The sequence below is a fragment of the Alcanivorax sp. HI0007 genome (assembly GCF_001635525.1).
Lineage (GTDB): Bacteria > Pseudomonadota > Gammaproteobacteria > Pseudomonadales > Alcanivoracaceae > Alcanivorax.
The window spans coordinates 1-57,671 of the sequence record NZ_LWEJ01000148.1; the positions used below are offsets into that span (position 1 = coordinate 1).

General features: G+C 60.2%; 51 protein-coding genes and 1 tRNA gene (1 of these 52 running past the window's edge). 24 read left to right on the forward strand and 28 right to left on the reverse strand.

All coding sequences use genetic code 11. The annotated features are described in order from the left end of the window. Window positions 1–81: 81 nt before the first annotated feature. Window positions 82–1,731 carry an FAD-dependent monooxygenase gene (locus A3714_RS07740; protein ID WP_369798846.1) on the reverse strand — a complete coding sequence of 550 codons (1,650 nt, stop codon included), beginning with the start codon at window positions 1,729–1,731 and terminating at the stop codon, window positions 82–84. A 76-nt stretch (window positions 1,732–1,807) separates the two neighbouring features. Between A3714_RS07740 and dinB the strand changes: the two genes are divergently transcribed. Further along, window positions 1,808–2,911, forward strand: coding sequence for a DNA polymerase IV (dinB, locus tag A3714_RS07745; protein ID WP_062816789.1), 1,104 nt, complete (start codon window positions 1,808–1,810; stop codon window positions 2,909–2,911). Between the two features lie 162 nt (window positions 2,912–3,073). On the opposite strand, the gene A3714_RS07750 is transcribed toward dinB, so the two are convergent. Beyond that, window positions 3,074–3,289, reverse strand: coding sequence for a hypothetical protein (locus A3714_RS07750; protein WP_062816788.1), 216 nt, complete (start codon window positions 3,287–3,289; stop codon window positions 3,074–3,076). Window positions 3,290–3,707: 418 nt separating this feature from the next. Here A3714_RS07750 and ppnN point away from each other — a divergent pair, with 418 nt between their 5' ends. After that, window positions 3,708–5,075: a nucleotide 5'-monophosphate nucleosidase PpnN gene (ppnN, locus tag A3714_RS07755; RefSeq protein WP_063508562.1), complete on the forward strand. Its 1,368-nt coding sequence runs from the start codon at window positions 3,708–3,710 to the stop codon at window positions 5,073–5,075. A 161-nt stretch (window positions 5,076–5,236) separates the two neighbouring features. Here the strand turns inward: ppnN and A3714_RS07760 are convergent, their stop codons facing one another. Continuing rightward, window positions 5,237–6,007 (reverse strand): 3-hydroxyacyl-CoA dehydrogenase, encoded by a 771-nt coding sequence (locus A3714_RS07760; RefSeq protein WP_062816786.1) that lies wholly within the window; start codon window positions 6,005–6,007, stop codon window positions 5,237–5,239. 200 nt (window positions 6,008–6,207) lie between these two features. Here A3714_RS07760 and egtB point away from each other — a divergent pair, with 200 nt between their 5' ends. From egtB to A3714_RS07775, 3 genes are all read left to right on the forward strand, one after another. Then, on the forward strand, window positions 6,208–7,413 hold the full coding sequence (gene egtB / locus A3714_RS07765; RefSeq protein WP_063508563.1) for an ergothioneine biosynthesis protein EgtB: 1,206 nt from the start codon (window positions 6,208–6,210) through the stop codon (window positions 7,411–7,413). After that, window positions 7,410–8,378, forward strand: a complete 969-nt coding sequence (gene egtD / locus A3714_RS07770) for an L-histidine N(alpha)-methyltransferase (RefSeq protein ID WP_231865980.1) — start codon at window positions 7,410–7,412, stop codon at window positions 8,376–8,378. The genes egtB and egtD overlap by 4 nt, the downstream gene beginning before the upstream one ends. 209 nt (window positions 8,379–8,587) lie before the next feature. Then, complete coding sequence (locus A3714_RS07775; RefSeq protein ID WP_035249412.1) at window positions 8,588–9,112, forward strand: thioesterase family protein; 525 nt, start codon at window positions 8,588–8,590, stop codon at window positions 9,110–9,112. A gap of 162 nt (window positions 9,113–9,274) precedes the next feature. On the opposite strand, the gene A3714_RS07780 is transcribed toward A3714_RS07775, so the two are convergent. Then, window positions 9,275–9,868 (reverse strand): DUF2846 domain-containing protein, encoded by a 594-nt coding sequence (locus tag A3714_RS07780; protein WP_082810836.1) that lies wholly within the window; start codon window positions 9,866–9,868, stop codon window positions 9,275–9,277. Window positions 9,869–10,242: 374 nt separating this feature from the next. On the opposite strand from A3714_RS07780, the gene A3714_RS07785 reads away from it, so the two are divergent. The 5 genes from A3714_RS07785 to A3714_RS07805 all read left to right on the forward strand — a co-directional run bounded on the left by A3714_RS07785 (window position 10,243) and on the right by A3714_RS07805 (window position 14,872). Next, entirely contained in the window at window positions 10,243–10,743 is a 501-nt protein-coding gene (locus A3714_RS07785; RefSeq protein ID WP_062816783.1) for a DUF1289 domain-containing protein, read from the forward strand. Between the two features lie 276 nt (window positions 10,744–11,019). Beyond that, window positions 11,020–11,646: a TetR/AcrR family transcriptional regulator gene (locus A3714_RS07790; protein WP_063508564.1), complete on the forward strand. Its 627-nt coding sequence runs from the start codon at window positions 11,020–11,022 to the stop codon at window positions 11,644–11,646. Beyond that, entirely contained in the window at window positions 11,643–12,416 is a 774-nt protein-coding gene (locus A3714_RS07795) for an SDR family oxidoreductase (RefSeq protein ID WP_063508565.1), read from the forward strand. The genes A3714_RS07790 and A3714_RS07795 overlap by 4 nt, the downstream gene beginning before the upstream one ends. Window positions 12,417–12,430: 14 nt before the next feature. Next, window positions 12,431–13,915: an NAD(P)/FAD-dependent oxidoreductase gene (locus tag A3714_RS07800; protein ID WP_063508569.1), complete on the forward strand. Its 1,485-nt coding sequence runs from the start codon at window positions 12,431–12,433 to the stop codon at window positions 13,913–13,915. Window positions 13,916–13,933: 18 nt separating this feature from the next. Next, window positions 13,934–14,872, forward strand: coding sequence for a patatin-like phospholipase family protein (locus A3714_RS07805; RefSeq protein ID WP_062816779.1), 939 nt, complete (start codon window positions 13,934–13,936; stop codon window positions 14,870–14,872). Window positions 14,873–14,917: 45 nt separating this feature from the next. Here A3714_RS07805 and A3714_RS07810 read toward each other — a convergent pair whose 3' ends face one another. The 7 genes from A3714_RS07810 to A3714_RS07840 all read right to left on the reverse strand — a co-directional run bounded on the left by A3714_RS07810 (window position 14,918) and on the right by A3714_RS07840 (window position 18,752). Beyond that, window positions 14,918–15,130, reverse strand: a complete 213-nt coding sequence (locus A3714_RS07810; RefSeq protein ID WP_062816778.1) for a hypothetical protein — start codon at window positions 15,128–15,130, stop codon at window positions 14,918–14,920. Window positions 15,131–15,183: 53 nt separating this feature from the next. Beyond that, entirely contained in the window at window positions 15,184–15,381 is a 198-nt protein-coding gene (locus tag A3714_RS07815) for a hypothetical protein (RefSeq protein WP_062816777.1), read from the reverse strand. A 184-nt stretch (window positions 15,382–15,565) separates the two neighbouring features. After that, a tRNA-Leu gene (locus A3714_RS07820) sits at window positions 15,566–15,650 on the reverse strand. 45 nt (window positions 15,651–15,695) lie between these two features. Beyond that, entirely contained in the window at window positions 15,696–16,361 is a 666-nt protein-coding gene (locus A3714_RS07825) for a hypothetical protein (protein WP_063508566.1), read from the reverse strand. A 57-nt stretch (window positions 16,362–16,418) separates the two neighbouring features. Then, window positions 16,419–17,294, reverse strand: a complete 876-nt coding sequence (locus A3714_RS07830; protein WP_063508567.1) for a hypothetical protein — start codon at window positions 17,292–17,294, stop codon at window positions 16,419–16,421. 163 nt (window positions 17,295–17,457) lie between these two features. Continuing rightward, a complete protein-coding gene (locus tag A3714_RS07835; protein ID WP_062816774.1) occupies window positions 17,458–17,991 on the reverse strand; it encodes a hypothetical protein in 534 nt (177 codons plus the stop codon). 173 nt (window positions 17,992–18,164) lie between these two features. Continuing rightward, the gene (locus A3714_RS07840) at window positions 18,165–18,752 is read right to left on the reverse strand and encodes a superoxide dismutase (protein ID WP_062816773.1); all 588 of its coding nucleotides are present in this window, start codon (window positions 18,750–18,752) and stop codon (window positions 18,165–18,167) included. Window positions 18,753–19,042: 290 nt separating this feature from the next. Here A3714_RS07840 and A3714_RS07845 point away from each other — a divergent pair, with 290 nt between their 5' ends. Further along, window positions 19,043–20,224 (forward strand): acetyl-CoA C-acyltransferase, encoded by a 1,182-nt coding sequence (locus tag A3714_RS07845; protein WP_063525640.1) that lies wholly within the window; start codon window positions 19,043–19,045, stop codon window positions 20,222–20,224. A 415-nt stretch (window positions 20,225–20,639) separates the two neighbouring features. Continuing rightward, entirely contained in the window at window positions 20,640–22,448 is a 1,809-nt protein-coding gene (locus A3714_RS07850; RefSeq protein WP_063508754.1) for a beta-ketoacyl synthase, read from the forward strand. A 91-nt stretch (window positions 22,449–22,539) separates the two neighbouring features. On the opposite strand, the gene A3714_RS07855 is transcribed toward A3714_RS07850, so the two are convergent. After that, entirely contained in the window at window positions 22,540–25,164 is a 2,625-nt protein-coding gene (locus A3714_RS07855) for a DUF6351 family protein (protein ID WP_063525656.1), read from the reverse strand. A gap of 228 nt (window positions 25,165–25,392) precedes the next feature. On the opposite strand from A3714_RS07855, the gene A3714_RS07860 reads away from it, so the two are divergent. Further along, window positions 25,393–26,820, forward strand: coding sequence for a phospholipase D family protein (locus A3714_RS07860; protein ID WP_063526941.1), 1,428 nt, complete (start codon window positions 25,393–25,395; stop codon window positions 26,818–26,820). 162 nt (window positions 26,821–26,982) lie between these two features. On the opposite strand, the gene A3714_RS07865 is transcribed toward A3714_RS07860, so the two are convergent. The 4 genes from A3714_RS07865 to A3714_RS07880 all read right to left on the reverse strand — a co-directional run bounded on the left by A3714_RS07865 (window position 26,983) and on the right by A3714_RS07880 (window position 30,139). Beyond that, on the reverse strand, window positions 26,983–27,285 hold the full coding sequence (locus A3714_RS07865; protein ID WP_063509063.1) for a hypothetical protein: 303 nt from the start codon (window positions 27,283–27,285) through the stop codon (window positions 26,983–26,985). Between the two features lie 2 nt (window positions 27,286–27,287). Next, on the reverse strand, window positions 27,288–27,686 hold the full coding sequence (locus A3714_RS07870; RefSeq protein WP_062816767.1) for an MmcQ/YjbR family DNA-binding protein: 399 nt from the start codon (window positions 27,684–27,686) through the stop codon (window positions 27,288–27,290). Window positions 27,687–28,137: 451 nt separating this feature from the next. Then, complete coding sequence (prfC, locus tag A3714_RS07875) at window positions 28,138–29,721, reverse strand: peptide chain release factor 3 (RefSeq protein WP_062816766.1); 1,584 nt, start codon at window positions 29,719–29,721, stop codon at window positions 28,138–28,140. 82 nt (window positions 29,722–29,803) lie between these two features. Further along, window positions 29,804–30,139, reverse strand: coding sequence for a DUF2834 domain-containing protein (locus A3714_RS07880; RefSeq protein ID WP_063508896.1), 336 nt, complete (start codon window positions 30,137–30,139; stop codon window positions 29,804–29,806). A 144-nt stretch (window positions 30,140–30,283) separates the two neighbouring features. Here A3714_RS07880 and A3714_RS07885 point away from each other — a divergent pair, with 144 nt between their 5' ends. Next, complete coding sequence (locus A3714_RS07885; protein WP_063508897.1) at window positions 30,284–30,703, forward strand: hypothetical protein; 420 nt, start codon at window positions 30,284–30,286, stop codon at window positions 30,701–30,703. Window positions 30,704–31,032: 329 nt separating this feature from the next. Here A3714_RS07885 and rimI read toward each other — a convergent pair whose 3' ends face one another. From rimI to groES, 7 genes are all read right to left on the reverse strand, one after another. Continuing rightward, entirely contained in the window at window positions 31,033–31,521 is a 489-nt protein-coding gene (rimI, locus tag A3714_RS07890; RefSeq protein ID WP_063508898.1) for a ribosomal protein S18-alanine N-acetyltransferase, read from the reverse strand. Then, window positions 31,502–32,251, reverse strand: a complete 750-nt coding sequence (locus A3714_RS07895) for a hypothetical protein (RefSeq protein WP_063508899.1) — start codon at window positions 32,249–32,251, stop codon at window positions 31,502–31,504. The genes rimI and A3714_RS07895 overlap by 20 nt, the downstream gene beginning before the upstream one ends. Before the next feature lie 37 nt (window positions 32,252–32,288). Further along, a complete protein-coding gene (locus A3714_RS07900) occupies window positions 32,289–33,836 on the reverse strand; it encodes a 2-isopropylmalate synthase (protein ID WP_062816762.1) in 1,548 nt (515 codons plus the stop codon). Window positions 33,837–34,005: 169 nt separating this feature from the next. Next, window positions 34,006–35,670: a DUF3592 domain-containing protein gene (locus A3714_RS07905; RefSeq protein WP_063508900.1), complete on the reverse strand. Its 1,665-nt coding sequence runs from the start codon at window positions 35,668–35,670 to the stop codon at window positions 34,006–34,008. Window positions 35,671–35,683: 13 nt separating this feature from the next. Continuing rightward, window positions 35,684–36,295: a rhombosortase gene (gene rrtA, locus A3714_RS07910; RefSeq protein WP_063508901.1), complete on the reverse strand. Its 612-nt coding sequence runs from the start codon at window positions 36,293–36,295 to the stop codon at window positions 35,684–35,686. Window positions 36,296–36,635: 340 nt separating this feature from the next. Continuing rightward, entirely contained in the window at window positions 36,636–38,279 is a 1,644-nt protein-coding gene (gene groL / locus A3714_RS07915) for a chaperonin GroEL (RefSeq protein WP_063508807.1), read from the reverse strand. 97 nt (window positions 38,280–38,376) lie between these two features. Then, window positions 38,377–38,667 (reverse strand): co-chaperone GroES, encoded by a 291-nt coding sequence (groES, locus tag A3714_RS07920; protein WP_062816758.1) that lies wholly within the window; start codon window positions 38,665–38,667, stop codon window positions 38,377–38,379. 354 nt (window positions 38,668–39,021) lie between these two features. On the opposite strand from groES, the gene A3714_RS07925 reads away from it, so the two are divergent. The 10 genes from A3714_RS07925 to A3714_RS07970 all read left to right on the forward strand — a co-directional run bounded on the left by A3714_RS07925 (window position 39,022) and on the right by A3714_RS07970 (window position 49,436). After that, on the forward strand, window positions 39,022–39,783 hold the full coding sequence (locus tag A3714_RS07925; RefSeq protein WP_063508806.1) for an SDR family oxidoreductase: 762 nt from the start codon (window positions 39,022–39,024) through the stop codon (window positions 39,781–39,783). 136 nt (window positions 39,784–39,919) lie between these two features. Beyond that, window positions 39,920–40,222: an MGMT family protein gene (locus A3714_RS07930; protein WP_063508805.1), complete on the forward strand. Its 303-nt coding sequence runs from the start codon at window positions 39,920–39,922 to the stop codon at window positions 40,220–40,222. A gap of 78 nt (window positions 40,223–40,300) precedes the next feature. After that, window positions 40,301–41,845, forward strand: a complete 1,545-nt coding sequence (locus A3714_RS07935) for an MFS transporter (protein ID WP_063508804.1) — start codon at window positions 40,301–40,303, stop codon at window positions 41,843–41,845. 99 nt (window positions 41,846–41,944) lie between these two features. Next, the gene (locus A3714_RS07940; RefSeq protein ID WP_062816754.1) at window positions 41,945–42,895 is read left to right on the forward strand and encodes a response regulator; all 951 of its coding nucleotides are present in this window, start codon (window positions 41,945–41,947) and stop codon (window positions 42,893–42,895) included. Between the two features lie 161 nt (window positions 42,896–43,056). After that, entirely contained in the window at window positions 43,057–43,935 is an 879-nt protein-coding gene (locus A3714_RS07945) for a ketopantoate reductase family protein (protein WP_063525683.1), read from the forward strand. A gap of 220 nt (window positions 43,936–44,155) precedes the next feature. Next, window positions 44,156–46,060 carry a TonB-dependent siderophore receptor gene (locus A3714_RS07950; protein WP_063508945.1) on the forward strand — a complete coding sequence of 635 codons (1,905 nt, stop codon included), beginning with the start codon at window positions 44,156–44,158 and terminating at the stop codon, window positions 46,058–46,060. Between the two features lie 116 nt (window positions 46,061–46,176). Next, window positions 46,177–46,740: a cob(I)yrinic acid a,c-diamide adenosyltransferase gene (locus A3714_RS07955; protein ID WP_062816751.1), complete on the forward strand. Its 564-nt coding sequence runs from the start codon at window positions 46,177–46,179 to the stop codon at window positions 46,738–46,740. 99 nt (window positions 46,741–46,839) lie between these two features. Further along, a complete protein-coding gene (locus A3714_RS07960; RefSeq protein ID WP_063508944.1) occupies window positions 46,840–48,192 on the forward strand; it encodes an ATP-binding protein in 1,353 nt (450 codons plus the stop codon). Beyond that, window positions 48,189–48,860 carry a response regulator gene (locus A3714_RS07965; RefSeq protein ID WP_063508943.1) on the forward strand — a complete coding sequence of 224 codons (672 nt, stop codon included), beginning with the start codon at window positions 48,189–48,191 and terminating at the stop codon, window positions 48,858–48,860. The genes A3714_RS07960 and A3714_RS07965 overlap by 4 nt, the downstream gene beginning before the upstream one ends. Window positions 48,861–49,109: 249 nt before the next feature. After that, entirely contained in the window at window positions 49,110–49,436 is a 327-nt protein-coding gene (locus A3714_RS07970; protein ID WP_063508942.1) for a Spy/CpxP family protein refolding chaperone, read from the forward strand. 134 nt (window positions 49,437–49,570) lie between these two features. On the opposite strand, the gene aceF is transcribed toward A3714_RS07970, so the two are convergent. The 5 genes from aceF to A3714_RS07995 form a co-directional block, all read right to left on the reverse strand. Next, window positions 49,571–51,235: a dihydrolipoyllysine-residue acetyltransferase gene (aceF, locus tag A3714_RS07975; RefSeq protein ID WP_082850718.1), complete on the reverse strand. Its 1,665-nt coding sequence runs from the start codon at window positions 51,233–51,235 to the stop codon at window positions 49,571–49,573. Window positions 51,236–51,271: 36 nt separating this feature from the next. After that, window positions 51,272–53,941, reverse strand: a complete 2,670-nt coding sequence (gene aceE / locus A3714_RS07980) for a pyruvate dehydrogenase (acetyl-transferring), homodimeric type (RefSeq protein WP_063509407.1) — start codon at window positions 53,939–53,941, stop codon at window positions 51,272–51,274. A 376-nt stretch (window positions 53,942–54,317) separates the two neighbouring features. After that, a complete protein-coding gene (locus tag A3714_RS07985; RefSeq protein WP_063509406.1) occupies window positions 54,318–55,154 on the reverse strand; it encodes a hypothetical protein in 837 nt (278 codons plus the stop codon). Further along, window positions 55,151–55,717: a 1,6-anhydro-N-acetylmuramyl-L-alanine amidase AmpD gene (gene ampD / locus A3714_RS07990; protein ID WP_062816745.1), complete on the reverse strand. Its 567-nt coding sequence runs from the start codon at window positions 55,715–55,717 to the stop codon at window positions 55,151–55,153. The genes A3714_RS07985 and ampD overlap by 4 nt, the downstream gene beginning before the upstream one ends. Window positions 55,718–55,755: 38 nt before the next feature. Then, window positions 55,756–57,671 carry the 3' portion of a DUF1631 domain-containing protein gene (locus A3714_RS07995; RefSeq protein ID WP_063509405.1) on the reverse strand. It continues 319 nt past the right edge of the window, so the window shows 1,916 of its 2,235 coding nt (coding positions 320–2,235); its start codon lies beyond the right edge, outside the window; the stop codon is at window positions 55,756–55,758.

Here is a 57,671-nt window from a genome sequence, read left to right on the forward strand (position 1 = left end):
AGGCCGCGCCCAAAGCATGGGCGCGGCCTCTTGCGTTGCAGAACAGACAACCCATTTCGCGACGTTATTAATTATTCATTATTAACTATTAATTACCTTCCCCAAGGCCGTATCCAGGTACTCCAGCAGGTGATTGGCATTGCTCACCGGGGCCCGGTAGGCCAGGTGGCCATCCGGGCGCATCAGCCACATTCTCGGCCCCTCCCCAAATGCCTCGCCAAACTCACCCTGGTGATCCTGCCAGATTCGGGTGGTGCCCTCCCGGGGAATCGCTTCAGTGGGAGTCCCGCTGGCCACGATAACGGTCAGATGAACCCGCTCGCGATATTCCTGCCCCAGACGGTCACTGAGCGCATACAGCACCAGCCGTTCGTTATGCTCCGGGGTCTCACCCAGTTGCAGCAACAGGTGATGGACCGGTTTCCGGAGCAGACCATGAAGCTGGTGCAGGTGCCCGGTACGTACAGAGCGCAGGGCCGCATCGGGGAGTCGGTCCCCGGGCAACGGCCCCCGATTGCGCCAACCCAGATCCGCTTCCGGACCACAGCTCACCAGCGGCGAGGATCGATAGTGCACGTCCAGCTGGCTGGCCGTGCGCAGTAAACGCCGGGACAAACCGGCACGCCCCCCCGCCATTTTCAGCAGCGAATCGCGGGTGCGGCGCAACATGGGCAACTTCACCAGTGAAGCCCGCGACAACAAATCCACACCGTGCAGCATTTTGTCCGCCACCGGTTTTCGCTCCTGCTCGTAACTGTCGAGCAGGGTACCGCTGCCATACCCCTTGAGATAGAACGCCAGTTTCCAGCTCAGGTTGAAGGCATCTGCCAGGCCGGTGTTCATGCCTTGTGCGCCCAGCGGGCTTTGCACATGGGCCGCATCGCCCGCCAGAAAAACACGATTGCGACGGTAGTGATGGGCCAGCCGACGTTGCACCGAAAAGCGGCTGATCCAGCGTGGTTCACCCAGGTCAGGCGTATCACCCAGTATCGGAGTGAGCCGATCCGCAAAAGGCTGTAGATCTATCTCCCCTTCCCAGGGCTCGTCCCGGGCCATGATCAACCGCCAGCCCGTGGGCAGAGGCAAGGCTATGAGCAACCCCTCTTCCTGCAAAAAACCGTGGGAGCTGTCATTGCGCCAGGGCCCCTGCCAGTCCACATCAGCCAGCAGGAAATGTTCATCGTAATCGACGCCGTTGAAGCCGATACCCAGCTGCTCACGCACGGTGGAACCCACGCCGTCGGCGCCCACCAGCAGATCGCAGCTGACGGTTTCCACGTCCGTCCCCTGGCGCAGCCGGGCGCGAACCCCTGCCCCATCCTGGGTAAAATCGAGCAATTCCGTGCCACGGACCAGTTCGCCTCCCTGGCTGCGGTAGCGCTCGGTGAGGACGCTTTCCACATCGGACTGGGGGCAGCTCAGCACCCAGGGGTACGGGGCATCCAGGCTGGTCAGATCCAGCTCGAACAGGAATCCCTTGTCGCCATAGACAGACACTGCGCTCAGGGTGCGCGAAGCCTTGCGGATCGGAGCCAGCACTTCCAGGGCGGCAAAGATTTCCAGGGTGCGGGCATGCAGCCCCAGCGCTCGGGACCAGGGAGACGGCTCGGCGAGCCGGTCGATAATGCAGCAGTCAATGCCGTGTCGACGCAGGCCTATGCCCAGGGCCAGGCCGGTGGGCCCGGCACCGATAATCAGGACCTGCGGTGTGCGGTTTGCGGTAATGCCGATGTTACACTCTCCTCAGGGCGGCCCAAGCGACACAGGCAACCCGATTGTCAATCCTGCCACGTCCCAGAGTTCATTCATGGCACAGGCCTCACGCAAGATTATCCACGTGGACTGCGACTGCTTCTACGCCGCCGTGGAAATCCGTGATGATCCGTCCCTGCGCAATCGGCCCGTGGCAGTGGGGGGCGACCCCAACCGCCGTGGCGTTATCGCCACCTGCAATTACCCGGCCCGGCATTTCGGGGTGCATTCCGCCATGGCCTCATCCCACGCCCTGCGCCTGTGCCCGGAACTGGTCATTGTACCCGCCAACTTTGACAAATATCGCAAGGTCTCGGCACAGATCCACGATATCTTTCGCCGTTACACCAGCCTGATCGAACCCTTGTCCCTGGACGAGGCCTTTCTGGACGTGACCGACAGCGAACAGTTCGATAATAGCGCAACCCGTATTGCCGAGGCGTTAAGACAGGATGTTCGCCGGGAGCTGGGCATTACCGTATCCGCCGGCGTGGCGCCCAACAAGTTTCTTGCCAAGGTGGCCAGCGACTGGCGCAAGCCCGACGGCCTGTTTGTGATTCCGCCGGACCAGGTGGACGCCTTCGTGGCCGCCCTGCCGGTAAAAAAGATTTCCGGGGTGGGCCGGGTGACGGCCGAACGCATGGCCGGTCTCAACCTGCATACCTGTGGCGACCTGCAAGGCATGAGCCGACTGGAGCTGTCACAGCACTTCGGCAGTTTCGGCGAGCGGCTCTATCACCTGAGCCGCGGACATGATGATCGGCCCATACAAACCGGCCGCCGACGCAAATCCGTGTCCGTAGAGCGCACCTACGACCAGGACCAGCCGGACCTGAATGCCTGGCTGCGGGAACTGGATGGTCTGCTGGAAAAGCTCAAGGCCCGTTTCGCCAAACTGGATCAGCACTATTTGATCAGTGGGCTCACCGCCAAGGTGAAATACCAGGATTTTGTCAGCCTGAGCTGCGACAAGGCCGGCAACGATCTGGATCCGGCCCATTTCGAGGCACTGCTGCGACAATTGTGGGAACGCCGCCAGGGCCCGGCCCGCCTGATCGGCATCGGCGCCCGCCTGCGCGACCTGAAAGCTCCGCAGCAGCCGGATTTGTTTCCGGAAGAGAGGGAAAAGGCGTTGCGGCAGCAGCGGAATCGGCTGTAGCAGCGTTGGGCGGTGCTATCACTCAGTTTCGAGGTACGAGTTGCGAGAAACGAGAAGCTATCTGCCATGAATTGCAGGTTTTGATCTTAGAAACTCGCTTCTCGCAACTCGCAACTGATTAATCGCGCCGCCAGCGACGCTCCTACGGGACGCGAGGCGGGGTCAATGGACCCGCTGACAGACGCGGCTGTGCAACTCGGAGGGAATCATTCCGTCCATCAGCTCCCGTCCCCGACGTTGTACCGGCTCCATCTGCGCGTCCAGGTAAGCGTCCAGGGTGGCCACGCAATCCGCGCAGCGGTTGACGGTATCCGTATCCGGGTGATCGCAAGCCGCCTTGACTGCCTGTTCCAGCTGATTCAGATATTTGAGCAACATGTTTTGCTCCTGATAAACCTCATTAACGGGACGGCCTTATGCCGGTTCCCAATCGATCAAGTATGGCCGCTGCTGAAGACAGCCAGATGACACAGATCAACCATGCAGTCAGTGTGCCAGACCTGATAAAGGATGTGACGCTTGCGGCGACAAGGCGTTCCCGGGAAATTGTAAAAGAGTCTGTCGCCACCCCAGGGACAAAGGCTTGCAACTCTTCACTCACCGGGAGTGTCATCTGGGGTACTCTTGGGAGTTGTAGCTGCTTTTGGGATGAACTGCGACGGCTTGGCCGCCCTGCGGGGGCTTCCTTGCTCAAGCAAGGTTCGCGACTCAAGCGGCACTCCTACAGCGGCTTCGTAGCCGCACGGGCTGGCCTGCAGCCTCTGAGTAACGATTATTTTGCGACGGACCCGACCCTATGACCGAAACGGTATCCACCATTGTTGCCCCGGAAGGCAGCCTGGAAGTTCTCAGCCAACACGAAGTTGAACGTCTGCGTGACACCTCCGGCAGCGGCCTGCATGAGCTGCTACGCCGGTGCGCGCTGGCCGTACTCAACTGTGGCACCCCCACCGATGACAGCCGCCAGGTACTGGAGACCTACAAGGATTTTGATATCGAGGTGATTCAGGAAGACCGTGGGCTGCGGCTCAAGGTGGACAATGCCCCCGCCGGCGCCTTCGTGGACGGACGCATGATCCGCGGCATCCGCGAGCATTTATCGGCGGTGTTGCGCGATATCGTCTATGTGGCCAATGAGATCCAGAATAACGACAGCTTCAACCTCAATAGCAGCCAGGGCATCAGCAATGCGGTCTTCCACATTCTGCGCAACGCCGGCGTGCTCAAGGCAGGAGCCTCGCCAAACCTGGTGGTCTGCTGGGGCGGCCACAGTATTTCCCGGGAAGAATACGACTACAGCAAGAGCGTGGGCTATCAACTCGGCCTGCGTCACAAGGATATCTGCACCGGCTGTGGCCCTGGTGCCATGAAGGGGCCAATGAAAGGCGCCCATGTGGCCCACGCCAAACAACGTTTCAAGGGCGGCCGCTATCTGGGCATCTCCGAGCCCGGCATCATCGCCGCCGAGGCCCCAAACCCCATCGTCAACGAGCTGGTGATCATGCCGGACATCGAAAAGCGGCTGGAGGCGTTTCTGCGGGTCGGCCATGGCATCATCGTCTTTCCTGGCGGGGTGGGCACCACCGAGGAAATCCTCTACCTGCTTGGCGTGCTGCTGCACCCTGACAATGCGGACATGCCCTTGCCAGTTGTGTTCACCGGCCCGGCCAGCAGTGCGGACTACTTCCGCCAGGTGGATGCCTTTATTCGCGCAACACTGGGAGAGCAGGCGGCGCAACGTTACCAGATCATCATCGATGACCCGGAAGCCGTGGCCCTGGCAATGTGCGTGGGCATCGACCGTCTGACCCTGTTCCGCCGCGACAATGATGACGCCTTCTACTTTAACTGGCGGCTGAACATTCCCCTGGAATTCCAGCAACCCTTCGAGCCTACCCACGAGGCCATGGCCAGCCTGGATCTGAGCCCCAATCAACCGGTCCACCAGCTGGCTGCCAACCTGCGCCGGGCATTCTCCGGCATTGTGGCCGGCAATGTGAAAGAGCAAGGCATCCATGCCATCGAACAGCACGGTCCCTATCGGCTGCATGCGCCGGGTGAACTGATGACCCACCTGGACGAATTGCTCAAGGCGTTTGTGGAGCAACATCGCATGAAACTCCCCGGGAGCCATTACGAGCCGTGTTATGCGTTGTTGGGGTGACAAGCTACAAGCTACAAGCTACAAGCTACAACGCGATTCTCATTGGATTATTCCCCAACGCAAGAGGCCGCGCCCACTCTTTGGGCGCGGCCTCTTGCGTTGAGAAAACACAACGTTCTGTCGTGTTGCAGCTTGTAGCTTGAAGCTTGTTACTGCTCTTCTTACCGCGGCTGCATACGGATACCACCATCGATACGGATGGTCTCACCGTTGAGGAAGCTGTTCTCGATCATGTGGCAGACCAGCTGCGCGTATTCCGCCGGGTTCCCCAGACGCTTGGGGAACTGGGTCATTTCGATCAGCGGCATTTTCACCTTGTCCGGAGCCGCATTCATCAACGGGGTGTTGAAGATGCCCGGGGCGATGGTGTTGCAGCGAATGCCCAGCGGCGCCAGGTCACGGGCGATGGGCAGGGTCATGCCGACAACACCGCCTTTGGTGGCCGCGTAAGCCACCTGGCCAACCTGACCATCAAAGGCTGCCACAGAAGCCGTGTTCACAATCAGGCCACGCTCGTTGTCTTCACCCGGCTCGTTCTCGGCCATGGCGGCGGCGGCCAGACGGGCCACGTTGAAGGTACCGATCAGGTTGATCTTGACCACCATGTTGAACACGCCCAGATCATGGGGCTTGTTCTCGCGACCCACGGTCTTCATGGCAGAGCCCACACCGGCACAGTTCACACACACATGAATGGCACCGAATTTTTCCACGGTGGCGTCGATGGCCGCCTTAACGGATTCCTCGTCGGTCACGTCGGTCTGCACAAACGCCGCATTGGCACCCAGCTCCGCCGCCACTTCCGGGCCGCGCTTGTCGTCACGATCCAGAATCATCACCTTGCCGCCCTTGGCGATAATGGCTTCGGCCGTGGCCTGGCCCAGACCGGATGCAGCGCCGGTGATCACGGCAACTTTATCGGTAATATTCATATGCTCTCCTTGTGGTGAAAGGGCATGGGCTGTCACTGCGTCACAGCAACAACCCACTACAAATGCTGCCACGCAGTATACCCACACCGTTCACGCGTCACATTGTTGCTTTCGCTCAAAGTGGGTGCCACTCTTTGACAACCGGATTGGGAGGGAAAACCTTGCCAGATACCGCCAGACAAGACGTCAGCGCTACCTTGATGGCGCACTACCAGCGTATCCGGGCCTTCAGCGAACGACTCTGTGAGCCGTTACTCACCGAGGACATGGGGTTGCAGGCCTGCGCTGACGTGAGCCCACCCCGCTGGCATCTGGCCCACACCACCTGGTTCTTCGAAACCTTCCTCCTCAAGCCCCACCTGCCCGGTTACCGGGTGTTCGAACCGCAATTCGAGTATCTCTTCAACAGCTACTACAACGGCATTGGCGAACAGTTTGCCCGCCCGCAACGCCACCTGTTGTCACGCCCCACCGGCGCAGACGTCTATGCATGGCGACAGCAGGTGGATGAGGCCATGGCACGGCTTATCGCGCAATATCCGGGGCTGGCGGATCTGGTGACACTGGGGCTCAATCATGAGCAGCAACATCAGGAATTGTTGCTGACCGATCTGAAATACAGCCTCTCGTTCAATCCACTGGCGCCAACCCTCGGCCAGCCCCTCGACCCGTCTGGCCCGGCAGCCCCATTGCGCTTTCAAACGTTCAGTGGCGGCCTGGTGGATATGGGCGCCAGCAGCAATGGCTTTGCCTTCGATAATGAAACGCCCCGGCATCGAGTCTGGCTGGAGCCGTTCTCCCTGGCCAACCGGCCTGTCACCCAGGGGGAGTTCTGCGCCTTCATCCAGGACGGCGGCTATCGGCGTGCGGATTTATGGCTGTCTGACGGCTGGGCCTGGGTTCAGTCAAACGCTGTCCAGCGCCCTCTTTACTGGCATGAGGACCTTGACCAGCATTTCACCCTGGCAGGGCTACAACCGTTGCATCCCGGTCAGATTCTGGCCCATGTGAATTATTATGAAGCCGACGCCTATGCCCGCTGGGCAGGCAAGCGTCTGCCCACGGAACAGGAATGGGAGCACGTGGCCACCACGCAACCGCAACAAGGCAACTTTGTGGACAACGGTCTCTACCAACCCGGCCCGGCCATTGATACCGGCATGGCACACCTGTTCGGGGATGTGTGGGAATGGACCGCCAGCGCCTATTTGCCCTACCCGGGATTCCAGCCTGATGCCGGTGCCGTGGGTGAGTACAACGGTAAATTCATGTGCAACCAGATGGTGCTGCGCGGCGGCTCCTGTGTCAGTAGCCGGGACCATCTTCGTGCCAGCTACCGTAATTTTTTCTATCCCCACCATCGCTGGCAATTCAGTGGTATCCGGCTTGCGGGAGAGCCATCGTGAATCAACAACAGCTCGGCCCCAACCTGACCTTCTTCGACCTGCACCCGCCGACCACCGACATGCTTGCCGAGGTCAGTGAATCCTTGCGAGCAACCACGCCGACGCTGCACCCCAAGTTCTTCTACGACAAAACCGGCTCCACCCTGTTCGACCGCATCACCCGCACTCCGGAGTACTATCCCACTCGCACGGAAGCCCGTTTGTTGCGTCGCTATGCCGGGGATATTCAGTCGCGCCTGGAGAGCACCCACACCATCGCCGAACCCGGTGCAGGCAGCTGCGAAAAAGTGCGGGTGCTGCTGGATGCCTGGCAACCGGCCCATTACATGCCGCTGGAAATCTCCCGGGAGTGTCTGCTTGGCGCCTCACGGCGCCTGGCCGACGACTTCCCGCAGATTCACATCAGTGCGGTCTGCGCGGATTATTGCCAGGCCATGGCCATGCCAGAGGGGTTACAACAGCCGGGCCGTCTGGTCTTTTTCCCCGGCTCCACCATTGGCAACTTTGAACCGGCCCAGCGCGCCAGCTTTCTGCGCGGGTTGCGGGAACTGGCCGGACCCGGTGGCGCCCTGCTGATTGGCGCGGACCTGCAGAAACCCTCTGAGCAGCTCCATGCCGCCTACAATGACGCGCAAGGACTCACTGCCGCCTTCAACCTGAATGCCCTGCACCATCTGAACCGGGAACTGGATTGCGGCTTCGATACCGATACCGTGCGCCATCTGGCGTTCTACAACAGCACGCAAAGCCGTATCGAAATGCACCTGGAGTGCCTGCAGGATCAGCACATCCGCCTTGGCGACGACAGCCTGACACTTACTGCCGGCACCCGTATTCACACAGAAAACTCCTACAAATTCACCATCGAAGGGTTCTCCGCCGAACTGGTTGCCGCCGGTTTTTCCCCATCCGGGTGCTGGACGGATAGCGACAGCCTGTTCAGTCTGCATCTGGCCTGTGCGTAACCGTTGCAGCCCCTGCACACAGGGCATCACGCGCCGAAACCCACGCCTGGCGCGGGACAGGATTGCAAAGACTGTAAAACTGAGCACTTTGATATCAGCGAATAGTGTGAACTGGCACTGGTACCGTTATACTGAATCGCGTTTTTTTGCCGATTCAGTCTTCGAAAGAATAAAAGGGGTCACGGACCACCGTGGCATAGGGAGATCGGATGCTCGAACTGATCAGCGCGGCTCGCCGTCGTAAACGGCCGCCCACACACCAGCTATTTGATGTTGTCACCCAGGAATACCGGGTGGGGTTGCTGGATATTGACCTGAACATGCATCTGAACAACGCCAAATACCTGAAGTTCATGGATCGCTGCCGGCTGGAGCACGCGGTGGTTACCGGCTTGCTCAACCGCATGATCGAAGCGCGCTGTAACGGTGTGGTTGCCAATACCGAGATTTCCTATATCCGCGAGCTGCGCCCGTACCAGCAATTCCAGGTGCATACCCGCATTCTCGGCTGGGACGACAAATACGTGTACTACGATCAGCGCTTCGAATCCCAGCGCAAACTGCACACCCATGCCCTGTTGCGGGTGGCCAATGTGTATGGCGGCAAATCCATCAGCCCCCAGACCCTGCAGGAAATTACCGGCTTCAATCAAACCTCCCCGGCCCTGCCGGAGTACGTGGAACAGTGGAAGCGACTGCTGCAGACCAAGCGGCGGCTGACAGAGAGTGACTAGCTAAGAAGCTGCAAGCTGCAAAAACGAAAACGGGGAACCCAAAAGGGTTCCCCGTTTTTTTGATTCATAAGCACGTATTACGAAGCGCGGCAAAGGCGGCCGTTCGATTGGCTCCGGCTCCGCCCGTGTTGCAGCTTGAAGCTTGTCGCTTGTAGCTGTCCCTTACTCCATCGTATAGGTATAAAACGGTGCCCAACGCGGCACCTTGCTGTCGCGGCCGGCATAGTAGACGCCAGGCTCATCCAGACGCAGATCGGCGATTTCCCGCAGCGCAACGGCACGGGGAACCTGTTGCAAGGGGCCGGCCTGCTGGTAGTTCTCCGGGTCGGCAACCAGTTCTTCCATATCCAGCGGACGGGTTTCCGAGTAGCGGAAGTAGTAATCCTTGCCCCCTTCCACTTCCAGCGGCATTTCGAACACCATCTTCAGATAGAGCACGCTAAGCGGACGGCGGGCATAGAAGTCGTGGGTGCCGGCGGGCAATTCCAGCCAGCTGTAGGCACCGGCCTTGAGACCAAAAAGCTGCGTGGCATCCAGGAAGAATACCGGCGCCTGCACTTCTTCGTAGCCCCAACGGGTAATCGGACGGTAGATATAGACCATGGCATTACGCGGATCCAGCGTATCCATGGGTTTGAAGGTCTTGCCCTGGGGGGCATGGATAAAAGCACCGGGGGTTGAGGGAACGCCCACACCCAGGCTGGAACATCCGGAAAGCATCCACAGGCAAGCTGCCAGCAACACAGCCAATCGCATTATTATTCTCCAGTGATGCCGCTTCCCGTTAATCCGGGGCGACCCTGTTTATTATTTCGCGCAAGACAGAGCATTTGTTCGTTGCCACCTGAGTCTGTGACTTCAGCGTGGGTGCATGGCGCAAGCATCGGTTGCCACAGGGTGTTTTCTGCAGAAGCGTCGTCGCAAATACGCTCCACTGAAGGCGCTCTTGAGAAAACAATAACTCTGTGGCGACAAAGACTTGCGTCAGGCGCCGCGATCAAGCCACGGATTCAGGTGCTAACTATGGCCGATTTGCCGACATTGCTCAAGATAGCAGCAAACGCTCAAATTCCCGCCAAACGGCGTCCCCTCGCGCTTCCCTGCCCGGGGTTTTCTGGTAGTCTTCGGCCATGGCAGTCAATCGTATCCACACCCCCTGTATCGGCGTCTGTTCCACCGTTTTCGGTGATACGGTCTGTCGTGGCTGTCGCCGCTTCAGCCACGAGGTTGTGCACTGGAACGGATACACCAACGAAGAGAAGCGAATCGTCTGGAAACGCCTGAATTTGCTGCTTTGCCAGGTAGTGGACAACTATTTCCAGGTCACCGATGCGAACCGGCTGGCGGCGGAGATGGACTTCCAGAACCTGCGCTATCAGACCCAGCTTTCCCCCCAGGGCTGGGTGCCGGAATTGCTCAAGGCTGCCGGCAAACAACCGATTCCCTATGACCGGTTCGGCCTGCACCCCCTGCCCGCGACCCGCGGCCTGCTGCCCCGTGAGCTCTACGATCAGATCAGCGCCGAATGCCACGCCCTGGCCCAGGCCCACTACGACCGCTCCTACGCCCGCCCGGTCACCCTTGCGGCAGAACTCACCGAACTGGCCGCCCGGGAAAAGGGCTTGATCTGACCCCCCTCCTCCATTCGTAGGAGCGCCGCTGGCGGCGCGATAAACCAAAGTTTCGAGTTGCGAGAAACGAGTTTCGAAAGGCAAAGCCAAAACACGGGAACGCCCAATGATTTTCGCTTCTCGAAACTCGTTTCTCGCAACTGGTTGATCGCGCCGCCAGCGACGCTCCTACGGATAGCCTCTATCATTTGTCCCGAAATGACCCTTCCATGCAAACATCACTCAATGGCACAGTTACGGAATGAACATTCATTCAATCACTAAGTGAGACTTGCCATGACCCTCGCTGACCGGACTGTGCCGGCCGATAACAAGGAAGCTCGCAAAGGCGACCAGATCATCCAGGCCGCGCTGCGGGTGTTTGCTGAGCATGGCCTGCACGGCACGCCGGTACCGCCCATCGCCGCGGAGGCCGGAGTCGGCGTGGGAACCCTGTATCGCTATTTCGACAGTAAGGAAGCGCTGATCAACGCCGTCTTCCGGGACAGCAAGCGCCGCCTCAAGGAACGCCTGCTCAGCGATCTGGACCTGCTACACCCCTCGCGCAGTCTGTTCAATACCCTCTGGGCCCGGCTTACCGCCTTTGCCCGCGAAGAGCCGGACGCCTTTCATTTTCTGGAGATGCAGGATCACCACAGCTACCTGGATCCGGAAAGCCGCCATCAGGAGCAGGCCCTGCTGATTCCCCTGGGCATGATGGTGGTCATCGGCCAGCGCACCGGCCTGCTCAACGACATCATGAAACCGGATCTGGCAATCGCCCTGTTCTGGGGAGCTTTCGTGGGTGTCTTCAAGGCAGAGCGCCTGGGCTATCTGACCCTGGATGATGACGACCTGACGCGGGCACGGGATGCCTGCTGGCTCGCCATCGCCAATCACAACAACAAAGGCACGCAATCATGACACCCACACATATCCTGATTACCGGCGGTGCCGGCGCCATTGGCGGCCAGCTCGCCGGGCAGTTTCGTCAGCATCACCCGGACGCACGCATCACCCTGGTGGACCTGAATGCCGAGGCCCTCGCCCTGGCCGCCGACCAGCACGGCGCTCAAGCGGAAACCTGCGATCTGACCGATATCGACGCCCTGCCTGGCTGGTGGCAGTCGCTGATTGACCGTCGCGGGCCGGTGGATGTGCTGGTCAACTGCGCCGGCATCATGGACATCATCAGCATCACCGGTACCGGCTGGGAGCAGGGCAAACGTTTGCTGGATATCAACTTCACTGCCCCCATGCGGCTGATGGACCTGGCATTGCCAACCATGGTGGAAGCCCGCAACGGTTGCGTGATCAATGTGGCCAGCATGGCCGGGCGCGTGCCAATTCGTGGCTGCAGCTACTACGGTGGCGCCAAGGCCGGCATCGGCCTGGCCTCGGAAATCGCCCGGCTGGATCTGAAGAAGCAGGGCGTGAATGTGATCACTGTCTACCCGGGCCCGATCCATTCCGGCCTGGAAAGCCATGCCCGCAGCCAGGTGAAGAAAGGCCCGGTGTCCCGCTATATCCCCACCGGCAAGCCGGAGGTGCTGGCCGAGCGCATCTACCGCACTTTCCGCAAGGGTGGCGCTCGGGTGATCTACCCGGATATCTACGCCTTGGCCAAACAGGTCGCCAACCTGAATCTGACCAACCGGGCCATGGATTTCTTCAGCCCGCAACCGAACCAGTGACCCCGGACATTCCCATGACACAGCAAGCCAACACTCCCCTTTATGACGTCCTGATTGTGGGCGCCGGCATCAGCGGCATCGGCCTGGGCATTCGCCTGCGCGAAGCCGGCTTCGATAACTTTGTGATCCTGGAAAAAGCCGCGGACCTGGGCGGTACCTGGCGGGATAATACCTACCCGGGCTGTGCCTGCGATGTGCCCTCGGCGCTGTACTCCTATTCCTTTGCCCAGAAACCGGACTGGAGCCGGGCCTTCGCCGGCCAGGCAGAGATTCTCGACTATGTGCGTGACACGGCTGGCCGCCACAACATACCCGCCTTCATTCGTTTCAATCAGGGCGTGGAACGGGCCCAGTGGCGGGAACGGGAAAATCTCTGGGAAGTGCAGACCGGCGACCAGCTCTACCGGGCCCGTACCGTGGTGGCCTGCTCCGGCTACTTGCACGAACCCATCATTCCGAACATCCCCGGCCTGAAGGATTTTCAAGGCAAGCTGTTCCATTCCTCCCGCTGGGACCATGACCACGACCTGAGCGGCGAACGGGTAGCCGTGATCGGCACCGGCGCTTCGGCAATCCAGTTCGTGCCGGAGATCCAGCCCAAGGTGCAGCACCTGACCCTGTTCCAGCGTACCCCGCAATGGGTGCTGCCCAAGCCGGATCACCCCATCCCGAAAATCGAGGAAAACTTCTTCCGCCTGCCGTTCACCCTGAACGCCTGGCGCAAGATGCTTTACGGCGGATTTGAAACCTTCGGCATCGGCTTTCGCAAACCGGCCCTGCTGCGGCAGATCCAGAAACTGGGCGAGGCGCATATTCGCCTGGCCATCAAGGATCCGGCCCTGCGCGCCAAGCTGACCCCGGATTACACCCTGGGCTGCAAGCGGGTGCTGATGAGCAACCAGTATTACCCGGCGCTCAATCAGGACAATGTGGATGTGTTCGCCACCGGCCTGAAAGCGGTGCGCGGCAATACCCTGGTGGGCCAGGACGGCAGCGAGTGCGAGGTAGACACCATTATTCTGGGTACCGGGTTCTTCGTCACCGAGCCGCCCATTGCCGATCACATCTATAACGATGCTGGCGATTCACTCAGCCAGATGTGGAAGGACGGCATGCAGGCCTACCGTGGCACCACCATTGCCGGCCTGCCGAACGCCTTCATGGTGCTGGGGCCCAATCTGGGTATTGGCCACAATTCTGCCTTTATCGTTATTGAAGCGCAGATCAACTATATCCTCAGCACCCTGACAACCATGCGCGAGCAGCAACTGAGTCGGGTGGAAGTCAAAGCCGATAGCCAGAAAACCTACAATCGCAAGGTCCAGAAAGACCTGCAGGGCACCGTCTGGAACACCGGCGGCTGCTCCAGCTACTACCTGGACAAGAACGGTTTCAACAGTGTGGGCTTTCCCTGGAGTACCCTGGAAATGCAGCGTCTGCTCAAGGACTTTGATGCGGAAAACTACTCGCTCACCCCCGCCAGCCAACCCGTCTTTTAATGTGAACAGGCCCGAATAATGACAAACAACACTCCATCTCCCCGTCGCGCCCTGGTACTGGGCTGCGGCGGTGTCGCCGGCGGCGCCTGGTCCATTGCCGCCCTGCACCATCTAGAGCAGAAACTGGACTGGGACGCCCGCGACGCCGATATCCTTATCGGCACCTCGGCAGGCGCGGTGCTGGCCACCTTGCTGGGGAGCGGCGTCAGCGTGGATCAGCTGCTGGCCTGCCAGCAGGGCACCCGTCAACAATGCCGCTGGAATCACGACAGCGATACCGGCGGTGCCCTGCCGCCGCTACCCGCGGCCAGTCTCACCGGCGCCAAACTTGCTCTGAAGGGCTTGCGTGGAGACGTCTCGCCATTGACCGCCTTCTGCGGCCTGCTGCCCCGGGGCCAGTTTGACATGACGCCCTTTCGGAAATTGGTGGACGACGCCACCGGGGGCGCTGACTGGGTGGCCCACCCGGCCACCTGGATCATGGCCGTGGATACCACCAGCGGCAAACGGGTGCCCTTCGGTAAAGGCGGCGCGCCACAGGCGAATATCCGCGATGCGGTTTGTGCGTCCTACGGGGTCCCCGTCTGGTGTCCGCCGGTAAGCCTGGGCAGCCGCACCTACATCGACGGCGGCGTGGCGTCCCCCACCTCCGCAGACCTTCTGGTGGATAGTGCCGTGGATGAGGTCATCATTCTTGCTCCCATGGCCTCACGGCAACCGGACCGGCCGCGCTCCCCCCTGGCCGCCATCGAGCGGCGGGTACGCCGCTACATGACCCGCATCGTGGATAAGGAAGTCAACAAACTGGAAAAGGCTGGCAAGCGGGTGATTCGCCTGGAACCCAATGCCGAGGACCTGAAGGCTTTCGGGTTCAACATGATGGACCCAACCCGGCGGCGTCGGGTATTGGACACGGCGTTGGAGACCACGGCCAAAACGGTTCAGGCCGCGCTGTAGTCAGGAAACGTGGGGGGGGGGGCTCGCCGGTCTCCCCACATCATCCTAGAGTGAGTTCACCGACTCCATGAGCGACGCCTTGATCTCATGCAGGGCCCCCTGGGTTGCCTGCCCCTCTGCATAGATCAACCCACCCAGAATTAACGCCCCCGCCGCCAACACGACCAGCGCCAACAGGCGCACACGATCGGCTTCAAGCTTTCGTGCCGCAGGAAAGTGACCGGCGTTTCGATGTTTATCTTGTGTGTGCTCTCGCATAGTACACCTCCCCTTTAGTTCTACGCGGCGAGGGGTGAACCTGCAAGCGGGGGTCAGGTGTTGATGGAACATTCCGGACAAAAGCGCAAGCTACGGAAATACAGCTTTGCCACCGGCAAGGCATGAATACAGTGGGAAAAATCGCCCAGATAAATTCGCTGGTCATTTTCCTTGGGCAAGTGACGGCAATTCACCGTGTGAATTTCCCAAGTGTCATCATCAGCCTGGATCTTGCTGAGGTAATACCGCATACCCTTCCCCGATTCGCGGATTCGACAGCGGGGAATAGTAGGGATCTGAGCGGCGAAAAGAATGAAAAGAAGGTAAAACCTGAAAGGTAATGAAATTAACTTGATAGCGGCAATGCGGAGGCGTTGCAGCGCCCAGAAAAGCAAAAGGCCGTAACAGCAATGCCGTTACGGCCTTTCTTTGAGATGGTGCGCCAGGAGGGAGTTGAACCCCCACACCTCTCGGCACCAGAACCTAAATCTGGCGTGTCTACCAATTCCACCACTGGCGCAATGGGCGGCTATTCTAGCAGGCTAATCGTTAATTACCAGCGGCATCAGCCGCCTTGGAGAATCCGGTAAAGTGCCTGCAGGTCCTTGTCGACTTTCTCAACCTTGCTCGCCAGAGCCGATAGCTCGGCGCTGTTATCTGATACCGGTTGCGCCACCGGTGCAGCGGGTTGCGGCCGGGCAGCCAGGTTGCTGATCCGTGAGGACAAACCGCTCAATCTGCTGTCCAGCGCATCCAGCCGGGTTTCCCATTCGCGACTTTCCGGGCCATTGCCTCGCTGTTTGGCCAATGCCACGGTCAGACCACGCACCTTGGCATTGAGCTCACGCAGGTCTTCACGAAGGGGAGCCAGAGCAGGAGAGGTTTCCAGGTCTGCCGTCGCCGGCAATGTTGCCATGCTGCGCTCCTCCTGCTGCTGGCGTTCAGACGCCAGTTGGTAGTATTGCTGACGCAGCTCGCTGAGCTCATGGCGGATGTCCCCGTGAGCCATCCATTGACTGACCGCCAACAACAGGGCAATCACCGCCAGCACCAAGGACAGCCAAAGCAAGCCGGAATGGCCGCCTTCGCTGACCGATACCGGCTTGCTCTTGTTCTGGGGACGCAGCGCTACCGGCTCCCTATCCGGCCCCGGCAGTGGAGCGGTTACCGCCAACACATCCTGATTCAATCCCTGTAGACGCCGCTCTTTATTTTCCGGCAACTTGGCCATGGCAAGACGCTCTTTATCATTATTGTTTTTCGCTGATCCCTACCCCCCCGGGTTCGATCAACGCCCTTCCAGTTTATCCAACCGACTATTGACCTGGAGCCGATAAGCGTCAAACGCCGCAATGGCTGCCTCGGTTTCATCCACCCGGTCTTTCAGCGCAGCCAACCCGGCCTGGCCTTTCTCCACTTTGGACAGCGCGTTTTTCAGGTTTTGCTGCTGGCTTTCCAGCTGATTGATATTTTCCACCAGCACATCCAGCTGGGTCTGCATCTGACTGATGCGGGTCTGCCACTGCTCACTGCTTTTGTTCACTGCGGCGACCGCACTGTCCACCTGCTTTTTCAGGGCAGCGGTGTCTTTACCGATACCCTGAAGTTTGCCATCGACACCGGCCTGGGCCTTTTTTACCTCGTTTATCGTGGAGGACAGGGCATTCAGTTTCTTGCTCTGCTCGGCAATATCCGCCCGATTGCGTTTATTGCTCAGGTCCCAGAGTTTACGGATTTCGGTGTTGTTTTCTTCCAGCTTCTTGCCCTGGGCACGGACCGTGTCCTGCAGCTGACCGGAGGACTGATTCAGACTCTCGTCGGTGGCAGATAGCCGGGACTGGAGATTGCCCAGTTTCTGGCTGGATTCCGAAATGCGCTCATCCATCTGAGCCTGCAGCACGGTCATCTGTTTCTGGAACCAGACCCCCATCACAGCAATCAGAACCACCAGCACCAGACAGGCAATCATCCATCCACCGCCACCGCCTCCGTTGCTATGGGCTTTCGGGGCCGGTTTTTTGGGGGCCTTGGGAGGCTTGCCTTTACCCTCGCCCTTGCCGTTGTGGTCGGCTCCGGCGGGGGAAGAGCGGCGACCGGTATCACCATGGTCATCCACGGTGACGTCATTCAAGTTACCCAGATTTACTTCACGATCTCGCGTCATTCCAGTGTCCTGCAATCCCGGCTAATGGCCCTGTTGATAGCGATGGTTGGATAGTGCCACAGGCGGGGCCGCATAGCTGCCAAGCAGCCCCCATTTCATCCGGGGAGCCCCTGGAGAACGGCTGGCGCTCACCGCGGTCCCTGGCCTGCCTGTTTTTGAAAGTTTATTCGCCGCCTTTCTCGAACAGCGGCTGCTCGGTGGCGTAGTAGACCATATCACCAAGCTCATGCTTGCCTGCCTCATTTTTCAGCAGCGGCAGAAAGATCACCCAGGGGCGAACATCGCGGTGATCCACCTGGGCCCACACCCCGGTGACTTTGTCGCCATTTTCAGCGGTAATTTCATGGAGACGGAACAGCGCCATCAACTCAATGTCCGGCTGCTCTTTACCGATCTTGCGCAACTGCATGAACAGGCCCTGTGCCCACTCTTCCGCGCTGGGCGCATCTTCCTTATCCCCGGAATAGCCCACCGCCCGAACCGTATCGCCAGACTGAATCATACCGAAAGGATAGAGCCCGCCGGAGCGCTGGATGGCTTTCAGCGCCTGGCGAAGGCCGGCTTCAGCCAGCTGGTCCATGGCTTGCTGTTCAGGGCTTTTCTGTTGCTTTTCAGCCGCTGCGGCAGGGGCCTCCTCAGCCGTGACACTGGTTGCCCACAGCCCCATTACAAGAAAAAAGATTCCCAAAAAACGCATACATCACACCTGTTATTTTCATTCGCTTGAGGGTTGGACCACACAACGGCCGACAATATCCCAGGCTGGGGACGCTACCAAACTTCCCTGATCGCCGCCATATGGACACAAAAAAGGCCGCGAAGGCGGCCTTTTTCGTTACCTGAACGGTATCCCCGCAGGGATAGACCGTCTTAACCGGCAAAGTTGCTGGCGGCAAAGTCCCAGTTGATCAGGTTCCAGATGGATTCCAGATACTTGGGACGGGCATTGCGGTAGTCCACGTAGTAGGCGTGTTCCCACACGTCCACAGTGAACAGCGGAGTCTGGCCCTTGTCGTGGGCGATCGGGGTATCCGCATCGTCGGTGTTGACGATTTCCAGGCTGCCATCGCTGTTCTTCACCAGCCAGGTCCAGCCGGAGCCGAAGTTGCCGGTAGCCTTGGCGTTGAACTGGGACTTGAACTCGTCGAAAGAACCGAAGGCCTTGTCGATGGCCGCAGCCAGATCACCGGTGGGGGCGCCACCGCCGTTGGGGCTCAGGCTATTCCAGTAGAAAGTGTGGTTCCACACCTGGGCCGCCTGGTTGAACAGACCGCCTTCAGCGCTCTTGATGATCTCTTCCAGGGATTTGCCTTCGTTGTCAGTGCCGGCAACCATTTCGTTCAGCTTGGTCACATAGGCATTGTGGTGCTTGCCGTGATGGTACTCGAGAGTCTCTGCAGAAATATGCGGTTCCAGTGCATTTTTCTCGAACGGAAGCGGCGGTAATTCAAAAGCCATAGTCATTTCCCCTGACATCATGTTGTTCTGTTGCGGCTCGGCAACAGAAAGAAATTCCCCGCTGGCGGCATGCCTGTCGCCAACGGCTGAATGATAATAACAAGCTACCGGCGGCAATCTCCACCACGGACCAGGGGTTTACCATGATTGCCTTTGGCTGCAATAGACGATTTCTATCGCCAATGCCTGATCCGTGACCGGCAGGTCCCTGTGAGATGGGGTGTCTGCCCCTTGTTTCAAGTACAATGCGCCCCAAATTTTGATAACTGCGTGCTTGGCAGGAGAAAACGATGTCTGATGATGCTGTAGTAATTGTAAATGGTGCCCGTACTGCCATGGGTGGTTTCCAGGGTTCCCTGTCTGCGGTCTCCGCTCCCGAACTGGGCGCCGCCTCTATCCGTGAAGCCGTGTCCCGTGCCGGCCTGAAGCCGGAAGACGTACAGGAAGTCATCATGGGCTGTGTACTGCCCGCTGGCCTCAAGCAGGGCCCCGCCCGCCAGGCCATGCGTCTGGCCGGCCTGCCGGACAACACCGGCGCCACCACCATCAACAAGCTGTGTGGTTCCGGCATGAAGGCCACCATGTTCGCCTACGATTCCATCAAGGCCGGCACCAACGACATCGTCGTTTCCGGTGGTATGGAATCCATGACCAATGCGCCCTATGTGCTGGACAAGGCCCGCAGCGGCATGCGCATGGGTCATGGTCAGGTCTATGACCACATGTTCCTGGACGGGCTGGAAGATGCAGAAACCGGCCGCCTGATGGGCTCCTTCGCCCAGGAAGTCGCTGACAAGCGCTCCATCAGCCGGGAAGACATGGACAACTACGCCATCGAATCCCTGAAGCGTGCCCAGGCGGCCATCGACAACGGCTGGTTCAAGGACGAGATCGTGCCGGTGACCGTGAAAACCCGTAAGGGTGAAGTGGTTGTCGACACCGACGAGCAGCCCGGCAACGCCAACATCGACAAGATCCCGACCCTGCGTCCGGCCTTCGCCAAAGACGGCACCGTCACCGCCGCCAACGCCAGCTCCATCTCCGATGGCGGCTCCGCGCTGGTACTGGCCCGTGAATCCGTGGCCAATGAGCGTGGCCTCAAGCCGCTGGCCCGCATCCTGGCCCACGCTACCAACAGCAAACATCCCAGCGAGTTCACCATTGCCCCCATCGGTGCCACCGAGGCGGTCATGAAGAAAGCCGGCTGGACCGTGGACGACGTGGATCTGTTCGAGATCAACGAAGCCTTCGCCATGGTGGCCATGATGCCGATGATCGACCTGGGCATTCCCCACGAGAAGGTGAACATTCACGGCGGCGCCTGCGCCCTGGGTCACCCGGTGGGCTCCACTGGCTCGCGCATCATCCTCACCCTGATCCACGCACTCAAGCGCACCGGCGGCAAGCGCGGTGTGGCCAGCCTGTGTATCGGCGGCGGCGAAGCCACTGCGGTGGCTGTTGAGCTGCTGTAATAGGTGCAACGCTTGATGCCAGACCAAACGGGGCCTTCGGGCCCCGTTTTTTGTTGGCGGCGTCCTCATTCCCTGCCCTCTGTAGGAGCACCTCTTGAGGTGCGAATCAGGCGGAGCGAGGCGATAGGGAGTGATCATTTAGAAAGACCTGTCAGGCCCTGGAATGCCTGATCCCCCTGCGGGCGATTCCCGCGCAAGCGCGGTTCGCGGCTCGAGCGCCGCTCCTACAGCGGCTTCGTAGAAATGACAAAGCCCCCCCTCCAACAATTCATTTCCGAAACATCCGCTTTCACTTTCAAACTCTGTTGCACTTTCCTGACCGGATTCGCCCTCCGTCGTATACGCAAAACCGGATTTCACCTGTACCCTGACCGGCTAGTCACCTTTTTGGGTTGGGCACAGGCCCGGGAGCACCATGTCAGCATTACCCGTTATCACCGCCATGGGCGGCATCAATGCGGCCGGCCGCAGCGCCCTGCATTTCGGCTTTCAGCGACTGATTTTCGATGCCCTGCCGGATGCCGGCCGCCAGGACACCCTGCGTTCGCTGGGCCAATTGACCGGTCGCAGCCCGGACAGCCAGCTGGCCGCCACCCTGATCCGTGCCCTGTCCAGTTCTCACCGTCTCCACGCCGCCATCAGCGGCACCAGCGACATTCCCGTTACCCTGGAAATGCGCAACATGGACCTGCCTGACCCGCTACCCGCTGGCTGGCAGGTCTCCCCTATCGACAAACGCCGCTGCCGGGTCACCCTGCCCGCGGGGCTGGATCTGCGTGTCCCCCATGACGCCCCGCGCCGGGTCAGCGCCGCCGGGCAATTGCCGGACGGCTTCGACCCCGGCGCCCTGTATGCCTCGCGCAACCACCCCCGGGCCCTGCAGATGGCCATCTTCGGCATCAGCGATGCGCTGGGGGATCTGGGCATGGACTGGGCCACCGTGGCCGGCAAGGTGCGCCCGGATCAGGTCGCCGTTTACGCCAGCAACGCCATGTCCCAGCTGGACGACAACGGCCTGGGCGGCGTCATGCGCTTTCCGCCCAATGGCCAGCGCATCACCTCCAAACAGGTGCCGCTGGGACTGGGCGAGATGACCGCGGATTTTCTCAATGCCTATGTGCTGCACTCGGTGGGTACCACCGGCGGCATGCTGGGCGCCTGCGCCACCTTCCTCTACAACCTGGAAAAAGGGGTGCAGGCCATTCGCAGCGGCAAGGTACGGGTGGCCATCGTCGGCACCAGCGAAGCCCCGCTGGTGGCAGAAGTCATGGAAGGGTACCGGGCCATGGGTGCGCTGGCAGAAGACCAGGACCTGGCCGCTCTGGACAGTGCCCAACAGGCGGATGTGCGCCGCGCTTGCCGGCCGTTTTCCGATAACTGCGGCTTTACCATGGCCGAGTCCGCCCAGTTCACCGTGCTGATGGATGATGCCCTGGCCCTGGAACTGGGTGCCGATATTCTCGGCGCCGTACCGGATGTGTTTATCCATGCGGACGGTGCCAAGAAATCCATTTCCGCCCCCGGCGTGGGTAACTACCTGACCGTGGGTAAAGCCGCCGCCCTGACCCGTCAGCTGATCGGCGAGAAGGGCCTGCGCGAGCACAGCTTTGTCCATGCCCACGGTACCGGCACCCCCCAGAACCGGGTCACCGAATCGGTGATTCTGGACCGGGTGGCCAAGGCCTTCGGTGTCCGACAGTGGCCGGTGACAGCCATCAAGGCGTTTGTGGGACACTCCCTGGGCAGTGCCGGCGGCGACCAGCTGGCCGCGACGCTGGGTAGCTTCGCGCAAGGGATATTGCCGGGCATCCGCACCATCGACCACATTGCCAGTGATGTGCATCGCCAGCACCTGGACTTCGCCAGGGACCACGTCCCGCGCGACGACTTGCAAGCCAGCCTGATCAACTCGAAGGGGTTTGGAGGCAACAACGCCACTGCTGTGGCGTTGTCCGCTCGGGTCACCGAGGCCATGCTGCAACAACGCCATGGCAGCAAAGCCATCAGCCATTGGCAAACTGCCCGTGACACGGTGCTGCAGGCCAAGGGCCGTTTCCGCGACCACTGCCTGCACGAAGCCCCCAAACCGGTGTACCGGTTTAACGAGGGGGTAATGGGAGATGAAGCGGTGACACTGACCGGGGATGCGGTGCAACTCAATGGCGGCACCACCATGCCCTTTGACGACGACAACGACCTGGCGGCTTACCAAATCAATCTCTAGCGCAGCTTGGATGGGAAAAGATGAGTAACGAGTTACGAAAACCTTTTCCGGTCTTCGCAACTCGTCACTCAGCATCCCCAGCGACTGAAGTTCAGCGAATCTCCACCTGGAAGGCCGGCGACGCCCAGCCCTGAGGACGGGTGGCCATACCATCAGCCAAGGGGGCACCGCCGTAAATGACCTGCTGCGCATCACCGTACTGCAACCAGGTCCGGGTAGGCATGGTCCCCTCGCCGGGCTTGCTGTAATCGCAGACACCCTGCGGGAAGATCTCCGCCACCTGGTCCGCGAAAGCCTGCGGATCCACTACCGTGGGGTAATCCGCCGGATCCACCGGTTTCAGCTGGCATTTGTTGGTCAGGGTCTGGATGCTGTCACCGGCCACGGTCCGTGGCGTCCCGAAACGGGTCTGCACCACGGTCTGTTGCAGGCTCAGAACCGGATCGCTCAACGGTGCCAGCAACTCACCCAGGGTGCCCAGTAACTCACCCAGCACCGGCAGCTCGGACACCACCGGCAGCGCGCTGATATCCAGGCCACACACCTGACCGGTGAGCGCATCCACCACCACCCCGGCTTCCGCCGGTGCCGGCGGCAGTAGGGACAGATCCAGCCCAGGCAGGATCGGGTCCGGGTACAACAGATTGCCGGTCAGCGGCACGATGGGACCTTCAGGGCCGAACAGGGACGACACGGAAAGGCACCGGTCGCGGGCATAAACCGGCTTGTTGGCGATCACCTTTTCGGCCACCGGCGTGGCCGTGGCATCCTGCTCGATGCCGGACAGCCACAGGTCCATGACCAGCAGGGCTTCGGTGGTGAAAACCGAATCGCCAAACAGCGGCGCCGGGCCATACCAGATCACATGGTTATCGGCGTGACCCTGGGTCTGCTCCAGCCGCGCACGCATCTGCCAGGAATGGTAGGCATCATGGGCAATGCCCGGGTCAGGGCCACGCAGATCAATGATCGGCACATTGGCCAGATGCTCAGCGGTGTTGATGGCGCCGGTCCGATAGGCATTTCGCAAGGCTTGCGGGTCAGCCACGGTGCGCTCGGCCTGATAGTCGATATCCACACTCAAACCGCCGATTTCCCGATTTACCCTGAGAAACTGTTCGCCGCTGATCACCCCGTTCTGCAATGCTTTCAACCCATACTGGACGCCCACATTATCCAGCGGAATACCACCAAAACCGCGACCGAGCAGCTGTTCATTGCGGGTCCATACCGACGGGTCACGGGGGCCAAACTGGTTGATCATGTAATCCAGCAAGCCGCAACGCAGTCCGTCCGGCTGCGACTCGGCGTCATAGACCGCCACCCCTTCCTGCAGACCCGGACAATCTTCCTGGTCCGGGTAGGCGGACGGGAAGAATGCCAGGTCGGAGACCACCGGATTCAAGGGCAAGTGGCCATAGAAGGCGGACCACTGCGCGGCCGGAATCACCCCGGAAGTCAGCAGCGAGGTAACCACCTCCTGAAACCCTTGCGGATCGGTAGGCAGCTGGTTGCCGAAGTAATTACTGAGCAGGTTGTAGTCCGCGAACTGGGTGGCGGTGGTCCAGACATCCGGGTAGGAGCATTGCACGATCAGTCCCTGATAAATGCCCGGGTAGGCATTGGCCACGTGGTGCTGGGTAATGGAACCACCGGAACAACCGGTGCCGATGGTGTAACGGATTTCCCCATACTGTTCGATGATCCGCTCTTTCCCCATCATCAGAGACTCCGCCGCGGTTGCCAGATTGGCGTTATGCCCCAGGTTGGCCTGGGCCGTGGACAGGGTAATGAACCCCCGCGCCAGGGCTGTAGTGATGCTGTCACCCAGCAACAGCTCGGCGCCCGCGGGGGCAGTGCCGGCGATATCACCACGGGGCACCTCCCCCATGCCATAACTGACGCCCACGTTACCGCCATGATGAATCAGCAGCTTGCCGTTCCATTGCGGTTGCGGGTCCAGGGCGGTCCAGGGCTGATCCGGTTGATAGAGCGTCATGATCAGGTAACGGTCACGATTCATGACCCCTTCTTCCATGCGCACGATAAAGGGCATTTCCATGCCTTCATCCGTGGTAATGCGCGCAATGCTGTCATCGGCAGGCGGATTTGCCGGGTCGTAGGGCTGGAAGGCTTGCGGCAAGCCGGGGTTTTCCGGATCAAAGTTGGTCAGCAGGTTTTCCAGCTTGTTGGCCGGCACATACTGAAAGGTGTATTCCGGCGGCTGATTACACTGGGCATCCACCGCCTGTTCATTGGTGCACTGCCAGGGCTGCAGCTGGGGCCCGGAAAACACCGGACCGCCGCTGGGGTGGTTGATGATCTGTCGCTCCAGCACCGACGCATCGGCCAGCACCACGGTGACCGTGTTGGCCCCCAGCGCCATGCCTTCCAGCAAGCCCTTGAGGCTGCCCTCGCTGGTTGCCGTCAAGTGCTCGGTCACCTCCCGATCGCCCAGCATGACCTTTGCCCCGCTCAACAGGGCGCTATCGTCAGCCGTAATTTCCACCAGCGCATCACCGCCGCTGATCAGGTCCGCGCGATTGGACAGCACACGGATATCGCCTTCCCCCGCCTGCGGCGTTTCGGGAAGGTCCGGATCGGGGGTATTCGGAACCGGATTACTGGCCGCCGGCGACGACGACGAACCGCCACCACCACAAGCCGCCAACAGGGCTACCAGGACGGCCGCCAGCAAACGAGACAGGGATTTCATGGGAGACTCCAGGCCGGCGCGCTGACCGGCTTATTGTTATTAACATCAGTGTTAACCCATTCTCGAGGACCGGGGGTCGAGTTACTGTTGATGTGCGGTTGCGCGATAGTTAACAGGAGGGGACATTCTTTGCAGAATGTTGCACGAATGTACCACAGAATGATCCGCCAAGGTTCAGCCCCACGAGCCAGGCTGTTAAGGTAGCCGCAACCGCTGGATGGACCGCCCATGATCCGACTGAAACTTGCCCTGCTCTTGCTGCTGGCGCTGATCGCCTGCACCGCCCTCTGGCACCGATACAAACCCCTGCCGGACGGTCTCGCCCAGGAATCACCGCTGCTCCCTGCCATGGGGCTGAATCTGCTGGTGGATGACACCTGGGAAACCGCCGATGGCGGCCGGGGCATGCGTCAGCGCATTTTCGACGAGGCCCTGCGGTTGATCGAACAGGCCCGGCAACTGGTGGTCGTGGACATGTTCTTGTTCAACGCCTTTCAGGGCGCCGATGATGCCAGTTACCGGCCCCTGTCCGAGCAGCTGACCCGGGCACTGGTGGCCAAGAAACAGCAGCAACCGGATCTGCCCGTTGTCCTGATCACCGATCCCATCAACACCCTCTACGGCGGCCTGCACAGCGAGCACCTGGAGCGCCTGGAAAACGCCGGGGTGGTGGTGGCCACCACGCCCCTGCACCGGTTACGCGACTCCAATCCGAGCTGGTCCGGGATCTGGCGGATCTGCTGTCAGTGGCTGGGCAACAGCAACGAGGGGGGCTTGCTGCCCAACCCCATGGGGCCCGGCCAGGTCACCCTGCGCAGCTACCTGACCTTGCTCAATTTCAAGGCCAACCACCGCAAGACCCTGGTGGTGGATGAAGTCGACCGGTGGACCGCTCTGGTCACCACCGCCAACCCCCACGATGCCAGCAGTGCCCACAGCAATCTGGGCCTCACTTTCCAGGGCCCGGCCGTGGCGGAACTGCTGGACAGCGAACTGGCGGTGGTTCGCATGGCAGGCGTTCCGCTCCCGGATCTGCCCCCCGTCCCCACCGGCCCCACAGCGGACACCACCGCCGCCCAGCTGCAGGTACTCACCGAGGGCGCCATCCGCGACGCCCTGCTGGCCGCCGTGTCCCGCAGCCAGCGCGGTGAAGCGCTGGATGTGTCGGTGTTCTACCTGTCCCACCGCCCCCTGGTGAAGGCGCTATTGGCAGCCCATGAGCGAGGCGTTGCCGTACGCGTGTTGCTGGACCCCAACAAGGATGCGTTCGGCCGCCAGAAAAACGGCATCCCCAACCGCCAGGTGGGCGCAGAACTCCATGCAGCGGGCATTACAGTGCGCTGGTGCAACACCCAGGGCGAGCAGTGCCATACCAAGATGTTGTTGCGCAGAGGCGCTGAACGCTCGGAAGTGATCATCGGCTCCGCCAATTTCACCCGCCGCAATCTGGACAACCTGAACCTGGAAAGCAGCGTGCGGGTGCTGGCGAAAACGGATCACGCATTCATGGTGAATGCCCGATCCGCCTTTGCCAGACGCTGGGACAATCGTGACGGGGAGAAGCACAGTACCGATTACGGGGTGTACGCGGACGAAGCAAGCTGGAAGTACTGGGTGTACCGGGTAATGGAATTTACCGGGTGGAGCAGTTTTTAGGGCAAAGGCGATTTTTTTACCACAGAGGGCACAGAGGACACTGAGGAAAAACAAGGCGCGTTCTTTGTAATCGCAAAGGCCCCAGTAGGAGCGCCGCTTGCGGCGCGATTCCATACGCTGGGTTATCGCGCCGCAAGCGACGCTCCTACAGAAAACGAGGATCTATTCCGTCGCCGGGGATTCTTTCACCGGGCGGTTGCGGTGCCAGTCGAGGCCAGAGACGGCTCCATTGATCAACCAGGCGGCGGCAACCAGGCCGCCGGCCATGGGCCAATCCCAGGTTTCCGGCAGCAGGTCGGTGCCGGGTACAAACACCAGGAACAGCACGGTCTCCAGTACTGCCAGCAACAAGGGGGCCGCCAATCGAGCCGGGTAATGCAGCTCAATGCCCAGCCAGCGCAGAACGGCGCCGCCCATGCCAAGGCCAAGCCAGATAACGATCAGACCACCAATAATCACTGCCACCGTTAACGCTCCTGTTCCTGTTGTCCGTAGAGTGCCTCACGGCCGTGCCGGACCGCCATGCCTTCGCGCACTTTTTTCGGCAAGCCGCCCACCACCAGGGCGTAGGAATGGTCGATCATGCGCTCGATTTCCCCGCGCGGGATGGAGCCATCCAGCTTGAGGGTATTCCAGTGTTTCTTGTTCATGTGGTAACCGGGAGTCACCGCCGCGAAAATATCCCGCAGCGCCTGGGCCTGGTCCGGGTCGCACTTGAGATTCATGCGCCCTTGGCCCTGCTCTTCACTCAGCGTCGCGAACATCTTGTCACGGACTTTCATGACCGCCACATCCGGCCCAAAGGGAAAATCCTTGCGCGCTTCCGGCTTGCTCAGCAGGTAGGCTTCAGCGGCTTTTACGTCCATGATTCCGGTGTCCTGGTTGGCCGGCCATTGAGAAACCGTCGCCTGTCCGTGTCGCGTTGGCAGCAACGGCCATGGAGATGATACCGCCCCTGTTACCCACCGCCTACCGCACAACCGGTCGTTTGCACCGGAACAACAGGTGGGCACTGATGAGCATGTTGCCCGGGCCCCGGGCGCATCCGCCCAATAAAAAACCCCGGCGGGTAGCCGGGGTCTTGAGCTTCGACAGTACCCTTGTGAGGTGGGGCCGAAACAGGCCGAGAGTTTACCCGCTTGCGGAAAGGATCGCGACAACCCGGCAGCGGGGAATACCCGGGTTAATGAAAAATAATGTCACGCGATGAGCAGCCTCGCGCCATGAAAGCCATGCTCAATACACCACCGCAAGCCCATTGGCGCCCCGGAACTGGCACGCCGCAGGCTCGCGATGGGGTTGGCATGCGCCCTGTTATCAGGAAATTTCCCGGGTTTCGCGGAACAGAATCTCCGGATGGCGTTCCTGGGCCAGCTGCAGGTTCACCCGGGTCGGCGCCAGATAGGTCAGGTGACCGGCGCCATCGCGGGACAGGTTGTCATAAGCTTTGCGTTCAAAGGCCGCCAGCTCTTTATCACTGTCGGCTTCGATCCAGCGGGCAGTGGCCACACTCACCGGCTCATAGCGGCAATCCACGCCGTATTCGCCTTTCAGCCGCGCAGCCACCACATCGAACTGCAGGGTGCCCACGGCGCCAAGAATCACGTCGTTGTTACGCAGCGGGAAGAACACCTGGGTGGCCCCCTCTTCCGCCAGCTGGGTCAGTCCCTTGTGCAGCTGCTTGCTCTTCAGCGGATCGTTGAGCACCACGCGCTGGAACAGTTCCGGGGCGAAGTGGGGAATACCAGTGAACGCCAGCTCTTCCCCTTCGGTGAAGGTGTCCCCGATCTGGATGGTGCCGTGATTGTGCAAGCCGATGATATCGCCGGAGAAGGCCTCATCCACGTTGTCCCGCTCACCGGCCAGGAAGGTCAACGCATCGGGGATACGCACGTCCTTGCCGGTGCGTACCTGTTTGAGCTTGATCCCTTTCTGGTACTTGCCGGAACAGATGCGCATGAAGGCAATACGGTCCCGGTGACGGGGGTCCATGTTCGCCTGGATCTTGAACACGAAACCGGTCATCTTGGGTTCGTCGGCGGCCACCGTACGTGCGGTGGCGTCCCGGGGCTGGGGCGGCGGCGCCCAGTTCACCAGACCATCAAGCATGTGATCCACACCGAAGTTGCCCAGGGCGGTACCGAAGAACACCGGGGTCAGCTTGCCGGCCAGAAAACGCTCCAGGTCGAATTCGTGGCTGGCGCCCTGCACCAGTTCCAGTGTCTCGCGCAGTTCTTCCGCGTAGTCCGCGCCGACGGCCTGGTCCAGCTCAGGATTGTCCAGCCCTTTCACTTCGCGCACGTCCTGCACGGTGTGGCCCTGGCCCGTCTTGTAGAGAACGGTGGTGTCGGTGAGCAGGTTATAGACGCCCTTGAAGCTCTTGCCCATACCGATGGGCCAGGTCACCGGGGCACACTCGATCTTGAGCACGTCCTCGATTTCATCCAGCACTTCAATGCCGTCGCGGACATCCCGGTCCAGCTTGTTGATGAAGGTCAGGATCGGCGTGTCACGCAGGCGACACACTTCCATCAGCTTGACGGTCCGCTCCTCCACGCCCTTGGCGGCATCAATCACCATCAACGCCGAATCCACGGCGGTGAGGGTGCGATAGGTATCTTCGGAGAAGTCGGCGTGGCCGGGGGTATCCAGCAGGTTGACCGTGGCCCCCTTGTAGGGAAACTGCATCACCGAGGTGGTCACGGAAATGCCCCGCTCCTTCTCCATCTCCATCCAGTCGGAGGTGGCGTGTTTTCCGGACTTCTTGCCCTTAACGGTACCGGCACTCTGGATCAGGTTTCCGTACAGCAGCAGCTTTTCGGTAATGGTGGTTTTACCGGCGTCCGGGTGCGAAATGATCGCGAAGGTGCGGCGCTTGGCCACCTGGTCTTGCAGGCTCATGGGGTTCCGACTCTGACTGGATATTTGCGAGGCGCGAGTATAGCAGCCTTGCGAATCCGTATCAGCGGGTAGCACCGCGCTGTCAGACGATACCGGAGCCTTTCAGCTGGCGCTGGCGCATCAGCAGATAGAGGGCAAAGCCCACCGCAACCCCGGGCACCACCCCCAGCAGCAACGCCAGCCAGCCACCGCGAATCTGGTAGCGCTGGCGCTCGAAGATCACCCAGATGGCAAGCACCACCCAGCACAGGATCACATCGGTGGCGTAACCTGCGGCAAAGGGATTCACAAAACCGCCGGCAGCAGCGGCAACAATATCCGGATTGGCCAGCAGCGGCGGGATAATCAGTACGGCAAACACCACACAAAAGCCCAGGGCTACCAGCAATAAAAGTCGACGAAACAGCTTCTCTGACACAGACTCAGTCCTCGCAATGGCCATCCTTGATCACTCTATCCTTGAGGATTTCCCGGAGGGTGTCCACCTTTCCAAAACGATACTTCAGAGCTGACCGAAAGCAGTGCTAGAGTGTCGGTTCCAGAACCACAAGGATGCCCGGCCATGTCTGTTTATCTTCGCGCTTTTTCTGCCCTCCTCCTCGCCACCCTGCTGGCGGCCTGCAGCCGTACTCCGGATGCGGGTGATGCCCGTAAAGCGCTGGAAGTGGAACTGGACAACGCTCATCTGTCCGGCCTGCTGTCGGTGACCGATGTGGAAAAGCGCAACGGTTACGATGACGGCGACGGCCGCTACACCCTGGAGGTGGATTACCAGCTGAAAGCCAGAGATGACCTGAGCGGCTATACCGACAAGATCAAGGGCAATGAAGATCTGTCCGGCATGGATCGCTTCGCCATGATCATGACCCTCAGCGCCCTGCGCATGGAGCATGGCAACTTCAAGAAAGGCGACACCTTCCAGCGCCAGCGGGTAATTACCTTCCGGGACTCGGAAAACGGCTGGATGCCGATTCAGGAGTAAAGGGAAGCTGTTCGAATCGCACCTTGCCTGCTGTAGGAGCGGCTCTCGAGCCGCGAACCGAGCGGAGCGAGGCGACAAAGATCAAGGTCTGACCACCATTCTTTCTGGAACCTGTCGAGCCTTGAGATTCCTGATCGCCCAGCGGACGATTTCCGCGCAATCGCGGTTCGCACCTCAAGAGGTGTTATTCGCTTCGCTCACCCTTCGGGCCGCACGGAACTACGTGCGTTACTCCGCTACGCTCCGTTCCTACAGCGGCTTCGTAGAAATGACGAGATCTCGGGAACTTCCCAACCTTTCCCTATCCAACCAGCGTAGCTCGTAGCTAACTATTTATGTTCGCCGGAGAGCAGGCACTGCATCAACACCGCGTTCTCGTGCCCTTCCCCCTTGCGGTAGTAGTTCTTGCGCACGCCGCAGATTTCGAAGCCCAGCTGGCGGTAGAGTGCCTGGGCGCTTTGGTTGCTTTCCCGTACTTCCAGATAGACCACGGTCATGGCATCAGCGCGGGCGGCGTCGAGGGCCTGTTGCAGTAATCGCCGGGCGATGCCATGGCGCTGCCAGGCCGGGGCTACTGCGATGTTGAGCACATGGGTTTCGTCGAGGATTCGCGACAGGATCAGAAAAGCCGCCGGGACATCATCCACGGTGGCCACCTGGCACAGATAATTGGCGTTACCCAGGCAATCGCGAAAGTGGGTGCTGCTCCAGGGGGTCAGCTGGACGGCGGCTTCGATGACCATAACCGCGTCCACGTCTTCCAGCTCCATGGCGCGGATGGCTGCCACGCGGGTCCGCTCACCCACCTTGGAAGCCATTTGCCTGCATGGCGTGCCAGCTGGCTTTCTTGTGCTGCGCCGGCTCCGCCAGCATTTCTGCCAGGCTGCTGACCACCAGCGCCGGGCGCCCCCCTAACTCGAAGGGTTGGTAGCGGGGCTGATCAAACAGCGCCTCACTGAGGGCCTCCGGCAAGCACAGCAATACCCGTTCGCCACCCGACTGTTCACACAGCCCGGAAATAAAAGCCGAAAGCGCCTGGGCCGCTTCTTCTGCGGGCATGGGCTGTTCGGTCAGCGGACAGAAGAAACGCCGCGGGCGCTGAGGGCGGGCCTGGAACAGGGCCAACAGGTTGGCCATCAGCGGTGCTTCAAAACGTCCCAGCCCCGGTGCCTGGCTGTCTTCCTGGGCGCACAGCAACCAGGTATCACCGCCAAGATGGGCCTCCAGGGTAAAGGTCAGACCCTTGCCTCTGGCGACTGCCGGTACGGATGGTGCCGGTTCCGGGGTATCGGTAGTGGCTTTGGGCGCCGATGGACTCTGCGGAGCTTCCTGAACCGGCGACTCATTGGCAGCAGGGGCCGCTGTCTGCGGCGAAGCCGGGGCAGGAGCGTCCTGAGCAGGCGCTGGTGATGCCACTGCCGCAGGCGGCTCTTCCTCGTCTTCCCAGTCCAGCAGCGGCGAGGACGCGGCACCGGGCAACGGCGCCCTGGCCACCCAGGGCGTTAACCCCAGGGCTTTCAGGTAATGCTGTCGCTGGGCTTCATTCATAGGGCGCTCCGCACCGGTCGGATGTCCAACCAGAGACTCATACATCCGCCGCCTGCGGGTGGGCCCGTTCCAGGCCCGCCGCAAAATGGTTCAGCGCATTCAGGTAGGCCTTGGCCGAGGCAGTGATGATATCCACATCGGCGCCGTGACCGTTGACGATTCGCCCGCCCTTTTCCAGCCGCACCGTTACCTCACCCTGGCTGTCGGTGCCGGCGGTAATCGCGTTCACCGAATACAACTGCAGGGTGCTGTGGCTTTCCGCCAGCATCTCGATGGCCTTGAAGGCCGCGTCGACGGGGCCGGCGCCGGTGGAGGTGGCCTCACGCTCCTGACCATCAATGGTCAGCACGATACGTGCTTCCGGGGTTTCGCCGGTGCGCGCCGTGGCTTCCAGCAGCACCAGTTTGAAACGCTCTTCTTCGGCGGCTTTCTTGGTATCGCTGACCAACGCCTGCAGGTCCTCATCGAACACTTCGTGTTTCTTGTCAGCCAGATCCTTGAAGCGCTGGAAGGCCTCGTTCATGGCCGCTTCCGACGCAAAGGTGATGCCCAGCTCGTCCAGGCGAGCGCGGAAGGCAGCGCGGCCGGAATGCTTGCCCAGCACCATCCGGTTGGTATGCCAGCCCACATCCTCGGCGGACATGATCTCGTAGGTTTCCCGGTGTTTGAGCACCCCGTCCTGGTGAATGCCCGACTCATGGGCAAAGGCGTTGGCGCCAACGATGGCCTTGTTGGGCTGCACCGGGAAGCCGGTGATCTGCGACACCATTTTCGAGGTGGGCACGATCTCTTTGGCGTTGATGCCGGTGTCCACGTTGAACAGATCCTGGCGGGTACGGACCGCCATGACGATTTCTTCCAGTGAGGCATTCCCCGCCCGCTCACCGAGACCGTTGATGGTGCATTCCACCTGCCGGGCACCGGCCTGGACTGCGGCCAGTGAATTGGCCACCGCCAACCCCAGGTCATTGTGACAATGGACAGAGAACACCGCCTTGTCCGCGTTGGGAATACGGGTGAGCAGCTTGCCGATGGTGTCACCGAACTGCTCGGGAATGGCATAGCCCACTGTGTCAGGAATGTTGATGGTGGTGGCGCCGGCATCGATCACTGCCTCGATGATACGGCACAGGAAATCCAGCTCGGAACGGCCCGCATCCTCACAGGAAAACTCCACATCCCCCATATGATTGCGGGCATGCTTCACCGCCGCCACCGCATGCTCGACCACCTGATCCGGCGCCAAGCGCAGCTTGTGCTGCATATGGATCGGGCTGGTCGCCAGGAAGGTATGAATGCGCCCGGATTCTGCCCCGGCCAGGGCTTCTGCCGCCCGGTCGATATCCGACGCCTTGGCACGGGCCAGGGAGCAAATGGTGGATTCGCGCACGGTGTCGGCAATGGCCTTCACCGACAGAAAGTCCCCCTGGCTGGCGATGGCGAAGCCGGCTTCGATCACATCCACCTTCATCCGTTCCAGGGCCTTGGCGATACGCAGCTTCTCGTCCTGATCCATGGTGGCGCCGGGGCTCTGCTCGCCATCGCGCAGGGTGGTATCGAAAATAATCAGGCGTTCTTTGCTCATCGGGGTCTCTCTCTGGCGGGTGAGCCATCCAGCTCACCGAGCTGTAGGAACTGTGCTGGCAGGGCGAACAACGGTGGCCAGTTCCCTGCCACTCGGTTGCCAACCCGAAGCCTCTTCGCCATGCGAGCATGGCTCCTACGGTGATTTGTCGTTGGGGTTTCCCTGAATTCTACACCAGTCGCAGGGTGCGCAGCACGGCCTCGCGCAGGGCTTCACCGGCCTCTCGCCCGGCAATCCCCTCCGCCAGCCGGATCTTTTTGCCATCCACCTCGGCGATCAGCGTCATGTACTCGGTGCGGCGGCCATTGGTGGTGCTGCTCATGCCGGTCTTGAGCACGACCTGCTCCGCCCTCAGCAGCTGTCCCTTGCGGGTAAACAGGGGCACACCCAGCCAGCGGCGCAGGCTGCGCACTTCTCCACCGCGAATCCACACATCCAGTCCGCGCCCCAGCGTAAAGAGGGTGCTGCCGACAATGGCATAGCCGATCAACCCGAAGATGCCACCCATAAAATACAGCATGAAACCCTCGCTGGCGGCAGCGATAAACAGCCCAGTGCCCACGGCGGCGAAAATACCCCCAAACACCAGTAGCGCCAGCTTCATGCCCAGGTGTCGGCCCGGACGACTTTCCAGGTGCAGACCCTGGCCGGTCTGCGCCACCCGGATCTGTTCGTTGGCGGACTCCAGCGCATCCACCTGACGCTCGCGCTGGTCGGCCATGACATGGGACTCCGGCAGACGGAAACGGCTTTCCCCCTGCCCTGCCACCACCGGGATATCCCAGCTGCGTTTCAGCTTGCGCTCTTCTACCCTGCCCTCCAGCTCTACGCGCCAGCAGATATAATTGCGGCCACTCCCGGAGGTCGGCGGCTGCTCCGCCGGCACATCGAAACAGAACAGAATATCGCTGCCTTGCTGGGCGGGCTGGCAAAAGGCCCGCTGGTCAATCTGCCAGAGAATGTCTTCCACGGTCTTGCGGTCCTTGCCGCTGCCGCTTTCCCGGCCACGGATACAGCTTAGCCATACGTCCATGTCCGTCTCCCGGGGCAGTGCCTTGCCCAGGCGGATGACGCCACCCACCTGCCCCCCGGCATGTCCCGGTTCCGGGTCCAGTTCTAGGGGAGTGGGGCCGAAAAACCGGTAATTACTGCGCATTTTCAAGCCTGCCCAGGCAATGCCGGCGCCCACGGCGGGAAACAGCAGCACCATCAGAATCGCATAGTCACCCCGGCTGACCTTGTCCCAGACGGCCAGATACGCTGGCGACGGCAGCAGGATGAAAATGGCGCCAAAGCCCACCAGAAACCAGTGACCGGATTTCTCATTGCTGTGGTACTGGCCGCCATCTGCCAGCTCGGCCTTGCCCTTGCTGTCCCGGTTAAACAGAAACATCAGGCCGCCGCCCACCAAGGCAAAGACACCACCGAAGGCCAGGCCAAACACCAGTGACCCCCAACGCAGAGTGCGATCCAGAAACGCCTCGGACGGATTCGCCGGGTTGACCCAGGCCAAGACGGTGCGTCCGTGGGTGCGAGCCGACTCCAGACGGCGGGCCAGACGCTGCCAGTAATCGTCGAAATTATCGCTGCCGCCATACTGGCTCACCGTATCGCTGGCGTAGCTTCGCCCGTTATAGTCATAGCGGTAGCGGGCGCTGACGCTGTAAGTGGTGGAACCGTCAGAATAACTGCGATTGAGAGTACTGCTAAGCACGGTGGCCGGCACCCTGTCCCAGCTACTGGAATGCCAGTATTGAAAGACGGGTTTGAGTCCCACAAAGAACATCACCGCCAGGCCTGCCACCAGGAAAACCCCGGGAAACAGGATGGTCATACACCCTGATGCCTTATCGTCTTTCTGCCCGTCCTGTTCTGTTTTTTCTGCGGTATTCGACACCGGTGATTCCCCCAAACAACAATACTCCGGCCAGGGCACCGTACAGGTGGGCATTCACATAGACCCGCCCGTCGATCCAGCTACGGAGATAATCCACGTCATAGCCTGCCTGCTGCTCAGTGACAATGCGCCCGGCGATCACCAGTAACACCAGCGAATGCAACCAGGGGTTCCCCCGCCAGCCGAGTAACAGACAGAAAACCAACAAGCCATGAAGGATACCGGAGAGCCCCACATAGTGCTGCAAACCGGTATCCAGAAAATACAGCGCCAGACCGGTTGCCAACCCACAGAACAGCAGCCAGCTCCAGAAACGCGCTCGATCCAGCAGGTCCGTGAAGAAATAACCGCACAGCACCAGCCCGGCCAGATTGAGCAGCATATGCCAGTGATTGAGATGCACCAGATGGCAGGTCAGCAGCCGCCAGATCTGACCCTGCTCGATGGCCCCACGATCAAACCCCAGCCAGGGGTTAACCCATGCATGGGCCAGACCCAACACCACCATGAGGATCACCATCAGGGCGAAGTGCAGGCGGAGTTTGTTGTCTCTGGGTTGCATGGAGGTACCGGCTGAAAGAGAGCAGACATTATGGGGAGGCGGCAATAGAAGGTGCAACCCAAGCCGAGCCCCAACAGCCTCCCTGTAGGAGCGTCGCTCGCGGCGCGATAACCCAAAGTCTGAAAATACAGATTTACCACAGAGCGCACAGAGATCACCGAGCAAACCTGTTCTTTTACTCGGTGATCTCTGTGCGCTCTGTGGTAAAAGTGCTTTTGGTCCAGAGCTGGTTATCGCGCCGCGAGCGACGCTCCTACGGTGGGTTCAGGACAGATGCCCCATAAAAGAAAACCCCGCACAAGGCGGGGTTTTCTGTGGAGCGTGTGACGAGGGGGATGATTTACATCATGCCGCCCATACCGCCCATTCCACCCATGCCGCCCATATCCGGGGCGCCACCGCCGTTTTCTTCCGGCTTGTCCGCCACCATGGCTTCGGTGGTGATCATCAGGCCGGCGATGGAGGCCGCTGCCTGCAGTGCAGAACGGGTTACCTTGGCAGGATCCAGGATACCCATTTCCAGCATATCACCGTATTCACCGGTGGCCGCGTTGTAACCGTAGTTACCTTTGCCGTTACGCACTTCCTGTACGATCACGGAAGCTTCAGCGCCGGCGTTGTAGGCGATCTGACGCAGGGGCATTTCCAGCGCACGGAAAGTCAGGGCAATACCGGCGTTCTGCTCGTCGTTGTCACCCTTGATGGTGCCGACGTTGGCCAGAGCGCGAACCAGGGCCACACCGCCGCCCGGTACCACACCCTCTTCTACCGCCGCACGGGTCGCATGCAGGGCATCGTCCACACGGGCTTTCTTCTCTTTCATTTCAATCTCGGTGGCCGCACCGATCTTGATCACCGCAACACCGCCGGCCAGCTTGGCCACGCGCTCTTGCAGTTTTTCCTTGTCGTAGTCAGAAGAAGAGTTCTCGATTTCCTTGCGGATCTGCTCCACGCGGGCATCGATATCAACCTGCTGGCCAGCGCCATCAACAATGGTGGTGTTTTCCTTGTCGATGTTCACTTTCTTGGCGGTACCCAGATCTTCCAGGGACGCATTTTCCAGGCTCAGGCCCACTTCTTCGCTGATCACGGTACCGCCGGTGAGGATGGCGATGTCCTGCAGCATGGCCTTGCGACGGTCACCGAAGCCCGGCGCTTTCACGGCGGCGCACTTGATGATGCCGCGCATGTTGTTCACAACCAGGGTCGCCAGCGCTTCGCCTTCGATGTCCTCGGCGATGATCAGCAGCGGCTTGCCTGCCTTGGCCACATTTTCCAGGGCCGGCAACAGCTCGCGGATGTTGGAGATCTTCTTGTCCACCAGCAGGATGTAGGGGTCTTCCAGCTCGACCTGCATCTTCTCCTGGTTGTTGATGAAGTAGGGGCTCAGGTAACCGCGGTCAAACTGCATGCCCTCAACCACGTCCAGCTCGTTCTGCAGGGACTGGCCTTCTTCAACGGTGATAACGCCTTCCTGGCCCACTTTTTCCATGGCCTGGGCGATGATTTCACCCACGGATTTATCGGCGTTGGCGGAAATGGTGCCCACCTGCTCGATGCTCTTGGTGTTGTCACACGGGGTGGACAGCTTCTTCAGCTCTTCCACCACGGCGGCCACGGCCTGGTCGATACCGCGTTTCAGGTCCATGGGGTTCATGCCGGCGGTGACAGACTTGAGGCCTTCGTTAACAAACGCCTGGGCCAGCACGGTGGCGGTGGTGGTGCCGTCGCCAGCTTCGTCGTTGGCCTTGGACGCCACTTCTTTCACCATCTGGGCGCCCATGTTCTCGAACTTGTCTTCCAGTTCGATTTCACGAGCCACGGAGACGCCATCCTTGGTGATGGACGGTGCACCGAAGGATTTTTCCAGCACCACGTTACGGCCTTTCGGGCCCAGGGTTACCTTGACCGCGTCAGCCAGAATGTTAACGCCTTTGGCCATACGTTGACGGGCTTCGTCACGGAACAGAATTTCTTTCGCCATGGTTCTTTTACCTCTGCAAATCTTTACCCCGGAATGGGGTGAATACCCTTGCGGGCGTTCGTGTTCTTTCTTGGCTCTCGTACCCGGTCTTCAGCGCTTAGCCTTCGACCACGGCCAGAATTTCGGATTCGCTCATGATCAGCAGTTCTTCGCCGTCCACCTTCACGGTGTTACCGGCGTACTGACCGAAGATCACCTTGTCACCGGCTTTCACGTCCAGCGGACGGACATCACCGCTATCGGTGATCTTGCCGTTACCCACCGCGATCACTTCGCCGCGGGACGGCTTCTCAGCAGCGGAACCGGGCAGCACAATACCGCCGGCGGTCTTGGTTTCTTCCTCTTCACGGCGAACCAGCACGCGATCATGCAAAGGACGGATGCTCATTTTTCCTTAAACTCCCAGTTTTAGTTCTGATGACATCCAAGCTCGCGGAAGCGAAGCTCGGCAGTCCGAATTAGCACTCTAACGAGTCGAGTGCTAATCATAGTAATGATGCCAGTGCAGTCAATAGGGAAAGTGACCTTTGAAAGCGCCTGTCCCGCGACCGCCTGCAGGACACAGGAGTGGGGCCGCAGCGTCAGGTTTCAAGGGGTGAGAAGAAAAATCCTTTGCCGGGTGGGGCAACCCTGGAGTGTCGTTTGCCGTTTTTGTGAGTCACTGAGCAATCCGGTCATTGGCCAGGCAGGGTCAGCCCACCATAATCCGGGCCATCGTGAACCGACATTGCAAGGAATCACCATGGATCTGAAGCAGAAAGTGGTTGTTGTCACCGGCGCCGGCCGCGGCCTTGGCCGGGGTATTGCCACCTACTTTGCCGGCAAGGGCGCCCGCCTGGCCTGCGTGGACCTTAGCCAGGAAGACCTGGACGCCACTGTGGCGGCCTGCGAAGCCGCTGGCGGTGAAGCCCGTGCCTACCTGGCCAATGTGGCCAAGGAGGAAGAGGTAGAGAAACTGTTCAATGATGTGGTGGCCGACTTCGGCACCCTGCACGGCGTGGTCAACAATGCCGGCATCACCCGCGATGGTCTGCTGGTAAAGGCCAAGGACGGAGAAGTGATCAGCAAGATGAGCCTGCAACAATGGCAGGCGGTGATCGACGTGAACCTGACCGGCGTGTTCCTGTGTGGTCGCGAAGCGGCAGCCAAAATGCTGGAGCTGGGTGTCGAGGAAGGGGTCATCGTCAACATTTCCTCCCTGGCTCGCCAGGGCAGCTTCGGCCAGAGCAACTATGCCGCCGCCAAGACCGGGGTGGTTGCCCTGGCCGAGGTGTGGGCGAAGGAACTGGCTCGCTACAACATCCGTACCGGCGCCGTGGCCCCCGGCACCATCAACACCGACATGCTGGCCGCCATGAAGCCGGAAGCCCGTGAACGCCTGATTCAGGCCGTGCCCCTGCAGCGTCTGGGTGAAGCGGAACACATCGCCCGCTCCGTGGCCTTTATTTTCGAGACCGATTACTTCACCGGCCGTTGTATCGATATGGATGGCGGGCTTCGCTGAGCTGCAAGCTGCAAGCTGCAAGCTGCAAGCCAGCATGGTGTGCTGGCCACACAAAAGGGCACGCCTTCGGGCCTGCCCTTTTGTCTTCTTTCATGTTTTCCTTGTAGCTTGAAACTTGTGGCTTGAAGCTGCCTTTATGGACCCTGCATTCCGAGACGCCGTCTACCAGATTGTTGCCGCCATTCCGTCTGGCACGGTGAGCAGCTATGGCGCCGTGGCCCGGCAGGCGGGCTTTCCCCGCCATGCCCGGTTTGTGGGTCGGCTGATGAGCCAGTTGCCCAGCGACACCCGTCTGCCCTGGCACCGGGTCTTGCGTGGAGACGGCCGGATAGCCCTGGCAGGCACGCCGGCAGGGGAAGAACAGGTACAGCGACTGCGCAACGAAAATGTCACCGTCCTGAGCGGCCGGGTACCCCGCCAGTATTTCCTGGGCCGGTAATGCCCCCCGCATCGCTCCTTGCGGACAAAGTGTCTATGATGAGCCCTTCGCCCATCGGCAACATCCGCCAAGAGACTTATGCCCCCACAATCGACCAGTTGGCAGCAATCCCTGAAAGCCTTCCTGCACCCCCGTGTAGTGACCATGTTCTTCTACGGGTTTTCTGCAGGCATTCCGTTACTCCTGATCTTCTCGTCGTTATCCTTGTGGCTTCGCGAGGCGGGCATTGATCGCTCCACCGTCACCTACTTCAGCTGGGCCGCGCTGGCCTATTCCTTCAAATTTCTCTGGGCGCCGCTGATTGACCGCTTACCCATCCCCGGCCTGACACGCTGGCTGGGACGCCGTCGCGCCTGGCTGCTGGTAGCCCAGGCCACGGTGGCCATTTCCGTCTTCAGTATCTCTCTGGTGGATCCCACACAACCCGGCGCGTTGAATCTGATGGCCTTTGCCGTGGTAATGCTCGGGTTTACCGCAGCCACGCAGGATATTGTCATTGATGCCTATCGCATCGAGTCTGCCGGGGCAGAATTACAGGCGCTGATGTCCTCGTCCTATATCGCCGGCTACCGGATAGGCATGCTCACCTCAGGTGCCGGCTCCCTGGTGCTGGCAAGCTGGCTGGGCTCAACCAGCGAGGCCTACAGTTATCCCGCCTGGCAAACCACCTATGCGTTAATGGCCCTAACCATGCTGGTTGGCGCCATTACCACCTTGATTATTCGTGAGCCTGACAATCCCAGAACATCGCCCTACCAGTACAGCAGTAGCCAATACCTGAAATTCCTGACCATCTTTGTGGCCGGTATTGCCACATTTATCAGCGTCTACGTCATGACCGCCGAGCTCGCCACGGCCCTGCGCACCACCCTGACTGACGTTCTCCACAATGGGGTCTTGTCCGGGCTGATCGTGGAGACACTTCGCCTTACCCTGGCCATTCTGACGGTTGCCATGGTGATCAAGGCCCTCTCGCTGACACCGTTGTATGAAACGCGTCTGGTCACCGAGAGCTACCTGGAACCGGTGAGAGATTTCTTCCAGCGTTACGGCAAACGATTGGCGTTACTGCTGTTGGTGTTTATCGGTTTTTACCGCATCTCGGATATTGTTCTCGGGGTGATTTCCAATGTCTTCTTTGAAGATATTGGCTTTACCAAAACCGAGATTGCCGGGGTGGTAAAAACCTTCGGGTTGTTTATGACCATCGCAGGCGGTTTTCTGGGGGGGCTGCTGGCGGTCAGACACGGGGTCATACGCGTGCTTTACCTGGGGGCATTCCTGACCGTGGCCACCAATTTGCTGTTTCTCTGGCTGGCCTACGCGGGCCACGATATCCGCATTTTGTATGCGGTGATCTCTGCCGATAACTTGACCGCTGGCCTGGCCAGCGCCGCCTTTGTGGCCTTCCTCTCCCAGCTGACCAATGTGTCGTTCACCGCCGTCCAGTACGCCATTTTCAGCTCCCTGATGACGCTCCTGCCCAAAACCATTGGCGGCTATTCCGGCAGCATGGTGGATAACCTGGGCTATCCCGGTTTTTTCCTGCTGGCCAGCCTGATGGGCGTGCCGGTGCTGGGATTGATCTATCTGATCCAGCGCCATGAGGCCTTCCGGCAGTAAGGCAGCGCCCCGACCCGGCAGGGAGACAGTATACTTTTCAATCAATTGACAAACCGGCTATAGTGGACACTTACAAAAAACAACAATAAGAACACACGGATGAGTGACTCGGAACTCGATATTCTGGTGGTGGACGATGCCCGCTTCTCGGCGGCGGTGGTCAATCGCACCCTCGCCACTGCCGGTTATACCCGCATTCGCCACGCCCACAGCGCCCAGGACGCTCTCGGCCAATTGACCGAACAACCCGCCGACCTGGTGGTGGCGGACTGGCTGATGCCCGGCATGGACGGCCTGGAATTGACCCGTCGCATTCGTCAAAACGACGAAGCCAGCAATCGCTACACCTATGTGCTGCTACTCACCGCCCGCGAAGGCGTGGCGGCCTTGCAACAGGCCTTTGACCAGGGCGTGGACGATTTTGTGTCCAAATCCGCCATGACCGAGCAACTGCATCACCGGGTGATGGCGGCAGACCGGATCATTCAGCGTCACAACCGCATACAAACCGACTACCAGCGCATGCTGACCGTAAACCGTCAGCTCAAACGCCACGCCCTCATCGATCCCCTCACCGGTTTCGGTAATCGCCAGGACGCCCTCCGCGCCCTGCAGAATACCCTCAAGCAGGCAGAAAAACGGGGCGGCGCCGCCTGCCTCTTGATGCTGCGCCTGGAAGACTTCGAGGCCCTGCGTGCCCAGCGGGGCGACAAGGTAATGCAGCAGGGGGTCCTGGCGTTCAGCCGGCGCCTGCGCCAGTCGGTGCGTCCCATGGATCATCTCTGCCGGTTGCAGACCGACCAGTTTGCCCTGATCACCTGGCAACCCCAGTTGAGCCATTGCGATCCCACCGGTTTCCGGCGCTTGTATGAAGGGCTCAACCACCGGGCCTACCAGACCGCTGCCGGCTTTCTGAGCTTGCAGGTAAGCATGGCAATCGCTGCCTCCGAAGGCCATGGCAGTGCCGAGCAGATGTTCGACCAGGCCCTGGTGGAGCTGGATCAGTCCCTCAGCGAACGACGCATTGTCTCGGCCACCGCCAACGTGTGACTTGACGCCGCCCCACCGCGTCCCGGTTTTGAGCGTCGACACCCGGTTCCCGCTTTCAATCTGATATTGCCGCTCACGGCCATCCGCCGACAACAATCTCCCCGATCTCTGTGCTCTCTGTGCCGGCTGTGGTACAAAACCATTCTTTGCGGTTGGACACCATGCCACACACTCTTCCCCACTGGTTTTTGCTCGGGGCCGGCAATATGGGCTCGCTGGCGGCCTGGTATCTGACCCGGGCCGGGCACCGGATCACCGTGATTCGTGACGCCACCGCCTCGCCATTGGAAAAAACGCTCTGGCTGCCGGACGGACAGCCGCACGCCTTTTCACTGCCTGTGCTGGCGCCTGCGGCCCTGCCCGACCGGATCGACCATTTACTGGTGGCCGTCAAAACCCCATATACCCGCCAGGCGATGGCGACCGTGGCTGACCGTCTCGATAACGGCACCCGGGTATTGCGTTTTCAGAACGGCATCGGCGCCCTGGACGGTTTATTGCCAGCGGGCTGTCAGCTGATGGAGGCGATCACCACCAGCGCCGTCAAAGGGCAACACCCCACCCATACCGTGGTGGCGGAAAATGCCACCTGGCTGGGTGGCAGCAGCCCCCTGCCTGACTGGTTTGCCACCCTGGCCAAACACTGGCCCCACCTGCACTGGGAGGACGATATCCGCCCGCGCCAGTGGCACAAGCTGGTCGCCAATGCGGTAATCAATCCGTTGACCGCCCTCCACGATGTGCCCAATGGCCGGGTGAGTGACGACCCGGCCCTGCGCGAACAGGCCCAGCAACTTTGCCGGGAAGCAGATCAGATACTGCAGCACCTGGACCCGGCATGGCCCGGTCATTCCATGGACAATGTGCTCGCCGTGGCCCGGGCCACCGCCGGCAACACCTCCTCCATGCGCGCTGACCGGCAACGGGGCGCTCCCACGGAGGTGGATGCCATCAATGGCTGGCTGGTGAAGCAGGCAGAGAAACTGGGCTTGGCAGTTCCCGCCAACAGGCAGGTGGTCACGGCACTAACGGTGCGCTAAAACCGTGACGAAATACCCGGTTCAAGAAGCGGCAACCAGGCTTTCCCGGTGGTCATGGTTTTGCTCTTCGAAACTCGCTTCTCGAACCTCGAACCTGAATGCCCCCCGCCCTACCCTTTCTGAGTCATCCCGACCGCTGCGGCTTTTACCCATCAGCACTGGAATTAGACGCGGTTTTTCGCCATCGTAGCGGGCACTTCTCTGGATTCGTGGAACACCGATGCAACCTCGACATCTTCTGGCCATAGGCCTGATTGCCTCCAGCGGCCTGACCCTGGCTGATAACGAAATCAAGGCGGTAAAAGTCAGTGGCGCCAGTCATCCCAGCCTGGCCGGGGAGCTGCCCACCGGCACCCTGACCCTGGACCGGGAAACCCTGGCCAGCATGCCCGCCAGCAACCTGACAGAAGTGCTGGATACCGTGGGCGGCCTGCAGGCCAGTCAGCTCTTTGGCATTAACGGCAGCGAGGCCAGCCTGGACCTGCTGGGCTTTGGCGCCACCGCCAACCAGAACACCCTGATCCTGCTCAATGGTCGCCGCCTCTCGAATATTGATCTGGCCAGCCCCTTCCTCAGTGGCATTCCCCTGGCCGCCATTGAGCGTATCGAGATCCTTCCTGGCGCGGGTGCAGCCTTGTACGGCAATGGCGCCGTGGGCGGGGTGATCAATATCATCACCCGCCGCCGCTATGAAAACAGCGCCGGGCTGGAAGTGAATGGCGGCAGCTATGGCACCCTTGGCGGCAGCGGCTATGCCACCGGCCAGCAGGGCAACCTGAGCGGCGCTGTGGCCATCAGCACCCTGGACAGCGACGGGTACCGGGACAACAACGCGGTGCGCAATCACAGCGCCTTCGCCGATGTGCGCTACCAGGAGGAAGGTATCGAAGCCTACTTCACCGCCAGCGGCGAAGACCAGGAACTGGGCCTGCCCGGCGGTCGCACCGACGCGCAATTTCGCAATGACCCACAGGGGACCGACACTCCCTTCGATGATGCCGAACAGGACAATTACTGGCTGATGCCGGGCCTGCGCATCGCCTTGCGCGGTAACACCGCGCTGACCCTGGAAGCCAGCAAACGCCGTCAGCAGCAGGCGTTTGAATACGTTTCCAGCGGCAGCGTGGGGGAAACCGTGGTAGAGAGCATCAGCGTCACCCCCAAACTGGAAGGTCAGCACACCACCGGTCGCGCAGTGCACAACTGGACCCTGGGTCTGGATCTGAACGAATACGACTACGACAGCCAGACCAGTTTCGGTGACCGGGAACTGGAACAGAGCCAGCGGGCCTGGTATCTGCACAACCTGGTCAGCCTGACTCCGAAACTGTCCGTCAGCGCCGGGGCCCGCAAGCTGGAAAGCACCCTTAGCGGCGAAGGACAAGACAAGGAGCAGGACGGCGAAATGTACGAGGGCGGGATTCGCTATACCTTCACCGGCAACCTGGCCCTGTTCGCCGGCGCCCAGCGCAGTGTGCGTATTGCCAATGTGGATGAACTGAGTCCTTTCAATCCCCCCATTGATCCGCAAACCGGCAAGGGCTACACCGCCGGGGCCAGCTGGTCCCAGGGACGTCAGCACTCCACCCTGACTTTCTGGCGGGCCGAGATCGACAACGAGATCGTCTTCGACCCAACCGTCGGTGCCTTTGGTTCCAACCGCAATCTGGATGACCGCACCGTGCACAAGGGCGTCAGCATCAACTCCCGCTGGCGGCTGGACAAGGACCTGATGCTGACCATCAATGCCAGCGCCCAGCAGGCCCGTTTCGACGGTGGCCCCTTCGACCGCAACGATGTCCCGCTGGTGCCGGAACAGACGATGCAACTGATTGCCGACTGGCAGGCCCTGTCCTGGCTGTCCACCCAGATCAGCCACCGCTATGTGGGGGATCGACGGTTCGACGGGGACCTGGACAACCGCTTCCGCAAACTGGACCACTACCGCACCACGGACCTGCAGCTGACTGCTCGCTACCGGGCCATGTACCTCAAGGCCGGGGTCTACAACCTGGAAGATCACCAGGTGGTGGATTACGGTAACTTCAGCAACACCACAAACACGGCCACGCTGTATCCGTTACCGGAACGTCATTACCGGGCCGCGTTTGGCGTGGAATTCTAAGGTCATACCCCAACCCCGTTGGAGCCTTGCACGCAAGGCGAATGAGGTTAACGCTTCGCCTTGCGTGCAAGGCTCCAACGGGAAAAGAGTGATACGCGCCCCCATCAGGAGCCACCATGAGCGACAAGGACAAGACCCGCATCAACCGGGTGATTACCCGCACCGGCGACCGTGGCGACACCGGGCTTGCCGATGGCAGTCGGGTGAGCAAATGGCATCCGCGCATTCAGGTACTGGGTGAGCTGGATGAGCTGAACAGCGCCCTGGGGGTACTGCGAGCCCGGTCCCTGGATACGGATCTGGATACCGTGCTTGGCCTGGCCCAGCAATTGCTGTTCGATATCGGCGGCGAGCTGGCGATCCCCGGTCGCCGGGTCATCGACGATCACGATCTGGTGGAACTGGAATCCCGGGCGGATACCTTCAATGCGGAGCTGCCGCCGCTCAAAGAGTTCGTTCTCCCCGGGGGCCACCCGGATGCCGCCTGGTGCCATCACTGTCGCACGGTCGCCCGGCGCACCGAACGCCACCTTGTTGCCCTTCTGGAAGCCGACGAAGACGCCGTCAATCCGGTCAGCCTGGCTCTGATCAATCGCCTTTCTGATCTGCTATTCGTGATGGCCCGGGTGATCAATTTGCGCCAGGAATCGCCGGAGACGCTTTGGACGCCGAAAGGCTGAGGAACAATTTGCAACGGCCATTGTGAAAACATTGTGCAACCCTGACGCAAAAGCAAAGGCCCGGGCTACACTGTAAGCCCGGATTGACGATGTTTTGCCATGGGCATCCGCAACAAACTCTTTGTCATTTTCCTTTCCACCTTCCTGGTGCTCACCCTGGCGGCCAGCGGTTTCTATTACCTGGCCTTTCTGGGCAGCCTGGAAACCTATCTGGATGAACGCCAGCAGGCCCAGGTAGAAAGGCTGGCAGATCATCTGGGTCTGCTCTACCAGCAGCGTGGCGGCTGGCAATTCCTGATGGACGATCCCCGCCTGCTTAAACGACTCTACCGGCTGGCCGGCGACCGGGATGATGACCGGGACAGCCGTGCTGATCACCGCCACCTGCAACTGCTGGATGCACATCGGCAGCGGCTGCTGGGCCCACCAGTGCCACCGAAATTCCGTTCGGAAATCCCCGTCCAGGTCGGCCCTGGTATCGTTGGCTACCTGACTTACCCGGATCAGGAAGCCATCCGCGACAAGCTGGACCAGCGCTTCATGGGCCGCCAACTGCGCTTCATCGGCTGGATGCTGTTTGTCGGTGTCTTGCTGTCACTGCTGGTCTCCTGGCTGCTGGCTCGCCACCTGGTGGCTCCGATTCTGGCCCTGTCCAAGCACACCCGCGATCTCCAGGAAGGCCATTACAGCGCCCGTCTGGAAAGCCGGCGCCGGGACGAACTGGGTACGCTCACTGAACAGGTGAATCAGTTGGCAGAGCGCCTGGATCAGGGGCAACAAGCCCGTCAACGCTGGTTCTCGGACATCGCCCACGAACTACGCACCCCGGTGGCAATCCTGCAGGGCGAACTGGAAGCCATCAGCGATGGTATTCGCCCTCTAAGCCCGGCGTTCATCAAATCCCTGGAAGGAGAAGTGGCCCAGCTCACCCACCTGATCAACGACCTGCACGATCTGGCGCTGGCCGACGGTGGCAATCTGCGTTACCAGTTCCATCAAGACGATCTGGCGGACCTGCTTGGCGAGGTGATCGACAGTTATCGCAACAGCTTTAGCCAGCAGAGCATCAGCCTGGAACCCCATCTTCCCGACCGAGCCGTTATCGATATGGACCCGGTGCGTATTCGCCAGTTGCTGGACAACCTGATGCAGAATTCGCTCAAGTACACGGCCAGCGGCGGGACCTTGAGCCTGTCCCTGACACAGCAGTCAGGCCACTGGGAACTCCTTGTCGACGACAGCGCCCCCGGCGTGCCCGACCATGCCCTGCCCCGCCTGTTCGATCATCTCTACCGGGTGGAAAGCTCTCGCAACCGCCGCACGGGCGGGGCCGGCCTGGGGCTGGCTATCTGCCAGCGGATTGTTGAAGCCCATGGCGGCACCATTGCGGCAGCACACAGTCCTCTGGGCGGCGTTCGCATCCGCATTACCCTGCCGGGAGGCGCCCCATGAATCGCATCCTGATCGTGGAAGACGAGCCCCGCCTGTCACAACTGATGGCGGACTATCTCCAGCACGCGCACTTTCACACCGAGCAGACCGACAGCGCAAGGCAGGCCATGGCGTTGGCAAAAAAGGAACACTTTCAGGCCATTCTGCTGGATCTGATGCTACCGGATGGTGATGGCATGGAAGTGTGCAAGGCCATTCGCCAACACAGCCAGGTGCCGATCCTGATGGTCACCGCCCGGGTGGATGAAGTGGATCGTCTGCTGGGCCTGGAGCTGGGCGCCGATGATTATATCTGCAAGCCCTTCAGCCCCCGGGAAGTGGTGGCCAGGGTCAAGGCGGTATTGCGCCGGGCCAATCCGCACCAAGACAGTTCCGCCCCCACCCTGACTCTGGACGAGGAGCGTTATGAGGCCGTCATGGGTTCACAGCGGGTCGCTCTCACCGCCATTGAGTTTGCCCTGCTTGCCACCCTGGCCCGCCACCCCGGCCGTATCTGGTCCCGGGACCAGTTGATGGATGAAATCTACCAGGATCACCGGGTAGTGTCCGACCGCACCATCGACAGCCACATCCGCAAACTGCGCCGCAAACTCAGCGACGGGGGTGACGCATCCCATGACTGGATCGGCAGTGTTTACGGAGTGGGATACCGGTTGGAGCAGCCATAACAGCCGCAAGCGACAAGCCTCAAGCTGCAACATGGTGAAAGGTTTTATGATCGAAAACCGCTGAGGCCGCGCCCCTACTTTGGGCGCGGCCTCAGCGCTGAAAAGCACAGAATCCAGGATTCACGTTTTATCTTGGGGCTTGTAGCTTGTCACTGCTTCTTCCTTTTTTCCTGCATATTCCTTGCACGCTTCCCGCCCATACTGATCCCACACATTCACAGGGACTCACTGAGTCACAAGGAGAGCATCATGAAGAAACTGGCTATTGTTGCCCTGGCTATCTTTACCACTTCCGCTTTTGCCTATGGCCCCGGTCATAAAGGCGGGGAGCACATGGTCGAGCGTCTGGAAAAGAAACTGGAACTGAGCGAAGCGCAAAGCACCCAGCTCAAAGCGATTTTTCAGGAGCAGGGCGAAAAGATGAAAGCCTTGCACGAAGAAACACAAAGCAAGATGAACCAGGTATTGACCCCGGCGCAGCAGGAAAAGCTGGCTGAGATGAAAGAGCAACGCAAGGCACGCTGGGAAGAACGCAAGGAAAACTGGAAGGAGAACAAGGGCAAGCGCGGAGAGTAACCCGCGCTAATGCCTTATCCCGCGCGATACACAAAACCCGGCCATTAAAGACCTGGGATAATGTCTGTTCTTTGCCGTAGGAGCATCGCTCCCGGCGCGATTCCAACGTAGCAATCGCGCCGCCAGCGATGCTTCTACAGCAACGCCCGTCGCATATCTGTCAACAACTGGCTCAGGTAGGTCGTGAACCGGGCCGCATCGGCCCCATCAATCACCCGGTGATCATAGGACAGGCTCAACGGCAGCATCAGCCGAGGCTGAAACTGCTCACCATCCCAGACCGGCTGCATGTCGGACCGGCTTACCCCAAGGATGGCCACTTCCGGCCAGTTCACGATGGGGGTAAAGGCCGTACCGCCAATGCCTCCCAGCGAGGAGATACTAAACGTCCCTCCCTTCATGTCCGCCGGTGTCAGTTTGCGGTTACGCGCCTTTTCCGCCAGCTCGCCCATTTCCAGGGCAATGGCCTTCAGCCCCTTCCTGTCCGCATCCTTGATCACCGGCACCACCAGCCCATTAGGCGTATCCACGGCGATGCCGATGTTGATGTAGTGCTTCTGGATCAGCGCCTCACCACTGTTTTCCAGGGAGCTATTGAAGCGGGGGAATTCCTTCAAGGCCCTGGCACAGGCACTGACCAGAAACGCCAGCATGGTCAATTTGACGCCCTCTTTTTCCAGGGCCTTGTTCTGCTGTTTGCGGAAAGCTTCCAGGTCAGTGATATCCGCATTGTCATGCTGGGTGACATGGGGAATGGTCAGCCAGGAGCGCGTCAGGTTCTGGACGGACACTTTGCGCAGCTTGTTCAATTCCTGCCGTTCAACCTCACCAAACTGGCTGAAATCAATTTCTGGCAACGCCACGGCCGGGCCACCACCGGAGGCAGCCGGCGCACCCTCAAGGCGCTGTTTCACCCAGGCATGCACGTCTTCCTTGAGGATACGTTCCTTGGGCCCGCTGCCATGGACCTGGGCCAGATCCACGCACATTTCCCGGGCCAGCTTGCGCACCGCGGGTCCGGCGTGCACGGATTTGGAAGGAGCCCCGGAATCTGCCGCTGGCGACGATGAGGCTGCCGGTGCCGGCTTTTGCGTCTGCGCAGTTTGAGCTTGCTGTGAAGCCGGCGCTGCCGCGGGTTCCTCTGGCTTCCCATCTGCCTCGCCTTGCTGGTCCGCTGTCGGCTGGCCGCCGGACACAGCCATGGTCAGCAATGTATCACCGGTACCCACCTTGTCTCCGACTTTCACGGCCACCGATTCGACCTTGCCGGCGGAGGGTGCAGGAATTTCCAGGGACGCCTTGTCCGATTCCAGTACCACGATGACCTGTTCCGCCTCCAGACTGTCGCCGACAGCCACATTCACTTCGATGATTTCGGCGGAATCAATATCGCCCAGATCCGGCACGGTAACGGTCTCGCTGCCACCACTCCCTTGTGCTTTCGGCGTGTCAGGCGCATCCGTTTCCGGCGGCGTTGATTCCGGCTCTGTTTTGTTCTCCGTGGTTGACGACTCATCACGGGTCGCATCGGATTCTGCGGAAGAGGCATTCTCCGACTCGCCGTCGGCCTCCACTTCCATCAGGTCATCGCCCTCCTTGACCCGGTCGCCCACCTTGACGCTGATGGCGGTAATTTTCCCCGCTTGCGGTGCGGGCACTTCCACCGTGGCCTTGTCAGATTCCAGGACGATAATGGTGTCCTCTGCGGCGATGGTGTCGCCGACTTTCACGCTGATCTCGATGACGTCAACAGGATCACTGCTGCCCACATCGGGAACACGAATCATGGTCTTACTCACACCGGTCTCCTTTTATGAGATCACGTTGGGGTGCGATCAATGCATCACCGGATAGGGTTTATCCGTATCAATGCCGTATTTTTCGATGGCCTGTTTCACGGTCGCCACATCCACCTTGTCTGCCTTGCGTAACGCATTCAGTGCCGCCAGCACCACAAAGTAGCGGTCCACTTCAAAGAAGTGTCGCAGTTTCTGACGGGAATCACTGCGGCCAAAACCATCCGTGCCCAGCACGGTATAGGGCGCATGCACCCAGGGGCGAATCTGATCGGCGAAGGCACGCATGTAATCGGTGGATGCAATCACCGGACCTTCGCGGCCATCCAGGCATTTCTCTACCCAGGTAGTCTCACGCTCCTGATCCGGATGGAGGATGTCGTCCCGATCCAGGCGCAGACCTTCCCGGCGCAGTTCGTTGAAGCTGGTGACACTCCACACATCTGCCGCCACACCGAAGTCATCCCGGAGCAGCTCCGCCGCTGCTTCCACCTCGCGCAGAATGGTGCCGCAACCCAGCAACTGCACGCGGGGGGATTTTTTGGTTTTTCCCTTGCCTTCACGCAACAGGTACATGCCCCGGCGAATACCTTCTTCGGCCCCCTCCGGCATGGCACCGTGCACGTAGTTTTCGTTCATCAGCGTCAGGTAATAGAAGACCTTTTCATTGTCTTCATACATGCGTTTCAAGCCGTCATGGAGGATCACCGCCAGCTCATAGCTGTAGGTCGGGTCGTAACTGACACAGTTGGGGACCGTGCTGGCCAGGATGTGACTGTGACCATCCTGATGCTGCAGCCCTTCCCCATTGAGCGTGGTGCGTCCGGCGGTGGCGCCCAGCAGAAAACCGCGGGCCTGACTGTCGCCGGCGGCCCAGCAAAGGTCGCCCACGCGCTGGAAACCGAACATGGAGTAATAAATGTAGAACGGGATCAGGGTGAAATCGTGCACGCTGTAGCTGGTGGCGGCAGCCAGCCAGCCGGACATGGCGCCCGCTTCGTTGATGCCCTCTTCCAGGATACGACCCTTCTTGTCTTCCCGGTAATACATGACCTGGCCGGCATCCTCGGGCTCGTATTTCTGACCACCGGAGGAGTAGATCCCCAGCTGCCGGAACAACCCCTCCATGCCAAAGGTACGCGCCTCATCGGGCACGATCGGCACCACTCTCTCGCCGATCTGCTTGTCCTTGATCAGCGCGCTCATCATGCGCACAAACGCCATGGTGGTGGAAATTTCCCGATCGCCACTGCCTTCCAGGAAGTTGGCAAAAATATCCAGCCCCGGCAGAGTCAGCGCCTGGCTGGCCTGCTGGCGACGCACCGGCATATAACCGCCCAGCTGGTCGCGCTGCTCTTTCATGAAGCGCATTTCCGGAGAGTCGGCGTCCGGCCGATAATAGGGCACGTCCTTGAGCTGTTCGTCGGTGAACGGCATATCGAAGCGATCACGGAATTCCTTGAGACTTTCCAGATCCAGCTTCTTCATCTGGTGAGTCTTGTTGACCGCTTCACCGGCACCGGTGGCGTACCCTTTTACGGTCTTGGCCAGAATCACCGTGGGCCGACCGGTGTGGTTCACCGCCGCATGGTAGGCCGCGTATACCTTGAACGGATCATGCCCACCACGATTGAGGCGGTACACTTCATCGTCGGACATATGCTCCACCAGCTTCTTCAGCTCCGGGTACTCACCGAAGAAATGCTCACGGGTGTAGGCGCCGCCGTTTTTCTTGTAGGCCTGGTATTCCCCGTCCACGCACTCTTCCATGCGCCGGCGCAGCAGGCCCTGGTTATCCCGTTCCAGTAGCGGATCCCAGAGTCGTCCCCAGACCACCTTGATCACATTCCAGCCGGCTCCACGGAATACGCCTTCCAGTTCCTGAATGATCTTGCCGTTACCGCGCACCGGGCCATCCAGCCGCTGCAGGTTGCAGTTGACCACAAAAATCAGGTTATCCAGTTTCTCCCTGCCAGCCAGGGCCAGGGCACCCAGGGACTCCGGCTCGTCCATTTCGCCGTCGCCCAGGAAGGCCCATACCTTGCGGTCATCCTTCTGGATCAATTCACGGTTTTGCAGGTATTTCATGATATGGGCCTGGTAGATGGCCTGGATCGGCCCCAGCCCCATGGACACGGTGGGAAATTGCCAGAAATCCGGCATCAACCAGGGATGCGGGTAGGAGGACAGGCCCTTGCCATCCACTTCCCGACGAAAGTTGTCCAGCTGCTCTTCGCTGATGCGCCCTTCCAGGTAAGCGCGGGCATACACCCCCGGCGCGGAATGGCCCTGGAAAAACACCAGGTCCCCTTCGTTTTTATCGCTGGGGGCCCGGAAGAAATGATTGAATCCCACATCGTAAAGGGTGGCGGAGGACGCAAAGGAGGCAATGTGGCCCCCCAGTTCGTCATCATTCATGTTGGCCCGCATCACCGTGGCCAGGGCATTCCAGCGCACCAGAGAACGCACCCGGCGTTCCATGAAAATATCACTGGGAATCGGCACTTCGTCCTTGGCGGGAATGGTATTGAGGTACGGGGTATTGAGGTGGGTTCGGTGGATGCCCTGTTCCTGGGCCTCATTGGTGATGGTATCCAGTAACCAGGCGGCCCGCTCCGGGCCTTCGCGCTCGACGACGGACTCCAGAGCTTCAAGCCACTCCCGGGTTTCCGCCGGGTCCATATCATCAAAGAAACTTCTTTTGTGCATGGGCGTGCGTCCTTTTTCGCGTTGCCAGGCGGCACGACAGGATCACTGCAGCACCGCAGAAATAAACGCCCGGGGGTGTTGGGCGAGCCACTACAAGCACTTTCCATACTAGCCGCAATGACTGGCCGGTCAAATGACGATAATCACCAGAGGCGGGTCACAGGCGGATGTTTTGGTATGGCAAGATCCCTTTCAGCATGACCACTGCCGCTACAGGACGAAATCAGACCTAAGTCTGATCGAGAGAAAAATACTTCGACACTTCCCGTAGGGTGCACTGAGCCCAAGCGAACTGCACCAGTCAACGCCGGAATGGTGCAGTTCGCTTGGGCTCAGTGCACCCTACGCATGTCCAGAACACCTTGGGTAATTATCGTCAGATCACGATGATCCACAGCGCTGACAGGATCAGCCAGATGGCAACACAGCGCAGCAGCAGTCCCTGCAGTGACTCCAGATGATCCAGGGCAGCAGACAGGGAGCCTGGCTCCCCTGACGGTGCCGTTTCCAGTGCCACATTGACCACCTGCTGCAGGGAGTCGCCGCTGTGCTCCTGACGCAGCCAATGGCCCCGCATTTTCTCCATCACTGCGGTGAAGTCGCCGGCCAGCGCCATGCTCAACACCAGCAATCTGTTCGCCGGCCAGCAGGCCCAGCCATCCAGGCGGGCCTGCCAGCTATTGCCCTGCTCTTCACCGGCCCGGTTCAACCAGGCCCGGTTCAGCACCACCAGAAATGCCGCACCGAAACCCAGCAGCACCAGCCAGAAAATCGCCACAAAGAGGCCCTGTTCCCGGGCCAGAATTCTTTCCGTCAGGGCACTCTGGTAGTCAGGGTCCCCCGGCGTTCCGGTCACATCGAATTCATCCGTGGCCAGAGCAGCAAAGCCTTCCGGGTCGTTCATGCGGCCACGCACCAGCAATTCATCCACATGACGAAACTCGCTTTGCCCACCGACCAGCCACAGCATCAGTGCAATGCCCAATGCCAGCACCAGCAGCTGCCCCCAGAATCCATCCAGCCAGCACGTCAGGGCCGCAATCAGCACTGCCGGCAACAGCACCGCCAGCCACCAGACCCGTTGTCCTTGCCCCAGGCGATTGCTCCATTGCTGCAACCAGCCCTGATGACGCTGCGGATTGCTAATCCAGAGCGGCCAGCTGGTATCCAGTCTGCGTAGACCAAGCACCAGTATCAGCACCAGAAATTTCATGCCATTTCCTCCTTGAATGCAGCCAGGCGGGCCCGGTAATCCGCCCAGTCGAAAGCGGGCCCCGGGTCGGTCTTGCGACCCGGGGCAATATGTTCATGGCCGGTGATACGGGTATCGTCAATCGCCGGATAATGGGTCTGCAACAGCCAGGTCAGCTCCGTCAATGTCGCGTACTGTGCCTCTTCATAAGGGACAGTATCTGCGCCTTCCAGCTCAATGCCGATGGAAAAATCATTACAGTTTTCCCGCCCGGCAAAGCAGGATATGCCCGCATGCCAGGCACGCTGGTCGCAGGGAACAAACTGCAACAGGCTGCCGTCGCGCCGGATAAGGAAGTGAGACGACACGGTAAGTTGGTGGATTTCGCGGAAGTAGGGATGATCGTCCGGGTTCAGGCAGTTCTGGAACAGGGCCTGAATATAATCACCGCCGAACTGCTCCGGCGGCAGGCTGATGTTATGGATCACCAGCAGGGAAATGTCATCGGGGTCGGGACGGAGGTTGAAATTGGGTGATGGACACCATTGTGCCTGGTCAACCCGGTGTTCGTTGAGGGTGAGCACCCGCGCTAGCTCCTTATTCCCGCGCGGTGCCGACCAACCTAATGTTGAACGTTGGCCTGCATACGGCGCAGGTCGCCAATAACCGCTTCCAGAGCCCGATCGAACAGGGCTCCCTCTTCGATGAGTTTAACAGTCCCTTCATGCAGGGCAACGGCCAGGGTGTAAGCAGTAAACTCTTCCACCTTGATCCCCCGGCGGTTGGTAAACACCATCTTGACGCCGCCACGGATGTTGGCTGCCAGTTTGGCCCGGCGAGGTTCGTCACCCTCGACAATTTCAATCCACTGACCCGGAGAAAGCTGGCCGGCTTTTTTCACCAGAAAATGGTTTTCCGGTAAGGCCGCGCTCTGTTCCTGCTGCTGAGGCTCCGCGGCCGGCATTTCCGGCTGCACCGCCACGCGCTCGGTTTCCAGGCCTTTGAGCAATTGCTGGTGTACATCCCGGAATTTGGTCAGCAGCTGCTTCGCTTCAGCATCATCGTAACTGATCTGACCCAGGCCATTATGAAGGGTTTTGAGCAGTTTCGGGCTGAGTGCCTTGAGCTTTTCCAGAGCGCCCTGATCCCGATGCGGGAGAACACTCCAGACGACGCCGTCGACGACCTTGACCTGCTGTTGCCAGGCTTCACTGTCAGCCCCTTCGCGCAACCAGGTCAGGTACAGCACCTGTTGCCAGCCCTGCCGGAGCAGACGTACCACCACATCCGGTAATTGACGCCCTGCCATGCGCTTGTCCAGCACGGCCACCACTTCCTGGCGTGCCTGCTCGGCGCGGGCCTTGCCCTCTTCCGCCTCTCGGACACGTTGCTCCACCCGTTCTGAACGTGAGCGCTGACTATCAAAAAAGCCCTGGAATTCATCAAGCAGGGTGGCAAACAGGCTGGCATCATCCTCGAAATCATCGATGATGCGGTGTACTGCATGGTTGATACGCTGATACAGGTCATCCTGAATGCCCTGCTGCGGATCCCACTGGTTACCCGCCCGGGCCAACATGTTGAGCAGCAGCCGGGCTTCGTGATTGTCATTGCTGAAGAAGGTCTTGTCGGTGATTGCCACTTTCAGCAGGGGAATCTGCAAGCGGCCGATCAACGCCTTGATCTCCGAGGGCAGGCCCTCGTCATCAAGAATAAAATCAAACAGCAGGGACACCAGGTTGATCACATCGTCATCGGCCTGATCCAGGGCATGGATGGCTTCACCATGCTCACTGTCGAGCAATTCGGAGAGATCTTCCTTCAGGTTGGCCCGCTCGCCGTCTTGCTCACTCAGGCTTCGCTCCACCCGCTGCAGGCGATTGAGCACGCCCATCAAATCATCGGAGCTGACCTGGTGAACGGAGGCCGCATTGGCCACCGGGGCGCCATTCAGATAGGGCACACCATTCTGCATGACCGCCATGGCCGCGTTCATATCAACAGCGGGCGCGGCGCCGTTCGCCGGCGCAACACCGCCCTGCATACCACGCATGGTGACCAACAGCTCTTGGAGCAAGCCGAACATCTGGTCGTTACCGCCAGCGCCAGCACCGGAGGACGACGACTGCCCCCCCGACAGAGAACGGTTCCCGGGTTTGCGAACAGGCGCGATGGGCGCCGTTTTCATGTCTGGCAGGACCCCGGCATCCACCAACACCTTGTTGGCTTCAGACACCATAAAGCCGGTTTCCGCCATCACCTCACGCTCAAACAGCTTGAGAATGATCAGCCTAGCCTTGATATCCAGGGACAACTTTTCCAGCCCCTGGTTGAATGCATCCACCAACTGGCGGGGTTCCAGCGGGTTGTTGCGCTCGGTGATTTCCGCCTTGCTTTCGAACAAGTACTCCAGGCGATGACACAACACTTTCAGCTGTTCCGCGCAGCCGTTGCGGGCTCTGCGGGCCATATTATCCAGTGCCACCGACGTTTCCAGCTCTTCTTCGTTGACCAGGGCCAGGGAGTCCAGATCAAACT

Coding starts and splice junctions, on each gene's coding strand:
- A3714_RS07855 (WP_063525656.1), bottom strand. CDS start 25,164: ATGAAATCCCTGTCTCGTTTGCTGGCGGCCGTCCTGGTAGCCCTGTTG.
- A3714_RS07965 (WP_063508943.1), top strand. CDS start 48,189: ATGAATCGCATCCTGATCGTGGAAGACGAGCCCCGCCTGTCACAACTG.
- aceE (WP_063509407.1), bottom strand. CDS start 53,941: ATGCACAAAAGAAGTTTCTTTGATGATATGGACCCGGCGGAAACCCGG.
- A3714_RS07885 (WP_063508897.1), top strand. CDS start 30,284: ATGTCTGTTTATCTTCGCGCTTTTTCTGCCCTCCTCCTCGCCACCCTG.
- A3714_RS07810 (WP_062816778.1), bottom strand. CDS start 15,130: ATGCGAGAGCACACACAAGATAAACATCGAAACGCCGGTCACTTTCCT.
- A3714_RS07985 (WP_063509406.1), bottom strand. CDS start 55,154: ATGAAATTTCTGGTGCTGATACTGGTGCTTGGTCTACGCAGACTGGAT.
- A3714_RS07970 (WP_063508942.1), top strand. CDS start 49,110: ATGAAGAAACTGGCTATTGTTGCCCTGGCTATCTTTACCACTTCCGCT.
- A3714_RS07900 (WP_062816762.1), bottom strand. CDS start 33,836: ATGAGCAAAGAACGCCTGATTATTTTCGATACCACCCTGCGCGATGGC.
- A3714_RS07795 (WP_063508565.1), top strand. CDS start 11,643: ATGACACCCACACATATCCTGATTACCGGCGGTGCCGGCGCCATTGGC.
- A3714_RS07830 (WP_063508567.1), bottom strand. CDS start 17,294: ATGACGCGAGATCGTGAAGTAAATCTGGGTAACTTGAATGACGTCACC.
- rrtA (WP_063508901.1), bottom strand. CDS start 36,295: ATGCAACCCAGAGACAACAAACTCCGCCTGCACTTCGCCCTGATGGTG.
- A3714_RS07785 (WP_062816783.1), top strand. CDS start 10,243: ATGGCAGTCAATCGTATCCACACCCCCTGTATCGGCGTCTGTTCCACC.
- A3714_RS07815 (WP_062816777.1), bottom strand. CDS start 15,381: ATGCGGTATTACCTCAGCAAGATCCAGGCTGATGATGACACTTGGGAA.
- A3714_RS07790 (WP_063508564.1), top strand. CDS start 11,020: ATGACCCTCGCTGACCGGACTGTGCCGGCCGATAACAAGGAAGCTCGC.
- groES (WP_062816758.1), bottom strand. CDS start 38,667: ATGAGCATCCGTCCTTTGCATGATCGCGTGCTGGTTCGCCGTGAAGAG.
- A3714_RS07850 (WP_063508754.1), top strand. CDS start 20,640: ATGTCAGCATTACCCGTTATCACCGCCATGGGCGGCATCAATGCGGCC.
- dinB (WP_062816789.1), top strand. CDS start 1,808: ATGGCACAGGCCTCACGCAAGATTATCCACGTGGACTGCGACTGCTTC.
- A3714_RS07960 (WP_063508944.1), top strand. CDS start 46,840: ATGGGCATCCGCAACAAACTCTTTGTCATTTTCCTTTCCACCTTCCTG.
- A3714_RS07945 (WP_063525683.1), top strand. CDS start 43,057: ATGCCACACACTCTTCCCCACTGGTTTTTGCTCGGGGCCGGCAATATG.
- A3714_RS07840 (WP_062816773.1), bottom strand. CDS start 18,752: ATGGCTTTTGAATTACCGCCGCTTCCGTTCGAGAAAAATGCACTGGAA.
- A3714_RS07780 (WP_082810836.1), bottom strand. CDS start 9,868: ATGCGATTGGCTGTGTTGCTGGCAGCTTGCCTGTGGATGCTTTCCGGA.
- A3714_RS07925 (WP_063508806.1), top strand. CDS start 39,022: ATGGATCTGAAGCAGAAAGTGGTTGTTGTCACCGGCGCCGGCCGCGGC.
- A3714_RS07760 (WP_062816786.1), bottom strand. CDS start 6,007: ATGAATATTACCGATAAAGTTGCCGTGATCACCGGCGCTGCATCCGGT.
- A3714_RS07935 (WP_063508804.1), top strand. CDS start 40,301: ATGCCCCCACAATCGACCAGTTGGCAGCAATCCCTGAAAGCCTTCCTG.
- rimI (WP_063508898.1), bottom strand. CDS start 31,521: ATGGCTTCCAAGGTGGGTGAGCGGACCCGCGTGGCAGCCATCCGCGCC.
- A3714_RS07905 (WP_063508900.1), bottom strand. CDS start 35,670: ATGACCATCCTGTTTCCCGGGGTTTTCCTGGTGGCAGGCCTGGCGGTG.
- groL (WP_063508807.1), bottom strand. CDS start 38,279: ATGGCGAAAGAAATTCTGTTCCGTGACGAAGCCCGTCAACGTATGGCC.
- A3714_RS07870 (WP_062816767.1), bottom strand. CDS start 27,686: ATGGACGTAAAAGCCGCTGAAGCCTACCTGCTGAGCAAGCCGGAAGCG.
- A3714_RS07930 (WP_063508805.1), top strand. CDS start 39,920: ATGGACCCTGCATTCCGAGACGCCGTCTACCAGATTGTTGCCGCCATT.
- prfC (WP_062816766.1), bottom strand. CDS start 29,721: ATGAGCCTGCAAGACCAGGTGGCCAAGCGCCGCACCTTCGCGATCATT.
- A3714_RS07895 (WP_063508899.1), bottom strand. CDS start 32,251: ATGAATGAAGCCCAGCGACAGCATTACCTGAAAGCCCTGGGGTTAACG.
- A3714_RS07805 (WP_062816779.1), top strand. CDS start 13,934: ATGACAAACAACACTCCATCTCCCCGTCGCGCCCTGGTACTGGGCTGC.
- A3714_RS07825 (WP_063508566.1), bottom strand. CDS start 16,361: ATGGCCAAGTTGCCGGAAAATAAAGAGCGGCGTCTACAGGGATTGAAT.
- A3714_RS07860 (WP_063526941.1), top strand. CDS start 25,393: ATGATCCGACTGAAACTTGCCCTGCTCTTGCTGCTGGCGCTGATCGCC.
- A3714_RS07845 (WP_063525640.1), top strand. CDS start 19,043: ATGTCTGATGATGCTGTAGTAATTGTAAATGGTGCCCGTACTGCCATG.
- A3714_RS07775 (WP_035249412.1), top strand. CDS start 8,588: ATGCTCGAACTGATCAGCGCGGCTCGCCGTCGTAAACGGCCGCCCACA.
- A3714_RS07800 (WP_063508569.1), top strand. CDS start 12,431: ATGACACAGCAAGCCAACACTCCCCTTTATGACGTCCTGATTGTGGGC.
- A3714_RS07950 (WP_063508945.1), top strand. CDS start 44,156: ATGCAACCTCGACATCTTCTGGCCATAGGCCTGATTGCCTCCAGCGGC.
- ppnN (WP_063508562.1), top strand. CDS start 3,708: ATGACCGAAACGGTATCCACCATTGTTGCCCCGGAAGGCAGCCTGGAA.
- A3714_RS07940 (WP_062816754.1), top strand. CDS start 41,945: ATGAGTGACTCGGAACTCGATATTCTGGTGGTGGACGATGCCCGCTTC.
- A3714_RS07750 (WP_062816788.1), bottom strand. CDS start 3,289: ATGTTGCTCAAATATCTGAATCAGCTGGAACAGGCAGTCAAGGCGGCT.
- A3714_RS07955 (WP_062816751.1), top strand. CDS start 46,177: ATGAGCGACAAGGACAAGACCCGCATCAACCGGGTGATTACCCGCACC.
- egtB (WP_063508563.1), top strand. CDS start 6,208: ATGGCGCACTACCAGCGTATCCGGGCCTTCAGCGAACGACTCTGTGAG.
- A3714_RS07835 (WP_062816774.1), bottom strand. CDS start 17,991: ATGCGTTTTTTGGGAATCTTTTTTCTTGTAATGGGGCTGTGGGCAACC.